The organism is Providencia sp. PROV200, assembly GCF_049901995.1.
GTDB lineage: Bacteria > Pseudomonadota > Gammaproteobacteria > Enterobacterales > Enterobacteriaceae > Providencia > Providencia rettgeri_E.
On sequence record NZ_CP096307.1, the window covers coordinates 2,818,146 to 2,875,103 of the forward strand.

64 protein-coding genes and 2 pseudogenes (1 of these 66 cut by a window edge) are annotated in these 56,958 nt (G+C 40.6%); 27 read left to right on the plus strand and 39 right to left on the minus strand.

Annotation, left to right across the window (positions count from 1 at the left end):
- Positions 1–175: 175 nt before the first annotated feature.
- The 21 genes and pseudogenes from M1E86_RS12965 to M1E86_RS13065 form a co-directional block, all read right to left on the minus strand.
- Positions 176–625 carry a lysis protein gene (locus tag M1E86_RS12965; protein ID WP_226537931.1) on the minus strand — a complete coding sequence of 150 codons (450 nt, stop codon included), beginning with the start codon at positions 623–625 and terminating at the stop codon, positions 176–178.
- A 20-nt stretch (positions 626–645) separates the two neighbouring features.
- Positions 646–819 (minus strand): hypothetical protein, encoded by a 174-nt coding sequence (locus M1E86_RS12970; protein WP_165568276.1) that lies wholly within the window; start codon positions 817–819, stop codon positions 646–648.
- Entirely contained in the window at positions 801–1,271 is a 471-nt protein-coding gene (locus tag M1E86_RS12975) for a lysozyme (protein ID WP_131680599.1), read from the minus strand. The genes M1E86_RS12970 and M1E86_RS12975 overlap by 19 nt, the downstream gene beginning before the upstream one ends.
- On the minus strand, positions 1,271–1,540 hold the full coding sequence (locus M1E86_RS12980) for an HP1 family phage holin (RefSeq protein WP_004912034.1): 270 nt from the start codon (positions 1,538–1,540) through the stop codon (positions 1,271–1,273). The genes M1E86_RS12975 and M1E86_RS12980 overlap by 1 nt, the downstream gene beginning before the upstream one ends.
- A gap of 38 nt (positions 1,541–1,578) precedes the next feature.
- A pseudogene (locus tag M1E86_RS12985) lies at positions 1,579–2,633 on the minus strand (DNA-methyltransferase).
- Between the two features lie 143 nt (positions 2,634–2,776).
- A complete protein-coding gene (locus M1E86_RS12990; protein ID WP_004912042.1) occupies positions 2,777–2,971 on the minus strand; it encodes a hypothetical protein in 195 nt (64 codons plus the stop codon).
- A gap of 164 nt (positions 2,972–3,135) precedes the next feature.
- Entirely contained in the window at positions 3,136–3,666 is a 531-nt protein-coding gene (locus M1E86_RS12995) for an antiterminator Q family protein (protein ID WP_198633286.1), read from the minus strand.
- On the minus strand, positions 3,654–3,968 hold the full coding sequence (locus M1E86_RS13000) for a Ref family recombination enhancement nuclease (RefSeq protein ID WP_426099127.1): 315 nt from the start codon (positions 3,966–3,968) through the stop codon (positions 3,654–3,656). Before M1E86_RS13000 ends, M1E86_RS12995 begins: the two co-directional genes overlap by 13 nt.
- Before the next feature lie 11 nt (positions 3,969–3,979).
- Complete coding sequence (locus tag M1E86_RS13005) at positions 3,980–4,573, minus strand: DUF1367 family protein (protein ID WP_272686845.1); 594 nt, start codon at positions 4,571–4,573, stop codon at positions 3,980–3,982.
- 76 nt (positions 4,574–4,649) lie between these two features.
- Positions 4,650–4,988, minus strand: a complete 339-nt coding sequence (locus M1E86_RS13010) for a hypothetical protein (protein WP_239978832.1) — start codon at positions 4,986–4,988, stop codon at positions 4,650–4,652.
- 83 nt (positions 4,989–5,071) lie between these two features.
- A complete protein-coding gene (locus M1E86_RS13015) occupies positions 5,072–5,326 on the minus strand; it encodes a hypothetical protein (protein WP_239978833.1) in 255 nt (84 codons plus the stop codon).
- A complete protein-coding gene (locus M1E86_RS13020; RefSeq protein WP_239978834.1) occupies positions 5,319–5,573 on the minus strand; it encodes a hypothetical protein in 255 nt (84 codons plus the stop codon). The genes M1E86_RS13015 and M1E86_RS13020 overlap by 8 nt, the downstream gene beginning before the upstream one ends.
- A 10-nt stretch (positions 5,574–5,583) precedes the next feature.
- Positions 5,584–5,757 carry a DUF7167 family protein gene (locus tag M1E86_RS13025; RefSeq protein ID WP_239978835.1) on the minus strand — a complete coding sequence of 58 codons (174 nt, stop codon included), beginning with the start codon at positions 5,755–5,757 and terminating at the stop codon, positions 5,584–5,586.
- Positions 5,758–6,161: 404 nt separating this feature from the next.
- Positions 6,162–6,695: a hypothetical protein gene (locus tag M1E86_RS13030; protein WP_213914324.1), complete on the minus strand. Its 534-nt coding sequence runs from the start codon at positions 6,693–6,695 to the stop codon at positions 6,162–6,164.
- The gene (locus M1E86_RS13035) at positions 6,688–6,984 is read right to left on the minus strand and encodes a hypothetical protein (RefSeq protein ID WP_105881077.1); all 297 of its coding nucleotides are present in this window, start codon (positions 6,982–6,984) and stop codon (positions 6,688–6,690) included. The genes M1E86_RS13030 and M1E86_RS13035 overlap by 8 nt, the downstream gene beginning before the upstream one ends.
- Entirely contained in the window at positions 6,981–7,211 is a 231-nt protein-coding gene (locus M1E86_RS13040; protein ID WP_105881078.1) for a hypothetical protein, read from the minus strand. The genes M1E86_RS13035 and M1E86_RS13040 overlap by 4 nt, the downstream gene beginning before the upstream one ends.
- Before the next feature lie 228 nt (positions 7,212–7,439).
- Positions 7,440–8,858 (minus strand): replicative DNA helicase, encoded by a 1,419-nt coding sequence (locus M1E86_RS13045; RefSeq protein WP_198633278.1) that lies wholly within the window; start codon positions 8,856–8,858, stop codon positions 7,440–7,442.
- A complete protein-coding gene (locus M1E86_RS13050) occupies positions 8,848–9,792 on the minus strand; it encodes a replication protein (RefSeq protein ID WP_198633277.1) in 945 nt (314 codons plus the stop codon). Before M1E86_RS13050 ends, M1E86_RS13045 begins: the two co-directional genes overlap by 11 nt.
- Before the next feature lies 1 nt (position 9,793).
- Positions 9,794–10,018, minus strand: coding sequence for a hypothetical protein (locus M1E86_RS13055; RefSeq protein ID WP_163761996.1), 225 nt, complete (start codon positions 10,016–10,018; stop codon positions 9,794–9,796).
- A gap of 17 nt (positions 10,019–10,035) precedes the next feature.
- Positions 10,036–10,491 carry a toxin YdaT family protein gene (locus tag M1E86_RS13060; protein WP_213914325.1) on the minus strand — a complete coding sequence of 152 codons (456 nt, stop codon included), beginning with the start codon at positions 10,489–10,491 and terminating at the stop codon, positions 10,036–10,038.
- Positions 10,492–10,558: 67 nt separating this feature from the next.
- Positions 10,559–10,768 carry a helix-turn-helix domain-containing protein gene (locus M1E86_RS13065; RefSeq protein ID WP_004912081.1) on the minus strand — a complete coding sequence of 70 codons (210 nt, stop codon included), beginning with the start codon at positions 10,766–10,768 and terminating at the stop codon, positions 10,559–10,561.
- Between the two features lie 101 nt (positions 10,769–10,869).
- Between M1E86_RS13065 and M1E86_RS13070 the strand changes: the two genes are divergently transcribed.
- Positions 10,870–11,544: an XRE family transcriptional regulator gene (locus M1E86_RS13070; protein WP_166264695.1), complete on the plus strand. Its 675-nt coding sequence runs from the start codon at positions 10,870–10,872 to the stop codon at positions 11,542–11,544.
- Positions 11,545–11,592: 48 nt separating this feature from the next.
- Here M1E86_RS13070 and M1E86_RS13075 read toward each other — a convergent pair whose 3' ends face one another.
- The gene (locus tag M1E86_RS13075) at positions 11,593–11,793 is read right to left on the minus strand and encodes a hypothetical protein (RefSeq protein ID WP_004912086.1); all 201 of its coding nucleotides are present in this window, start codon (positions 11,791–11,793) and stop codon (positions 11,593–11,595) included.
- 555 nt (positions 11,794–12,348) lie between these two features.
- Here M1E86_RS13075 and M1E86_RS13080 point away from each other — a divergent pair.
- The 11 genes from M1E86_RS13080 (at position 12,349) to M1E86_RS13130 (ending at position 19,579) form a co-directional block, all read left to right on the plus strand.
- A complete protein-coding gene (locus M1E86_RS13080) occupies positions 12,349–12,681 on the plus strand; it encodes a hypothetical protein (RefSeq protein ID WP_181468555.1) in 333 nt (110 codons plus the stop codon).
- Positions 12,682–12,693: 12 nt separating this feature from the next.
- Positions 12,694–14,715, plus strand: coding sequence for a hypothetical protein (locus tag M1E86_RS13085; RefSeq protein WP_213914326.1), 2,022 nt, complete (start codon positions 12,694–12,696; stop codon positions 14,713–14,715).
- Complete coding sequence (locus M1E86_RS13090; protein WP_042844832.1) at positions 14,715–15,215, plus strand: siphovirus Gp157 family protein; 501 nt, start codon at positions 14,715–14,717, stop codon at positions 15,213–15,215. The genes M1E86_RS13085 and M1E86_RS13090 overlap by 1 nt, the downstream gene beginning before the upstream one ends.
- A 44-nt stretch (positions 15,216–15,259) precedes the next feature.
- A complete protein-coding gene (locus tag M1E86_RS13095) occupies positions 15,260–15,436 on the plus strand; it encodes a hypothetical protein (protein ID WP_165568298.1) in 177 nt (58 codons plus the stop codon).
- A gap of 25 nt (positions 15,437–15,461) precedes the next feature.
- Positions 15,462–15,692, plus strand: coding sequence for a hypothetical protein (locus tag M1E86_RS13100; RefSeq protein WP_163761993.1), 231 nt, complete (start codon positions 15,462–15,464; stop codon positions 15,690–15,692).
- The gene (locus tag M1E86_RS13105; protein ID WP_213914327.1) at positions 15,689–16,282 is read left to right on the plus strand and encodes an HNH endonuclease signature motif containing protein; all 594 of its coding nucleotides are present in this window, start codon (positions 15,689–15,691) and stop codon (positions 16,280–16,282) included. The genes M1E86_RS13100 and M1E86_RS13105 overlap by 4 nt, the downstream gene beginning before the upstream one ends.
- A 335-nt stretch (positions 16,283–16,617) precedes the next feature.
- Positions 16,618–16,839 carry a hypothetical protein gene (locus M1E86_RS13110; RefSeq protein WP_213914328.1) on the plus strand — a complete coding sequence of 74 codons (222 nt, stop codon included), beginning with the start codon at positions 16,618–16,620 and terminating at the stop codon, positions 16,837–16,839.
- Positions 16,840–16,907: 68 nt separating this feature from the next.
- A complete protein-coding gene (locus M1E86_RS13115; protein ID WP_068445434.1) occupies positions 16,908–17,114 on the plus strand; it encodes a hypothetical protein in 207 nt (68 codons plus the stop codon).
- 44 nt (positions 17,115–17,158) lie between these two features.
- Positions 17,159–17,368: an excisionase gene (locus M1E86_RS13120; protein WP_068445436.1), complete on the plus strand. Its 210-nt coding sequence runs from the start codon at positions 17,159–17,161 to the stop codon at positions 17,366–17,368.
- On the plus strand, positions 17,323–18,498 hold the full coding sequence (locus M1E86_RS13125) for a site-specific integrase (RefSeq protein WP_213914329.1): 1,176 nt from the start codon (positions 17,323–17,325) through the stop codon (positions 18,496–18,498). The genes M1E86_RS13120 and M1E86_RS13125 overlap by 46 nt, the downstream gene beginning before the upstream one ends.
- Before the next feature lie 133 nt (positions 18,499–18,631).
- Complete coding sequence (locus tag M1E86_RS13130) at positions 18,632–19,579, plus strand: DUF2971 domain-containing protein (protein WP_213914330.1); 948 nt, start codon at positions 18,632–18,634, stop codon at positions 19,577–19,579.
- Between the two features lie 305 nt (positions 19,580–19,884).
- Here M1E86_RS13130 and M1E86_RS13135 read toward each other — a convergent pair whose 3' ends face one another.
- From M1E86_RS13135 to M1E86_RS13165, 7 genes and pseudogenes are all read right to left on the minus strand, one after another.
- On the minus strand, positions 19,885–20,166 hold the full coding sequence (locus M1E86_RS13135; RefSeq protein ID WP_213914362.1) for a hypothetical protein: 282 nt from the start codon (positions 20,164–20,166) through the stop codon (positions 19,885–19,887).
- 121 nt (positions 20,167–20,287) lie between these two features.
- Complete coding sequence (locus tag M1E86_RS13140; RefSeq protein ID WP_319863175.1) at positions 20,288–20,887, minus strand: RHS repeat-associated core domain-containing protein; 600 nt, start codon at positions 20,885–20,887, stop codon at positions 20,288–20,290.
- A gap of 57 nt (positions 20,888–20,944) precedes the next feature.
- Complete coding sequence (locus M1E86_RS13145) at positions 20,945–21,673, minus strand: hypothetical protein (RefSeq protein ID WP_319863173.1); 729 nt, start codon at positions 21,671–21,673, stop codon at positions 20,945–20,947.
- A gap of 71 nt (positions 21,674–21,744) precedes the next feature.
- A pseudogene (locus tag M1E86_RS13150) lies at positions 21,745–21,948 on the minus strand (transposase); the annotation flags it as partial.
- Between the two features lie 301 nt (positions 21,949–22,249).
- Positions 22,250–25,528: an HsdR family type I site-specific deoxyribonuclease gene (locus tag M1E86_RS13155; RefSeq protein ID WP_213914331.1), complete on the minus strand. Its 3,279-nt coding sequence runs from the start codon at positions 25,526–25,528 to the stop codon at positions 22,250–22,252.
- A 122-nt stretch (positions 25,529–25,650) separates the two neighbouring features.
- Positions 25,651–27,054 (minus strand): restriction endonuclease subunit S, encoded by a 1,404-nt coding sequence (locus tag M1E86_RS13160; RefSeq protein ID WP_213914332.1) that lies wholly within the window; start codon positions 27,052–27,054, stop codon positions 25,651–25,653.
- Complete coding sequence (locus M1E86_RS13165; RefSeq protein WP_213914333.1) at positions 27,044–28,648, minus strand: type I restriction-modification system subunit M; 1,605 nt, start codon at positions 28,646–28,648, stop codon at positions 27,044–27,046. Before M1E86_RS13165 ends, M1E86_RS13160 begins: the two co-directional genes overlap by 11 nt.
- A 351-nt stretch (positions 28,649–28,999) precedes the next feature.
- Between M1E86_RS13165 and M1E86_RS13170 the strand changes: the two genes are divergently transcribed.
- Together M1E86_RS13170 and M1E86_RS13175 are read left to right on the plus strand one after the other, a co-directional pair.
- Positions 29,000–30,973 (plus strand): TonB-dependent receptor domain-containing protein, encoded by a 1,974-nt coding sequence (locus tag M1E86_RS13170; RefSeq protein ID WP_213914334.1) that lies wholly within the window; start codon positions 29,000–29,002, stop codon positions 30,971–30,973.
- Between the two features lie 14 nt (positions 30,974–30,987).
- Positions 30,988–31,797 (plus strand): DUF4198 domain-containing protein, encoded by an 810-nt coding sequence (locus M1E86_RS13175; RefSeq protein ID WP_426099128.1) that lies wholly within the window; start codon positions 30,988–30,990, stop codon positions 31,795–31,797.
- Positions 31,798–32,014: 217 nt separating this feature from the next.
- Here M1E86_RS13175 and M1E86_RS13180 read toward each other — a convergent pair whose 3' ends face one another.
- The 6 genes from M1E86_RS13180 to galE form a co-directional block, all read right to left on the minus strand.
- Positions 32,015–33,646, minus strand: coding sequence for a sodium/sugar symporter (locus M1E86_RS13180; protein ID WP_213914336.1), 1,632 nt, complete (start codon positions 33,644–33,646; stop codon positions 32,015–32,017).
- 263 nt (positions 33,647–33,909) lie between these two features.
- The gene (locus M1E86_RS13185) at positions 33,910–34,914 is read right to left on the minus strand and encodes a substrate-binding domain-containing protein (RefSeq protein ID WP_213914337.1); all 1,005 of its coding nucleotides are present in this window, start codon (positions 34,912–34,914) and stop codon (positions 33,910–33,912) included.
- A gap of 153 nt (positions 34,915–35,067) precedes the next feature.
- Complete coding sequence (galM, locus tag M1E86_RS13190) at positions 35,068–36,099, minus strand: galactose-1-epimerase (RefSeq protein ID WP_213914338.1); 1,032 nt, start codon at positions 36,097–36,099, stop codon at positions 35,068–35,070.
- Between the two features lie 34 nt (positions 36,100–36,133).
- A complete protein-coding gene (gene galK, locus M1E86_RS13195; RefSeq protein WP_125894028.1) occupies positions 36,134–37,288 on the minus strand; it encodes a galactokinase in 1,155 nt (384 codons plus the stop codon).
- Positions 37,289–37,368: 80 nt separating this feature from the next.
- On the minus strand, positions 37,369–38,421 hold the full coding sequence (locus M1E86_RS13200) for a UDP-glucose--hexose-1-phosphate uridylyltransferase (protein ID WP_125894030.1): 1,053 nt from the start codon (positions 38,419–38,421) through the stop codon (positions 37,369–37,371).
- 12 nt (positions 38,422–38,433) lie between these two features.
- Positions 38,434–39,459, minus strand: coding sequence for a UDP-glucose 4-epimerase GalE (gene galE / locus M1E86_RS13205; protein WP_213914339.1), 1,026 nt, complete (start codon positions 39,457–39,459; stop codon positions 38,434–38,436).
- Between the two features lie 481 nt (positions 39,460–39,940).
- Here galE and M1E86_RS13210 point away from each other — a divergent pair, with 481 nt between their 5' ends.
- The 5 genes from M1E86_RS13210 to M1E86_RS13230 are packed head-to-tail and all read left to right on the plus strand — an operon-like array spanning position 39,941 to position 45,245.
- A complete protein-coding gene (locus M1E86_RS13210) occupies positions 39,941–40,654 on the plus strand; it encodes an IclR family transcriptional regulator (RefSeq protein WP_213914340.1) in 714 nt (237 codons plus the stop codon).
- A 59-nt stretch (positions 40,655–40,713) separates the two neighbouring features.
- A complete protein-coding gene (locus M1E86_RS13215; protein ID WP_213914341.1) occupies positions 40,714–42,342 on the plus strand; it encodes an OPT/YSL family transporter in 1,629 nt (542 codons plus the stop codon).
- A gap of 17 nt (positions 42,343–42,359) precedes the next feature.
- Positions 42,360–43,565 carry an aminotransferase class V-fold PLP-dependent enzyme gene (locus M1E86_RS13220; protein ID WP_213914342.1) on the plus strand — a complete coding sequence of 402 codons (1,206 nt, stop codon included), beginning with the start codon at positions 42,360–42,362 and terminating at the stop codon, positions 43,563–43,565.
- Positions 43,558–44,283 carry a dipeptidase PepE gene (gene pepE / locus M1E86_RS13225; protein WP_213914343.1) on the plus strand — a complete coding sequence of 242 codons (726 nt, stop codon included), beginning with the start codon at positions 43,558–43,560 and terminating at the stop codon, positions 44,281–44,283. Before M1E86_RS13220 ends, pepE begins: the two co-directional genes overlap by 8 nt.
- Positions 44,283–45,245 carry a DUF1177 domain-containing protein gene (locus M1E86_RS13230; protein ID WP_213914344.1) on the plus strand — a complete coding sequence of 321 codons (963 nt, stop codon included), beginning with the start codon at positions 44,283–44,285 and terminating at the stop codon, positions 45,243–45,245. Before pepE ends, M1E86_RS13230 begins: the two co-directional genes overlap by 1 nt.
- 57 nt (positions 45,246–45,302) lie before the next feature.
- On the opposite strand, the gene uhpC is transcribed toward M1E86_RS13230, so the two are convergent.
- Positions 45,303–46,628 carry an MFS transporter family glucose-6-phosphate receptor UhpC gene (gene uhpC, locus M1E86_RS13235; protein WP_426099129.1) on the minus strand — a complete coding sequence of 442 codons (1,326 nt, stop codon included), beginning with the start codon at positions 46,626–46,628 and terminating at the stop codon, positions 45,303–45,305.
- Positions 46,629–46,812: 184 nt separating this feature from the next.
- Complete coding sequence (locus M1E86_RS13240) at positions 46,813–47,442, minus strand: NAD(P)H-binding protein (protein WP_213914345.1); 630 nt, start codon at positions 47,440–47,442, stop codon at positions 46,813–46,815.
- 209 nt (positions 47,443–47,651) lie between these two features.
- Between M1E86_RS13240 and hemP the strand changes: the two genes are divergently transcribed.
- From hemP to M1E86_RS13280, 8 genes are all read left to right on the plus strand, one after another.
- Positions 47,652–47,825, plus strand: coding sequence for a hemin uptake protein HemP (gene hemP / locus M1E86_RS13245; protein WP_229597470.1), 174 nt, complete (start codon positions 47,652–47,654; stop codon positions 47,823–47,825).
- A gap of 430 nt (positions 47,826–48,255) precedes the next feature.
- Entirely contained in the window at positions 48,256–50,268 is a 2,013-nt protein-coding gene (locus tag M1E86_RS13250; RefSeq protein ID WP_125894038.1) for a TonB-dependent hemoglobin/transferrin/lactoferrin family receptor, read from the plus strand.
- A 25-nt stretch (positions 50,269–50,293) separates the two neighbouring features.
- Positions 50,294–51,343, plus strand: coding sequence for a hemin-degrading factor (locus M1E86_RS13255; RefSeq protein WP_125894040.1), 1,050 nt, complete (start codon positions 50,294–50,296; stop codon positions 51,341–51,343).
- A gap of 15 nt (positions 51,344–51,358) precedes the next feature.
- A complete protein-coding gene (locus tag M1E86_RS13260; RefSeq protein ID WP_125894042.1) occupies positions 51,359–52,180 on the plus strand; it encodes a heme/hemin ABC transporter substrate-binding protein in 822 nt (273 codons plus the stop codon).
- Complete coding sequence (locus M1E86_RS13265; RefSeq protein ID WP_213914347.1) at positions 52,177–53,178, plus strand: FecCD family ABC transporter permease; 1,002 nt, start codon at positions 52,177–52,179, stop codon at positions 53,176–53,178. The genes M1E86_RS13260 and M1E86_RS13265 overlap by 4 nt, the downstream gene beginning before the upstream one ends.
- Before the next feature lie 2 nt (positions 53,179–53,180).
- Positions 53,181–53,969 (plus strand): heme ABC transporter ATP-binding protein, encoded by a 789-nt coding sequence (locus M1E86_RS13270; protein WP_213914348.1) that lies wholly within the window; start codon positions 53,181–53,183, stop codon positions 53,967–53,969.
- A gap of 302 nt (positions 53,970–54,271) precedes the next feature.
- Entirely contained in the window at positions 54,272–54,484 is a 213-nt protein-coding gene (locus tag M1E86_RS13275; protein WP_213914349.1) for a HEAT repeat domain-containing protein, read from the plus strand.
- A 281-nt stretch (positions 54,485–54,765) separates the two neighbouring features.
- Positions 54,766–54,984, plus strand: coding sequence for a HEAT repeat domain-containing protein (locus M1E86_RS13280; RefSeq protein ID WP_213914350.1), 219 nt, complete (start codon positions 54,766–54,768; stop codon positions 54,982–54,984).
- Between the two features lie 90 nt (positions 54,985–55,074).
- Here M1E86_RS13280 and fghA read toward each other — a convergent pair whose 3' ends face one another.
- Both fghA and M1E86_RS13290 read right to left on the minus strand, forming a co-directional pair.
- Positions 55,075–55,911 (minus strand): S-formylglutathione hydrolase, encoded by an 837-nt coding sequence (gene fghA, locus M1E86_RS13285; RefSeq protein WP_213914351.1) that lies wholly within the window; start codon positions 55,909–55,911, stop codon positions 55,075–55,077.
- Positions 55,912–55,921: 10 nt separating this feature from the next.
- On the minus strand, positions 55,922–56,958 hold the 3' portion of the coding sequence (locus M1E86_RS13290) for an S-(hydroxymethyl)glutathione dehydrogenase/class III alcohol dehydrogenase (RefSeq protein ID WP_213914352.1). Its footprint extends 76 nt past the window's final position; the window shows 1,037 of its 1,113 coding nt (coding positions 77–1,113); its start codon lies off the right edge, out of view — the gene reads right to left on this strand; its stop codon occupies positions 55,922–55,924.

Here is a 56,958-nt window from a genome sequence, read left to right on the forward strand (position 1 = left end):
TTGCATATTTTGAATACGTTAACTATATTTAATATGATATTCATTTGTTCAACAGATGTGCTTAGCCTACCCTGTGTGGGCTTTTTTTATTTCATCACCTGTCGTTGTTGTTCAATTTCCCGTATTGCTTTCTTGGCTATCTCTAAATAGGCATCTTTAATCAACTCAGAGTAAGTCACTGTGAACACTCCGTTCTAATATAATCTTGCAGCCCTAATACCATTCGTGTTAATTTTACAATTCGCTCTCTGAGTAACCAATAATTTCGGATAGCGGAGTCAGTAGGTCTGGCGGAGATTGCATCATCCATGCCGGAGGGGGTAAGGCTTTCGGCTTTTTTACAACTGGCTTTGATGTACACCCGTTCAGGATTACGCTCAGCAGCAATACGCAGCTTATCAATTTCAATCTTTGCATTAGCTAATTCCTGAGTATGTTTAGTATCGAGTTGATGAAGGGATTGGATACGTTCTTGGTAATCTTCATTAATTTTGACTTGCTCTGTAAGCTCAACGAGTAGTTCGGCATTCTTGGTGTTTAGCTCACCTATCCTTTCGTGTTGTATCCACATTCCCCATATGGCTACCCATGCTGCGATAAATAACAATGCTCTAACTTTATTCATGCCGGTTACCATAGAGAAGATTAAAAATTAACTTGCCGACCTTTATAGTGATCGATAGCTTTCTGGCAGCGTTTTTCTAAACTGACCTTATCTATGCCGCATGTGTTATCTGTCATACGGTAAGCACCAAAAGCAATAATTGATATCGCGAGTAGCATAAAGCAAATTACAGCTACTATAGGTTTCCATGACATATAGCAGCCTCCGCTTCTCGACGGTTTACAAGTCCACGCCATACCTTACCACCAGCATAAACCCACTTTTTAAGCTCTTCACAAGCGCCATATTGATCACCCGCATTTAACTTTTTAAGCAGGGTGGACTTAGCGAACGCGCCAGTACCAACATTGAATGCAAATGAATACAGCGCGGCTTTTGTGTGTTCGTTGACAGGAACTTTAACCAGACGATCGACCTGCAGTTTAGTTCTCATAAAATCCAGTTCTAACAGCTCGTTGCATTCTTCTTTTGAATAAACTTTGTTGGGAACAATGTCCTTTCCCGTATGCCCATAGCAAACTGTTAAAACCCCACCCACATCTTCATACGGCTCATACCTAACACCTTCAAAATACGCAATCACCGTTAAAGCGATAGCCGAAGCCCCTGCACCAACAAGCACAGTTAATTTTTGTTTGAGTGACATTAGATATCCTTAGGTGCTTTCGCCATAAGTTCGGCGGCTTTTCGTGCAGTAGCTGAGGGGTTTTGTGGGTCAGTCTTGTTAACCAGATCTTCAAATAAACGAGTTCGCTTTCGCTGCTCTCGTCTGTTCATGAAGAAAGTCGCTAGACCTAGGATAATGCTAAATGCCATCCCGATAATGAAGCCCCATTCATAAAGCGATAAGCTCGCGAAAAATGCTGTAAGCCCAGCACTACCGTAGGCTGCGTTGCTATATTTATCCATACGCATAAATTCACCCCCTACGGAGTGCCCGAGTTAATTGAAAATTAGAAATTGGAGGTTTTACTTATCTCCGCTTTGGTTTGCTCAAATCTGTCGGCTTCTAGTTCAACACCTATAACTCGACGATTAAGTTTTAATGCTGCTTTTATTGTTGCACCTGAGCCCATAAAGAAATCGGCTACAACATCACCTTCACGGCTACTACTATTGATAATGTGTTCCATCATCGCTGAAGGTTTTTCGCAAGGGTGTTTGCCCGGGTAATATTGCACAGGCGGATATGTCCACACATCTGTATAAGGAACATCAACAGTAACCGAGAAAGTACGGCGTAACAGTTGATACTGCTCAGCAAGCTCTCTATATTCGCGGTTAAGTGTAGTGTTACTTGAGTTTCTGCTAAATCTGAATGACTTCGATTTAACGGGTTTTCACTGTGTTTTTCACTTGCTACATGGTGAAATAATTCTTGTAGCTTTTGGTAATCAGACTCATTAGGTAATTGCCATTGGCTGTAGCTGAACCAATGAGACGCCATTTGCTTGCCGGTTACTTGCTTTATTTCTTTCGCTGTTATCCCAAGCGATTCACGCGACTGCTTGAAATACTCAATCAAAGGCTTGAGCACGTTTTCTTTTAGCTGCTTACATTGCTGTAAATAATCACTACTTTTACCTTTGTATGGGCTTTGATAATGTTCAGCGAAAAGAATTCTTTCAGTACTTGGAAAGAAACTGCGTAGGTCAGCTTTGCATGCTCTACGCCACGGCCCTGATGGCTTTGTCCATATGATATGATTCAAGACGTTAAAGCGTACTCTCAATAACAACTCAGTATCTGCAGCAAGCTTTGAGCCACAGAACATATATAAGCTACCGTTTGGCTTCAAAACGCGCCAAAACTCTGCCAGCATTTCATCAAGCCAAGATAAATATGCAGTGACATTTTCCCATTGATTATCCCAACTACACGACTTTACTTGAAAGTATGGCGGGTCAGTTGCAATTAAATCGATACAGTTGTCTGGAAGTGTTTTTATGTAGCTGAGAGAGTCATCATTAACTAAATTGACACTGTTTAAATTCACAGTATTTTTCATAGATCAGGGAAACCTTTTTTGATAAGCTTCACCATGCTTTGTGCACATAAGCGGTGGGCTTTAGTTTGTCCGTGATCTCGCGGAACGGGCGAATGACTGTAAGAGTGCTACCAACACTTTTACAGTCGCCCATTTTCACAGATTTAGATATTTTGATATGTTTTTTCTTTGACGTTTTCTTTGATAAGTCCAGCCATTGAAAGCTGTGTCAGTATTAACTGACAACAAGAATTTGTTAGTTCAGTAAATTGAGAAACTTCACCGACTGTCGCAGGTTCACCTGTAACCGCATTTAAAACAAGCTTTGCCTCTTCTGTCATACTATTATGTTTTAACATGATATTTCATACCTTTGGTCGTTTATTGGTCGTGAATACACATGTAACTCTGAGCAAAGGTGACAGCAAGCTTTACTTGGTTTAGAAAGCAAAAAACCCAGCGCATTGGCTGGGTTAGTTGGTGAAGTTACTAAAATGGCAACTTACCTTAAAATAGTGGCTCATTAGTTCAAGAAAGTCAACACATTTTTGCTATTTCGCTTCAATATTACCTCTTTTTCTCTATTTTTAAATGCATCTACCAGCGGTTGGTACAATAAATATTCAGCTGCCTTTAATATTTCCTCCACCTCTCGTCGACAAGTAGACATTGAAGGTTTTCTCTCCCTTAGCATTCCATTTCTTCGCGCCATAATTCTTGGTTCACTATTTTCATGATAGAGACGCGCTATTGCCCTATCTGATGCACAATAAGCATACCGACTAAGTAACATATCAAATGCCTTAACATCTATACGGTAAATACTGTCAACCACTCGCTGAATAAGCAAACCATCATCATCACTGCATGTGGGCCTATCGGGATAATCACGCCTTTCTACCCTCTCCATGAATTGAGCGATCATACTAGTTTGACGTTTATCAATTCGACCACTGTGAACCCATGTACCAAATCGAGTTAACCAATTTTGTAACCATGCCTCACGCTCTTTGTCTAATACCAGCCCATCAGAAATACTTTTTATACTCGACATGCGCGCAGCTCCATGACTTCTCTTTTGGTTTGCTCGAGTAACTCGATTTCGGTACCGTGAATTTCCTGCCATGTTTTAGGCGCTGCATGAAAGCCAGTATCATAAGTAGGTCTGTGATGAGGCGGACATAATGGCAAGACATCTCTATGACTAGCTCTCTGTGCCATTCCCTGCCCCGTTCTTACATGATGAATTTCCGCGGGACTTGCTCCATACCCCATATTTCGGCAGCAAATACAGCCGAGTTCCGCTACATCTGATAGCCATTGTTTATCTTCTTTGGTCTTTGATTTTTTGGTCATTGGTCTTGCCTCTAAGTAAAGTCTAATAACTGAGCCGCAGCATTTTCAGCAGCTTCTTGGGTGGGGAATTTACGGAATAGAATGAAGTTCCAAAGCACATCGAGAGCGGCTTTGTAGAGTTCGCCAAAGGCTAGGTCATCCATTTTGGCGAAGCTGATTGATTTGGCTACACGGCGTAAGCTACCGTCCGGCATTTCAAAGGTTTCATAATGACCAGATTGCTCGACTACCCAGTAGCGAAAAGCATCAAAGGATTTGGTCGCTGAAATATTGTGAGCGCGTTTCTGTGCTATCTCATCGAGGTAAATATCTGCAGCTGACTGGAGGGCATCATCGTTATCGGTATAGTAAGCGAGGAATTTAACGTAACCACGAACCAACTCTTTTTCTTCAGGCGAAATAGTGCCACCGGTTGGTTCCCAGTATTCATACCCTAGATTGAGTAGTGCGAAGTATTTACGGTGGAAACGTGGGTTACGAGCTTTCTTGAAATCAGCCGAAAGCACATCACCACACTTGATTTTGGAATGCAAAAAATCTCTCGCAGCGGGATTAGCCGGTACAAGAGTGTCGTTAGACATTTTGATAAAGCTATGCTGTGCCATACGTTTCTCTCAGTAGACACAGCAAGTGTTAAGATTGGGTGTTCAGACCAATAAGTAAATTATATAGTAAGTATGGTTATATAACCAGTTTCAATTCATGCCAGCCTTGTGTAGTCCAGCACTCAGAACTACCACCGAGACAACACTTAGCCACCGGTAGTTGTTCATTGCACTTTTTACAGCGCCTATTATTTAATTCTGTAATTAATGATATAACTGAACAGTCATCAATTCTAATCAACATTGAGAGATATTCAGCGATATCATATGGCTCTCTTCCTGGTCTACGTAATGCGCAATTTCTTTGAAGCATTGCTAATTCTTGCTCATCAAGAAATAACTCTATTTTAGTAACGCCTGATTCCTTTTGCCGCTTACGTTGTTCAGCTTTGCGTTCCGCTGGCGACTTAGCCATTGAATGAAACTCCTATTACAGTAACAACGACACACCAGATAAATATAAAAACTAAATATGTTTTTAGCATTGGTCTTGCCTCTTTAGAATCGTTTGTCTAGCCGATAGAGCGGGATATTGACTGATTCTGAACTTTGTTTTTCTGCAAACAAATAAGTGAATACTTTCAAATCTGAAATATCTTTCTCTGATGCATAAACAACAGGCTCTAAGTTATTAATGCGCTCTAGTTCATTGCATACATCAATTATGTCTTGCCAGTTATATTCATCAACGCCCTCACCAGAGTTTATTTTATTTTTTAAATGCTTCGCTATTTCCAATATCTCTTTATTCATTTTTTTGCTCCAGTGCGGTTTTAATCCATTCTTCAGCTTGCTCATTACATGCAAGAACACTACTCATCATTAATTCAATATCAATTGATTCTTTAGCTACATGAGTTAATTGAGCCATCATGTAAGCGAACTGCTTTTCTTCACAATTAATAAAGTTTGCAAAGTATGCACTTATCAAATGATTGCGAGCATATAGAACGCCTAATTTCATTTGTTCCCTATCAAATTGCTGCCTTGATTTATCCATCACTCCACCTTTAATCTTCTGGCTGTACCCAGTAATCAATAAGTGACTCTATTGCATCACTAACAATTACACCCTGCTCAGATTCAGTTAATTGGTTCCATTCATCTTCGGTCATTCCTAAACCTGTTTCAGAGTCAGAGCCAACCTTATTTGTCCTTGCAACTAAAACCATTTGCTTACTCATATTCATTCCTCTTCATTGCATCTATTTAATCGATAGGATTAAAACGTTTCATGGCAAACACTTATTTACCTTCTACACTTAAGCCCGAAAGAGTAGTAACAAGCTGTGCAATTTTCGCCGACCTCCCTGTGTCGGCATTTTTTTATCTAGCTTCCTTGCTAAATTCCATGCCTTAACTATGCTTAAATTGCTTACACAGAGAAACTATAAACATATCTAGACAATCCCTTGCCGTCCGCTCCGTGGCGGCATTTTTTTGCGAATTATCCAAATAAAAGTATCTATTTGTTTGTATTAGTGTAATTTGGTTATCGAAGCCACGTGTAAGCTTCATTTAATGATTAATTCCCTTGTAGTAATTATACCGTCTAAGTCGGCGGTTTTTTTCATTGCATCCCTGCGAGCTAGTGGCGATTCTTTAATCCATAGTAATAACCACGCTTTAACCAGCGGTATATTTTCTTAACTGCGCCGGGCTTGGCTCTAATTTCTTCGTTAATATATAGGCGTCCAATTTTGTTGAATGGTAAACCTGTACAGCCATGGTTAGCGCCATCATTGATAAACAACCAGCGATAATTTTCTAACCATGCATCTGAATTACATTTAGGGCATGGAATAGTTTCCATTGGTTCATATAAATTACCGCTACCATCGCAAGCGTCCATATCCCATAAGTAGCCATCAAAACACTGACTATCTAAATAATGTGCGCCAAAGTCATGGCCTTGATAATCACAGCCAATTTGTACTTTATTTTTCATACTTACCTCGTTAGTTTTTACAGGGTGGCATTCAATCATGACCACTTGTTGTGCATCTCCATCAATAACAGCAATAAGGCTATCGGATGATTGGCAATGCTCATTCAGTCCATGGAGTGAACAATTCATATTCTTAAAATCAAAGCTTTCATGAGTAATACTGGCGTTATTCATCGATATTTACCCCTGTGTTGGTCATAGGAATTTTTGATAAAGTTGTACGTTGTAAAAAACACAATGACTCTGCAGTCTGCTTTGATATATAAACTTGTTTACCTTCACTATTTTCTAAAAAGTAGCGATTTTTCTTCTGTATTAAACTGCGTTTTTTCCCTGTTAGTGAGTGAACCTTACATACCGTGGACTCTTCTTGTTCACGAACTACCCGCCAGCCTTCCTCGCACATTTTGACGCATTTATCATATTTAAAATGCTGTAATAGTTTGGTTGGTTTGCTACTCATACCTTCATCTCCTCACGCCAATGATTTAACCTATCTCTAAAAAATTCCCGATGTACCTCAGGTACTTTTTCAATTTCAACCAGTATTCGTTCCCTATGAATCTTTCGATTTTTCAGTTGCCGAATTAGTCGGCTAGCGAATAAATCAAGCTGCTCCAGTTCGCGATATTCTTCTGGCCATAAAGCACGGTTATGCGGTAATCCATCAGGTAAATATTTACCCGACATAATCACCTCGGCTTTTGAGGTTTTAGCTCGGGTTGATAAGGTGCTTTGGTTCTTGCCCTTGCAGCAGAATTAAAGCGTTCAATGTGGCACGGAGAATGGTCCAAACCATCATCGGGCAATATAGGATGATTGCTCCGGACGAGTGACTCGCCGGTGATTGGGTCTTTAATTGTCATTTGGTCTGCCTCTGTATTAATGGTCACGGCTTGGTCTAGCCTTATTAACGACTTAAAATGCTTCTGTAGCTTGTGTTACTTTTTGTGAGTAATTACGCTTACTTTCTTGGCCTTTCATTGACAGCCTTTCCGCTTCGCTTTGGCTAATATTTTTAATGTACGAATTAACCAGTTGCCCGTGGGCTGTGCCAGTATTCCCATCACGATTTAAGCGAAGAATAATTTCCATTAACGATTTATCTGCATTGTTGTTATAAACCGCATCACGGTATAAGCCTATCCATACATCACAATCTTGCTCAATTTGCCCTGTATCTCGACTATCTGCAGGTGTTGGTCGTTTATCTGCTCGTTCTTCCAGTTTACGGTTAAGCTGGGTAAGTAACAGGACTACACAATCCATTTCCTTGGCTAAGTTTTTTAAACCCGTTGTAATGTCACCGTAGGCAATATCGCGACGTTCTGCTGGGGCAGCTTTGATTAATGTCAGATAATCCACAGCAATAAGACCAATTTTCCCTTTAACTCTTTTTATCTTTCGACACTCGGCAATAATATGGTGCAAATCAACACCAGGAGTGCTATCGATATACATGTTGGATTCTGCAATTTCTTCAGCTCTTGCTAATGCTCGAGCCATTTCCATATCATCATGCGCACCGGTATAGAATATATCCGCTGAAACACCACCCTCTTGAGCTATCATGCGCTCAATAATCCCTCGGTCAGTCATTTCAAGGCTGAATAACAATGTAGGTAATCTGTGATTTAAAGCAAAATGAGTCGCTACACGGTTGTAGAACGCGGTTTTGCCCATTTTAGGTCTAGCACCTACGACAATTAGAGATCCTCTTAGCGCTTGCTTGGGAGCCATTAAGTCATCAAGTGATTCGATACCTAAAGTAAAACCAGCGGCATTCGTCGGATCATCAAAACGCCTTTCAACTTCCTCAACCCAGTCGCCTACTACATCACGAGCTGGTCTAAGCCCCTTACTCTTACCTGTTTTAGCATGCTCAATGATGCTTGATACCACTAGCTGGACATTGGCCAATTTATGATTTACTTCAAGGCCATCATTGGCCATCAACATTTCGACGCAGGTGTTTAGATTGTTAATCGCATAACGCTGTATAGCCTTGTCACGGATGATCCGTGCATAATTCACTATGTTTGCTGCTGTTGGTAACATACAAAGCTCAGCAACATAGGCGAAACCACCAACGTTGTCTAAATCACCATTCGCTGTTAGCGCATCGCTCACCGTAATCACATCAGTAGGCTGGTTAGTTTTGATTAGCTTTACGATTTCCGAAAAAATTCGGTTGTGTGCCCATTGATAAAATGACTCGGGTTTTATCAGTGAAATAACTCGCTGACGTTTATCTTCGTCAGTGCTAATCATAAGGCCACCTAGCACAGCTTGCTCAGCTTCAGCGCTATTGGGTGGAACAAAGAGATTATTTGTCATTAGCACGTTCCTCCTTGACGGCAACATAACAACGCTCAGTGGCTAAATAATCCAAATTTTTACGCCGCCATGTACCACCACGCCCATTATCACGATCCTCCATCATCCACCGGCAATGTATTGCGATATACGATAAATAATTTACCCAACGCTCTTGATTGAATTTAAATTTAATCCAAAAGTTTTTGATTTTACGCTTACGCTCATCAGTCAACACTTTGATAGCTGGCATATCAGGTAAAATTTCGTGATATGAATCGATAATTTTTTCATAATTTAATTTAATTTTTGGCGATGGTTTGTTGTCGTCAGGTTCACCTGACGTACCATCAATAATCTCTGTAGTAGTCTCTGTAGTAATCTCTGTATTTGTCTCACGTTTAGAAGTGGGGGCTATCACTTCTGTATGTGGGGGCTGTCCCGTTTCAACGTACCCCCTATCACGTTTAGAAGTGAGACCTGTCACAGAAACAGACTCTATTTTTGTTTGATTATTAATCAATGGGATAGAGTTTGTTATTTCATGAATACATTCAACAACAGGCTCAATAAATACCACATTGTTGCACGGTCCACTTACTGTATTAATCGTACGAAATTCGAGTGTAATAACACCTTTTGCTTTCAACCGTTTTATCGCTTCGGTGACTTCCCGTTTTGTAAAGCCAAATTGATCCGCAAATGATTGATAGCTACGTTGCAACTTATCGCTTTGAAACCGCTTGCGCCACCCTTGAAGTTCGCCAGTAAACTCATCCCGAATTTCCGCTGGCCGGTACCAGTAAATAATTTCTGAAAGCAATATGATCCCAATATTATCAGGCTTGCCACTTGGCATTTTGATGTGATGCCACCAGTTCGCAGGGATCACATTACCCGTGATGTTCATGCGCCCTATTTGATTAACGGTTTCTGTCATCAATGAATTATTCACTTTATACCCCCAGTGCTTTGGCTATATCACGGCAGGCGTTCTGGTATTGCTCAGGTGTCAGCTTTTTCGACAGCAGCTTTTTTTTCTGTTGTTCGTACTGCTCCCAAACGCTCAGAGCAGCTGCTCTTCTACCTTCGAAAACGTCTTCGACTTTCTCTCTATCAGCCGGTTTTCCGTTCAACAAAAAACCATTGCGATAGGTAATTTTCTCAATTGTTCTTAGCATTGGTCTTGCCTCTTGAATTAATGCACGCTGGTCTGGCGTGGTATCGCATTTAACGCAATGACTGCATTATTAATATGGTGTGACATGTCACGACCCTCTAATAAAATTTCGCTAATTGCCTCGGCAAATCGCTGTATTGCAATTGAAGCTAGGTAATTTTTTGTATCACCTCGAACCCGGGCGAGTCGTGAAGCCGGTAGTGCAATTTCTATTGCCGGCATTAACTCAGCTATTTTTCTGATAGATGCGGGAGAATCACCACGCAACCAACGAAATATCTGTTGCCGGTTATTATTAATCGCTTTCCAATCAGCCCTACCCGATTCGTCTTCAATCACATGCAAACGCCCTTGTGACCTGTTTTTTACAATGAGTAAATAAGCACGGCTAACTTCAATAGCTACATGCTCTTGACCTTGCTCCGCCGCCCAATCTTCAATTTCGGATCGGACAATATCGATATCAAAATTCATCTACTCGCGTCTCCTGTCGCAAAATTGATTATTAAGAATCAGTTTTTAAAATCGTTATTTGGTAATGTTATTTCATGTACCGTTTAGGATATAGAATTTGCATTTCTGTGATTTTTTCGCCATAAAATTTTACAAGCTTTTCAGCCAATTCTAATGAGGCGGCTTGAGCACCTCGCTCCAATCGGCTTAAATTTCCCACATCGCAATTAATTGCATTTGCAACTTCAGAAATAGTCAGCTGCTTTTCAATACGAATTCTTCTTAATGGTGTTTGCATAACCGCCCCTTAATTTTTAATGCGTACTGCGCATATTAACACACAATCAAATATGCGCAATACGCTTTGTGTGATACGCATAAATAAAGTTGAATAACAGAATGAAAATTGGAACAAAGATCAGAGAAATTCGCAAAAGTAAAGGAATGACAATCCTTGATTTAGCCACCGCTATTAATAGCGATGTGGGCAATATCTCTCGGCTCGAAAGAAATGTTCAAGGCTATAGCGAAAACACCTTGGTAAAAATTGCATCAGCATTAGGAGTTACTGTTTCAGAACTTTTTTCTGAAACCCCAACTCAATCAGATGATATTGAATATATTGGCAAAGTTCCATCAGGGATGGTCCAAGTTATAGGTGAGGCATTTCTTGGTGTTGATGGCGCAGTGGATATGATTGAATCCCATAATGGCTGGTTAAAGATATACAGCGATGACAAGGAAGCTTATGGACTAAAAGTCAGAGGTGATAGTATGTGGCCTCGGATACAATCGGGAGAATATGTCGTTGTTGAGCCAAATACAAATGTCAGGACTGGTGATGAAGTGTTTGTTAGAACTGTCGAAGGTCATAACATGATAAAGATTTTTAACAAAACAAGAGACGGTGACTACCAATTCACTAGTATTAATAATGCTCACAAACCAATAACACTAGAGCCTAGCCAAGTAGATAAAATGCACTACGTTTCGGCCATAGTTAAGCCCACGAAATATATAGATAAATGTGATAGAGAACAACCACTAACCCTTGTCCCTCCTTTAGTTAAATAAGCATTCTAGCCCTCCGTGCATATTGTACCGAGGGCTTTGTTTTGTTCATTATGATTTAATACTTCTAACTACTTGAGCTGCGTCGCGTAACGCACCTTTATGTAAGGTGTTTGTCACCTCTTTTCTATAGCGTTCTAGTTCATCAATTAACATTTCTTTAGTTATAGTTTCACTATTCATTAGTAACCGAATAGTTGCCTGACCTACCTCAGATACCACATGTCTTATTTTTTCTTCATCCAAGTTCATATACCACCTCGATTAAATTTCCCATTAGTTATTTAAGATTAATTTTCATTCAATTAATAGTAAAAATACAATATTAACCGTCCAAAAGGAAAATATTTTTATATAAGAATCATATCGATGCGAATAAAACCCTAATTAATTATGCCTATCACGCAAATATGCGCTTGACGCATATGCGTTTAATGCATATCATTGCATGCATCGAAACAAATACAGCAAGTGTTTTGATAGGTGTTCAAACCAAATTTAGTTTTGCTGTTATGTCGGAGGAGAACCAAAGCTCTCATCACGACCTTTCATGATTACCACGACATGACAGCGAATTTTTGCAGTACCAGGGAATTTAATTAGTTATAGACCAAAGCTACAAGGCAAGACCTGACAGCTCGGAAAGACGGGTATTGATTTACAGACGTAAAAAAACCCACCGAAGTGGGTTCTTTTACCTCGGGTCGCCGACCAAAGCTAACCGAGAGTTCTACTAGCGCGACCAAACGCTAGAAGAGGCAAGACCAATGATAAATCACTGATCACCACTATTTTAAAGGAGCTGCTATGAAAGCACAACCTAAAACCCTAAGTGTTACGCTTTATATCCACGCACAAAAGCAATTTGACGGCTCATACAAATACCGCCCTTATCCATTCAAATATGATATTGAATCTGGTTTAGGCTTTGTCATTGCTGAGCATACTATCGACATTCCCTTTACTGCTCCGTCAAACACTGAGCTAGTTCAATTAGAGATTGATTCACTCAAAGCCGAGCAAAACAAAATTCTTGCTGATGCGCAGGTGAAATCAAGCTTACTGGAAGACCAGATCCAAATGCTTCTCTGCTTAGAGGGCAAGCCCATTTCTAAAACTGACGAACAAATCCCTTATTAAGAGGCAAGACCAATGACAACTTTTATCTGTGTATTTGAGCCTACGACCGAGGCTCGCACTAACAACGGTGCAGTACCGTTAACAATAGCTCTCAATGCTGCAAATGCTAAAATTGCTGCTGCAACTGCAATGATTAAGCTATCTGAGGTTTTCCCTGATTCGATGGATAACTTCAACGTTGATGAGCCTATCATTTGTGAAGACGCTGTAGGTTCCCCCCGCCCTGCACTCGATCAGTTCGATGAAAAATTTGCTGTTGAAAATGAGTTTGACGGTGAGAAATGGCAACCAGTTAAGTATAAAGAATTTAAAAAGCTTGCTACTAAACCTCGCGTAGCTGCTTTGCTGATGTTTGGTAAAACTCAAATTACTGATAAGCAATACACTTTCACATTGAAGTATCTCAATGAAAGTACAGAGGACCCGAAAGTTCGTAATATTGCTACTGGCCTTGCTGAAATCACCAAAGTTTCATTAATGGATGCCGATGAAACAATGGAAATTGCACAGGCGGTTTATGAGCATGCTGATGATAATGTCACCATCGAAGATGCTAAGGCGCTTGGTGAAAGTTGGTTAACCGAGGAACCTGAACTTCCTCCTGTTGAAGATGAGCCTGTCCTTAAACGTGATTATGCCGCACTTGATCTCGAAATTGCCCTCGCACTCTTGGACATTAAACCAAGCGATGCAAAAAGTGCAGATATTCGTAAAGCAAAAGAACTAATCAGCACTGAAGATAAACCTTGGAAACGCTTATCTATGGATTTGCGTACATTCCCTAGCGTTCTAGATATCCCACGTGAAAACATATTTGCACTAGTAACAGAAGCACGCGAGAAGCCTGAACTATTTGATGATGCGAATGCTCGTAAAGCGTTTATCGATTCAAAACTTGGTACCAATAGCCCCAAGATAACCTCACTCGGTAGTGGCCGTTTTGCGGTTGATAATTTGGATACTAAGCCGGCTAACGATGAAACAACAAAAGAGGATATTGAGCCGGCTAAATCAGAAAAACCAAAGCGCTCGAGTAAGAAAAAAGATTCACCGGCTAAAACAGAAAAAGAGCCTGTGAAGGAAGTTATCGTAGAAACCGAACAAGCTCAAATACCGGTAGTTAACCAGCATATTGAGCCTGCAGTTGAGGTCGTCAATGTTCAACAAGATGATTTCCAACACCGCGCCTCTGTATTAGATGAAGTTCTTAATAAAGGCGATAGCGATAATCTCAGCATTTGGAAGCGTGTACAACGTACCGATGCACGTTTTACCAAGCCTTTAGAAGGTATGGGGTTCGTTGGCACTAGCATAAACAGTACTTACATGTTCATGCGTGCTACCGAGATATTCGGCCCTATTGGCGAAGGTTGGGGATATGAAGTTATTGAAGAAAAACTGATTGATGGAAAGCCACTTGTAGAACCTGTTCTTGATGAGCGAAACAAACAAGTCGCGACTAGATTCTTACGTGATGGTGACGGCTCATTATTCTGCGAACAAAACCATTCAATCAAAATCCGTTTTTGGTACATCATAGAATGTGAAACCCGTGGCGAATTTGAAAGTTATGGCGCCACCCCTTATCGGTACCAAACTCAATACGGCATGAAAGTTGATGGTGAAGCCATTAAGAAATCTCTCACCGATGCAATCAAAAAAGCCTTATCTATGCTTGGCTTTAGTTCTGATGTATTCATGGGTATGCATGATAACCCTGAATATGTTGCAAGCAATAAGCTCGAGTATGAAATCAAAGCCGCCAGCGATAACGCTGAAGATGCTACCCGCATTCGCAAAGAGTTAGATGAGAAGTTCACGCGACACACTGAAACTATGCGCAGTGCGGTGACGCCAAACGAATTACGGGGTATCACATCAACCCTTACCCGTGAAATTTCAACGCATGCCAAGTTGGCTAAACAACGTGGCGACAGTGAATATGAAAAATATTTAAACGGCCGTTTGCGCCGGCTAAATGAAATTGAAAAAGAGTGTTTAGACCAACTGAAACAAAAAGAAGAGGCAATCTAATGACCAAGACAACTGCTATTGCAATGGCTGCTGACTACAGCAAATTACAACAACTCGTCGAAACAGGTGAATTCACTGCAGAAGATGTTGCCGATACATTAGAGGGCATCGAGTGTGAACTAGGTGATAAACTGGATGCAATTATGCTTCATGCCCGTAATTTAGAGGGGCAAGCCAAAACGCTGGATGAAGAATCTAAACGCTTGGCTGATCGTAAAAAATCATTCGAAAACCAAGTTAAGAACCTGAAAAAATATGCATTGGATTGCTTGTTAACATCCGGCAAAGACAAGTTAAAAACCACGAAAAATACCTTTACGGCTCGTGCCGGTGTTGTGCGCGTCATTATCGATAATGAAGCAGCTTTGCCCGATGAATTAGTGGATGTTCAGACCATCACTGCCCCCGATAAAAAACGGATTAAAGAAGCGATTGAAAACGGTATTGAAATACCTGGTGCTCACTTAGAAGTCGGTGACCGTTCATTAATGGTTCGTTAATCAATATTGCGCTCAGCAATGGGCGCATATCAGGAGATATTTTTATGGCCATGAAATTAGAAGTCATCATCACTCACGATGAAACTAACAATAAATGCAGCGTTGAGTGGTCAACGGCCGCAACCGAGAACGTGACTCAACAAGAAAAACAAACCCTTACTCAAATACAAAAAGCAGTAATGATCCAGTTTGACTGCCCTGTTAACACAGTCATGCACTAGCGTGACATGTCACGGAGTATTGATTATGAAAAATAATTTAGAAGATTTACACAATCATTTATTTGCTCAATTAGAACGTTTATCTGATGAAGACCTGAAAGATAATGAACTTAAAGCCGAGATAAATCGTGCTAAGGCATTATCAGCCGTTGCCTCACAAATAATCAGTAATGGCCAACTAGCAATCAATGTTCAACGTCTCGCTTATAACGACAAAGTGAGAAAGCCACCAAAGTACTTGGAAGTTAAATCATGAGCCGCTTTGTACATACAGATAAAATGTGTGGATGGATGCGTAAGCATTATTTACTCCCTTTACCTGAATTAACGGATGCTTTTAATCAAGCATTTAATGTTTCTCGTACCAAAGACGAAATAAATGGATTTCGTAAACGCCTGAAATTAAAAACGGGAAGATCAGGTACTTTTCCTAAAGGGAATGTGCCTGCTAATAAAGGGAAAAAAGGGTTAAAGGGGGCTAACTCAGGATCATTCAAAAAGAACAATATACCTCATAATTACCAACCTATTGGTACCGAGGTTATTACTACTGATGGATACATTAAAGTCAAAATCGGACACCCTAGAAAATGGAAACATAAACATATTCTAGTATGGGAGAAACATAACGGCCCTGTTCCAAAAGGACATATTATTAAATTCATCGATTGCAACCCACTGAATTGCAGCATTGATAATTTAATGGCTATTACAAGATCAGAACACGGAGTTATTAATCGTTTTTTCTCAGGTGCTCCCCCTGAATATAAAGATGCAGTCTTACAATTGGCCAAAATAAAGATTGCGATTAGAGGTATAGAAACCAAGAGGCAAGACCAATGCTAAGACACGAACATCAAAAAGACCAGGAAGTAAAAATCACCCTGCCCGATGGATCGTACGGTTTTATTTCAACTGATAGACGTTGCAAAGTCTCTTATGACTTACCCTCATCAATCAAAATTGAAATTCAACCTACTCAAGCAGAACTACAAAGGAGTAAACAATGATTTATGGTTTATTTTTGCTAATTTGTAGTGGTACGGACTGTTTATATAAGCCTTACGGATATACATATCCCGACGAACAAAATTGCCTGATTGATAAAGATACCCTGACTCAACAAGGTATTTTGTCTGAATGTTATCTAATTGATGAAATTATCTCTACCGAGGTTAATTATGGAAAAAAATAATATTACACCCGAATGTAACATTAAACATACAGAATTAGAGATAACAGACCGAGATTACTTTGCTGCTAAACTAATGCCAGCAATAATCATTACGTTAAATGGCCCAGTTGTATTTGAAGAGTGCAAAGGTGATTTTGACTTATACGCTAAGCAAGCCTATAAAATGGCAGATGCAATGATTCGAGCCAGAGAAATAATTTTTGATTAAGCATAATCAGTTTTATTTTATATTTATTATTAGCATGGTGGTTTATTCAAAACCAAAGGATAACCACCATGAAACAACCACAATTAACCCCTTGGGAACCCAAGGAACAATTATTAACTGAGTTTGATATTAAGTTAGGCAAGTTAGCTGCCAGTGTAAAAAACAGACCATGTACTGAAGCTGATATCAAGCATGCCTGCAACATTGCTGACCAACTTATTTTATTAATGATGAGGCAAGACCAAGATGAGACAAAATATCACAGAAGGCTATGATTTATTTCCCCGCGACATTAAGCAAGCGGATATAGGAGGAAGTTATGTTATATGAATGTTTGCCTATTTCCGCATACTGCAATATGTACGGAGAAACACCAGAGTCCATTAATAAGCGTATACAACGGCAATATTGGATAGTCGGTGTGCATGTTTTAAAAGTTGAAGGTTCAAAAGAACGTTGGATTGATATTGCAGAGGTGAATAAGTGGGCGCGAAAAAACAAACAGGCTACGCACTACCAAGAGGGGTGACAGTTCGTAACAACAAAACCAGCCAAACTATTGTTATCACGTTTACTTATAGAGGGGCGCTCTGTAGAGAGCCTCTCTCTAGATTAACTGTCGATAATAAAAACATTAAATACGCTGAAAGACTACTCGCTGAAATTCAAAATAACATTGAAAAAGGCACGTTTAATTACGCTAAATATTTTCCTAACTCTAAAAAACTAATACTCTTTGGCGTTAATAATCGCGAAAAAAGAGTGATTGATTATTTGGAAGAATATTTAGTTATTTGCAAAACTCGAAATTTATCGCCCTCAACGATTGGCGGTTATAAAAAATGCAAAAGTGCACTGTCTGATTTGCACCAATTACATGTTTCATCACTGACACCGGCTATTCTTAAAAACTGGATACAAAAACAAACGACAGTATTAAAAACCATCCGTAACCAGCTCTCTTTCTTACGTAGCTCGTTAGATGAAGCCATTACGGATGGGATTGTCTCAATTAACCCAGTTAGCCTTGTATCCGCGTCAAGATATCAATCAAATAACAGTGACAATGAAAGCAGTTATATCGTTGATCCTTTATCGCCTAAAGAAGTCTCTGCCCTACTCGCTGCGGCAAAATATGAGCAATTGAAAAACTTATTCCAGTTCTCCATTAATACTGGCTTAAGAAGCTCTGAATTATGTGCTTTGAGATGGAGCGATATAGATTTCATAGAAAATACTGCACACGTGCAATCCGCCAGCGTCGTCGGTGTTATTAAGAAAACCAAAACGAAAGCCGGCACCAGAAAAGTTGAATTAAATAGTGAGGCCATGAACGCTCTGAATGACCAAAAGCAATTCACATTTATGAAAGACGGTGTAATTTTCGAGGACCCGAAAACAAATAAAGCTTGGGCAGGTGCTGATGCAATCAGAAAGAAAGCATGGGTGCCAACGCTGAAAAAAGCGGGTATTCGATATCGTAATCCTTATCAAACAAGACATACCTTTGCTACGAGGCATATCAGCCAAGGGGCTAATCTGTTTTGGCTAGCAGGGCAAATGGGACATAAAGGACCTGAGATGCTGTTTAGGCATTATGGGGGGTATCTTAAAGAGTATGATGGGAGTGTTATAATTAATGCTAAAGAGCATTCCTAAACTAACCTCCCAATTGTAAAATAATATTAATATATTACAATAATCATAAGAAATAGTGATGTGCTTGATTTTATAGTTGTAAAAATAATTATTTTATTATTAACACAATATACTTAATTGCAAGGATAGTTTTATGGCTAATTTATATAAGTACATGAGTGCGGACGTTGCTGATGTATTATTAGTAGATGATAATAATTTTAGCATTAAATTTTCTCATCTTCACGAGTACAATGACCCTTATGAGTTTTTTTTAACTATTAGCTATCAAAGGTCTGCACAAGAATTAGCTTTTTATAATGAAATGATTAGTATGATCCAAAAGCAACCAGTAAGCTGTTTTTCAAAAAGCCCTATAAATATTCCTATGTGGGCTCATTACGCAAATAATTCCGCAGGCTTTGTCATCGAAATCGATGAAGAAAAACTCATGTCTCATATATCAAGTATAGGTTTTGAAAACGTCAGCAGTATTAATGATGTGCAATATTACGACACTCCAAGTGAAGAAATAGAACAATATGTACAACGTGCATATCATATATGTAAACCTCGTTACATTGCTTACTTGCAGAGATTAATTCGTATTTCTGCGTACCTTAGAAAAAAAACATGTTGGAATTATGAGCTAGAACGACGGTTAATATTGAGCGATGATGCGCTTATAAAACCAAACGATAAGTTAATGATTTTAGCAGTCCCCTTAAACTGTATAAAATCAATAATAATTGGGCCAAAAGCTGATTCTGAATTAAAAAATAAACTTACTAAAGTAAGCAAACTAGCTCAATGCAAGATATATCAAATGATTATTGGTAAAAGTACATCCACGCCTTATTTAATTGATGATAAAAATAAAACTTTAATATTCAATGGATTTGCTATTAAAAAACAGAAAAGCTCATGCAAAAAATGCTTTGAGCCTGTAAGTCCAGAGCAAAAAATTTGTTCATGGTGCAGTATCACACAAAAGGAAAGAAATGATGCTGCATATCGTAATTCATTTAGAATGCTCGATAGAGCAGGAATATTAGAAAGCTACTTAAAAAATCATGGTGGAATAATCAGAAAGACACCTTAATGTAAGTATCACTCTCAATGGTATTGTAATACTCAGATACTTTAATAAGCCACCCCATTGACCTCAATGTGCACGTCTAGTGCACATGATTGAAGTTCAGTAAAAACACCCCTTCATAATCAATTAATTAAAAAATTACGGACTCGGGTTCAACTCCCGCCAGCAATTTGGTGGGTCAGCGATAGGAAAACAGGTTTAAAAACAGGAAGTTAGCAAAATCAGTTGGACTAGACACTGTCCACTTCCCCTAAAATAAGACAGCTATAATTATCTTTTCAATATCCATGAATTACCATACCTTTTAATTAATATGGTATATGTGTATCCCTTACTGCATCTAGGTTATAAGTAGGATTAGCACGGACATCTTTATAAAATGGTTTAAGTGTTAATTCTTTATGCCAACCACCATAAACATCCATATATTCAGTACCTTCATCTACTTTTTGGCGTGATACTCTTGCCAGTTTAGTAGTAGCACCGCCAGCCTTAAGGGCATCTACAGCTATTTTCGTGTGTTCAGCCAAGGTATTTGGACGACCTCTTTTGGCTAAATCAGTAAAGGCTGAATGTTGATAGTTAGTCATGTCTTGATAACTCCACCCTTGCTGATCCCTATAATCCTGACTTATTGAAAAACCTTTTTTAGGATCATAACTCGAATTATTTTTAAATCTGACCTTTCCATGAACATGATGCCCCCAAGGATCAACCCACCGGATTCGGAGCATACTGATACAGATTTAACCCGCCCATCAGCCCTATCGGGTCTTGCTGGGTAAAGCGGCCTAAATCTGGGGCATAGTAGCGGAAGGTATTATAGTGCAACCCGGTTTCTTTGTCGAAATATTGCCCCTGAAAACGCAGATTCTGTTCACTGTCAAATTCATTATTTGGGCGTACTTGTCGCTGGAGATTTCCCCATACCCTATATTGCCCTTGCCAGACGATATTGCCGTCCGCATTGGTGAGGACTTCGGGCAAACCGTTTAAGCCACAGTGAGAATAATAAATGTTTTGCTGTGGATGGATTTTTGTATCCGTGCATTCAATACGCGCTAATGATGTATAGCTGCCATCATTATAGGCATGATAAACCGTAGTGTGAGGCTTTGCGCTACTGTGTTCATGCACAAGTTGCATACCCACCCAACCAAATGTCTGAATTTCATCCGGTTCACGGGTGTGGTACGTGGTTGTATTCGCAATCGCGCTGGCTTTCCATAAGCGCTTTTCGATACGCCGACCTAAGATATCGTAACGGTATTCGGCACGTTCATAACTAAGCGGGCCTTGGTTGATATCCACCGCGATAATCCGGTGCTCGCTGTCGTAATGATAACGCTGCCCTGCCGTGCTGACTTTTTAACAACGTGACACCATCCGCCCAAAACCATCATAGCGATAGTCATATTGGTCGCTGTGTTGCACTTGGTTATGGGCTACAACCTGTTGATTATCCTTGAGTAAGTTGGCCGCTTCATCGTACTGATAGTATTTTTGTTGGCCGAGGAGGTCTTGCTCCTGTGTTAAACGGTGAAGGGCATCGTAGGTAAAATGGTACTGCTCGTTTTTCTCGTTTTCTAACGCCTTCATTCGCCCAAGTGCATCATAATGAAAGTATAACCAATGACCAGCGGGGTCACGACGCGCAATTACTTGACCACGACGATTACGCTTGAGTAATATATGCTTGTCACCCGCATCCTTGATACAAATAAGTTGGCCTGCCGCATCATACTCATATCGGTTCTCTGTCGCGTCGGGTAAGCGTTCGGTAATCAGCAGTCCGGCGTCACTGAAAGTATAGGTGGTGGTTTCATTGAGGGCATTGGTGATGCTTTTCAGCTGACCCCAATCATCATAGGTCAACGTCGTTGGGTAACCCGAACAATCGGATTGGCGAGTCAGTTGTCCACTTGGATTATAGCAGTAGTGTGTCTCATTCCCTTTAGCATCCATTTGACCAACACAATTACCGAATTCGTCCCATGCAAAGGTCGTCACATGCCCTAAAGGGTCAATCACACGACGTACATCGCCTTTATCCGTGTATTCCCAGTGCCACGCGGCCCCATTAGGCAAGGTTTGCACGGTCGGAAAGGCGAAATCTTTATCCCAATCAAAACAGGTCGATTGGTTTTCAGGGTCGATTGATTGGGTTAATTTTCATCTTCAAGCTCTTTTAATCTTTTAACATCATTAGCTTCCATACCACCATACTTTGATTTCCAGTTATAATAAGTAGCGTTACTGATCCCATTTTAGCGGCAAATATCTTCCACTTTCATACCTGAATCAGCGAGTTTTAAAATATTAACAATTTGAGTTTCAGTAAAACGGGCTTTTTCATCATGACCTCTGCAAATTTTAGAGCAGAAAATCTAATTATAGCTGTCTTATTTTAGGGTCAGTTTTGATAAATTACCTAATGATATAATTACTCATCATTAAATATGAAATGGGGCAATTGCCCCATTTCAATTAACTAATTCGATACCATCCCATCAGCATGATATAAGCATTGGTAACTGTTAAGGCCGTTCCTGAACCGAGGTTTTCCGTGTTACCTGAATAAGTATGCGTATGCGGCCCACTATTAGACGTTTCACCTGACCATTTGTTAGTTCAGTAAACTAAAGTCCCCGACTATATATCAGCAAGTACCAATCACCCCAGCTGATATTTCTTAAAGTTCTCGGCTTGTTCCAGCACGCTTTTATACACCTCGTCATTGGCCACTGGTGGGAAGCCATAACGGTGCAATAATAAAATCAGGTCGACTTTCAGCTTAGCTTTAATATCGTCTCGGTTGCTCCAGTCAGGGTATTGTGTGCTGTCATCCACAATCCGCTTCATATCCTTAGCAAGTGCCAGCATTTTGTCGTCATCGTAGGTAAAATCGTATTTCTGGCACATATGCAACAAAATATCGAGGAAAGCTTTTTCTTCCATATCGATACCTATGCCTTTAAATGACATCATTTCCGCCTTGATGTCATAAATCATCGTCGCCATTTGCTCGGTGAAATCGTCGAACTCTTCGCCATTGAGCACATCATTCTCTTTGCGTTGGTTATATTGCTCAACTAAAGCTTGAAAACGCTTGGAAAAGTTGATCCCTTGGAGTTGATTGACCTTTTGAAAATCACTAATGGCTTTTTGTAGCATCTGTTGTAGCAGCTGCATTTTTGTGTTTGGCAGTTTGATTTTATTGATGCGCGCCATGTATTCATCATCAAAAATATCGATGGTTTCCGCTTTGTCATCACCCAACGTGAAAATCTCTTCCACGCCTTCGGCTTTGAGCGCATCGGCTATCATTTCTCGCACTTTTTGGTTCATTTGCGCTGTATCCGGTGCGTCCCCTTTCGTTAATTTGTAAACGATGGAGCGTACCGCGAGATAAAAATGAATGTGTTCACGTTCATCTTGAGTAATATCTTCACTGCCCACACACACATCATAAGCGGCTTTCAACCGCTTCACTAAGCCCATAAAACGCAGTTCAACTTTCTTGGTTTGCAGGATAAATTCAGCCGCCCGATTAAGGCAGTCTAATTGCAGCGTTGGCGAACCTGAAAAGTAATCATCGCTATCAAATTTATGGAATACTTGCGCCAATAAGTTCAAGTGATTACGCACTTCAACGATAGATTGCTGAATATCTTCGAAATTAGACTTATCCGCTTTCGAATACATGGCCAACGCCATATTCATGCGACTTTTAATACCAATATAGTCAACCACTAATCCCTTTTCTTTTCCTTCGAAACGGCGATTCACCCGGGAAATAGTTTGAATAAGATTATGCTTTTGTAATGGCTTATCGATGTAAATAGTATCCAGTTCTGGTACGTCAAAACCGGTCAGCCACATATCCACCACAATAGCGATTTTGAAGTTAGATTTCGGGTTCTTAAATTGTTTATCTAACTCTCTGCGGTAATCTTTTGTTCCCAGCAAATTGTACATGGCCTCATGGTCATCTTTTCCACGAGTCATCACCATATTCACCATCGGCAGGCGCATCAATTCGCTTTTCTCTTGCTCAGTGAGTTCGACACCCTCTATTGCCAGTTTCGCCTCAAACCACTCTGGCCGTTGTAACTTCAGGCTCTGATAAAATGCATAGGCAATTTCACGGCTAGCGCAAACCACCATTGCTTTGCCTTTGATGGTTGAACCTTCTTCCACCCGCTTTTCATAATGCTGCGCAAAATCTTTTGCTAGCGCATCAATACGGTCAGGATCCCCTAAAATGGAGTTCATGTTCGCTGTGGCTTTTTTGCTTTCTTCTATCTGATATTCGCTGGTGCCTTGGGCTTCACACTCTTGGTAATAGCGTTCGATCTCTTCTAATTTGCTGTTATCAAGGGCGATTTTAGCCGCACGCCCTTCGTACACAATGCGCACAGTAATTTCATCATTCACCGATTCGGTCATGGTGTAGCTATCGATAGTTTCACCAAATACATCTAAGGTGGCGTCGATAGGCGTTCCCGTAAAACCAACGTAAGTGGCATTCGGCAGTGAGTCATGCAGATATTTAGCAAAACCATAGGTCTTTTTAACCGTGCCGTCTTCTTGGTTAATACTGATTTTTTGGTCGAGGTTAATTTGACTACGGTGAGCTTCATCAGAGATACAGATAATATTACTGCGCTCAGAAAGCAGTTGAATATCTTCTGTGAATTTATGAATGGTGGTGAGGAATACCCCGCCACTGGCACGCCCTGCTAACTTGTCGCGCAAATCTTGTCGGCTGGTGACCGGGACAATAATTTCATCGCCAATAAAGGCTTTTGCATTGCAAAACTGTTTTGCTAGCTGTTCATCAAGGTCGGTTCGGTCGGTGATTAAAATAATGGTTGGGCTAGCGAAATCGACGCTTTTCATCAATAAGCGTGCTAAAAATTGCATGGTGTAGCTTTTACCACAGCCAGTGGCACCAAAGTAGGTGCCCCCTTTACCGCTGCCACCAATATTTTCACCATCCACATTTATCTGCTTACGCTCTTTTTCGATGTTGTAATACAGCTTACGAGCCGCGTAATACTGCGGATAACGGCAACAAACCTTAACTGAGGTCTTGCTGGTATCAGGAAAGAAAATAAAGTTTTTCAATACATCCAATAAACGAACGGGATGAAATAGCCCCTCGATCAGGGTATATAGGCCATTGATGCCTTGTTTTTCCGTTGATTCGTTACCGTTGATTTTACGCCATGCATAATAGAATTCATAAGGGGCAAATAGGTTACCCATTTTGTTATTCACGCCATCACTAAGAATACACAAGGCGTTATAAACAAATAACTTAGGAATATCGCGGCGATAACGCACGCAAAGCTGTGTCCATGCGTCAAATAGGGTAGCTTCTTCACCTCGCACCGCTGATTTAAATTCGAAGACCACCAACGGTAACCCATTGACGTATAAAATAGCATCAGGGATACGCAGTTGGACTCCCCCATCACGGGCTTGCCCTTCTATTTCGAGCTGGTTAACTAGCCGATAGCGGTTATTATCTGCCTCCGATACGATATCTTCTCCGGCAAATAATTTAACCAATTGAGCAGGCAATGTTTGGGTATCGAGCAGTTCGATATACAGGTCTTTTTGCTTGCGGTCTTCGCGTTTGAGTAAAAAACCATTACTGAGCCAATGGCAAAAAGTTTTATTACTTTGGTATAGGTCGCTGGCTGGCAAAGATTGTAATTGCAGAACAATCGTGGTGATTTCACTTTCAGTGATGCCATCTGCTTGATATTGGTTAGCAAGGTACTGACGTAAGTCGTCCACTATCAACACTTCGCTATTGTCTTTACGTGGAATTGTGTTGCCGACATAATGCGGATAGCAGGTTTTTCCTGCATTGTTTGCATGTTGTCCTAGCAGTTCAATAATTGCCTGTTCCAATTTGGCTTCGGTGAAGATATGGCTCATGTCAGTGGTTTCTTGTCTGTTTTATAAATTGTTTTTTATCGCGTTTTTTAATTAAGCTAGTTTAATTGATTCGATAACAAAAACCGCTGCACAATAAGAAAAATGTGAAGCGGTCGAGTAAATTAGATAAGTGTTTCTTCTGGAAGATCTATTTTGATGTCGTTTAATGACAGCTCACCGGAGATTAATTTAGGAAGGAGAGTGTCGCGGAGTTGGGTTAATGTGTTGTTCTCTCTCATTCCGACAACTATTTTTCTTAAAAAATCATCACTCTGTTTTTTATAAGCTGCTAATACACTTGAATTAGGCAAAATAATATTGAATTTATCTATATCTTTTTTTCCTAAATGAGCAACTGTTGTTCCAACCTGAGCCATTTCTTCTATAGCTAAAAGAGGAGCAAGAGAATATTTAACAAAAAGATTACTGATGTTAGTACCTTTGGGTTTTGCAAGAAATAATCGTTGATTTAAATAAGCATCATCCCCAGACCAAATAGTCGCTCTAAACTCTGCATCCATTCCAACAATGATATCCCCTGCTATTATTTGTGTTTTCTTTGGATGTAGCTCTACACTAAATACTTGTGGTGCGCCTGTTTTTAAATCTCGAATGCGAACAATTGGCTTACCTTCGCCTAACTCGTTGAAAAGACTTGACTTAAATGGGGCTCCAAAAATGATATCCATGCTTTCATAAATTGAAGAATAAAACCAACCCTTTGGCACCCACCCCCCAAGCCCCAATGCAGGCTCTGAACACTTTTCAAAAGCATCAGGAAATAACTGACGGATATCCTCTGGTAACGGCTTAAAACCATTACTTTCACGCACAGTTTTACGCAATTCAACCCGACTAAGTAATTCTTCTGAAAAAGCTAAATCCTGCTCAAAAAAACCAGCTTCTAACGCATTATCAATCACAGGGTCAAAATCCATAAACCAGGATTTAAATAGCGTTTGCGCCATTTGCTCGAGAGTTTGATTAATTTCGCGATTAAGTGTAATTTTGTCGTTAATGCAAATAAACTGCTCAGCGATTCGATCTTGAATATTTCGACTTGGTAGTTCAATCTCTAAATTTCTAACTGCATCTTTTGTGATCGTTTTAGTTACTGAACCATTAGCAAAGCTCTTCACATATGCCTCATTTACCCTCAGATAAAGGTAAACATATATTGGATTTGCTTTTGCGGCATCAACTCTAAGCAAAAAAAGATTCATAGCTAATGATACAGGGACTTTCAAGTTAGGCATCAAATAACTAGACCCCGCGTTCGCTATTTTATTCATAATAATATCATTAGGATACACCTTAGACTTTGCAAGAAAACTATAAGCATGTTTGCTAATGTATTTTAAATTATTAGTAAAATCTTCCTGTTCAAAATTAGTTGTACGAATCATTACAGCAAAATCAGGCTTATCGAGTAATACAACATTTTCTTTTAGCTTCTTATAAGCCCCATTAGCATGATAGTCAGTTAATACACTTAACAGTTCACCTAACTTAACTTTACTCCCCATACCCCAGCGCCTCCATATTTTTACGGATAGCTTTATCAAGCTCTGCCGCTTCATCCATCTGGCGATAAAGGGTTTGGGTCAATTCCTGCATCTTGGTTTCAAACGACACGCCGTCATCTTCGACCTCCGCAGCGCCCACATAGCGCCCCGGTGTGAGTACAAAATCATTGGCCTTGATATCGTCAAGGGAGGCAACTTTGCAAAAACCGGCTTGGTCTTGATACTGCTCAATACTGATTTCTTTGGCGGTGACACGACGTTTCAGTTCACTTTCGCTACTGCGCCATGCATGGAAGGTATCAGCGATAGTGGCGATATCCTCACCTGTAAGTTCTTTTTGGGTACGGCTGATCATGGTGCCGAGGTTACGGGCATCGATAAACAAGGTTTCCCCTTGGCGGTCGCGATAACCATATTTGGCGCTCGCGTGTTTACTTTTACTGATAAACCACAGGCAAACAGGGATTTGCGTGGTAAAAAAGAGCTGACCGGGCAAAGCTATCATGCACTCTATACGATCATCTTCGATAAGTTTTTGGCGAATTTCCCCCTCACCACTGGTATTCGAACTCATCGAACCATTGGCTAACACAAACCCGGCAACCCCGTCTTCACTGAGCTTAGATAACATATGCAAAATCCACGCATAGTTAGCGTTTCCCGTCGGTGGGGTACGGAAACCCGCAAAACGTGGGTCGTTGGTGAGCTCGGCTTCATTACGCCAGTCTTTTAAGTTAAACGGCGGGTTTGCCATAATAAAATCGGCTTTTAAGTCAGGGTGCTGGTCTGCGAAAAAGGTATCCGCTGGGCGTTCCCCTAAATTGCCCGTCAACCCTCTTACCGCCAAGTTCATTTTCGCCAGTTTATAGGTGGTGCTGGTCAGCTCCTGCCCGTAAATCGCAATATCTTTGCTTTTCCCTTGGTGGCTTTCCACAAATTTCAACGACTGCACAAACATACCGCCTGAGCCGCAGCACGGGTCATACACTTTACCTTGGTAAGGCTCTAACATTTCAGCTAGTAGGGTTACGACCGATTTTGGGGTATAGAACTCGCCCCCGCCTTTACCTTCGCTGGCGGCAAAGCGCCCTAAAAAGTATTCATAAACACGGCCGACGAGATCTTCTTCCCCTACCCCACACTCCGTGGCAAGGGTATCGATGTTTTCAATACTGTCGATCAGTGAAGCGAGCCTTTTCGGTTCAAGCCCTTGGCGAGAAAAATAGTTATCCGGCAATGCGCCTGTCAGTGATGCATTGCTTTTTTCAATGGTGGATAACGCGGTATCAATGATAACGGCGATATCGTCTTGTTTCGCACGCTCTTGCACATAAGACCAGCGGGACTGTTGCGGTAAAAAGAAAACGTTATCTTGCTGATAGAAAACATCCATATCAACAAAGGCTTCCTGACCATTTTTGATTAATTCGCTACGTTTGGCTTCGAATTTGTCACTGATAAATTTCAGGAACACCAAACTGAGTACCACATGCTTATACTCGGAGGATTCAACGCTACCACGCAGTTGATTAGCGGTATCCCAAAGGGTTTCTTCAAAGCCTTTGGTTGGTTTTTTCGCAGGTGATTTTGCCATGTCGATAGATTCTCTTTTCTTATCAGTTATTATCGGAGAGCACTGAGTTAGTGTTGATTGTTTTTACGCCAGCTGCCGATAATGTATACAAAATAGGTATGAAGAAGATTATCTCATAAAATCAGATGGGTTTGGGCGGCTACCGCTGAAATTCTTTTTGAAACATTCTCTTTAATGCCCAATGTGATCTTACCCATAACGCGCTGATACACGGCCAAATTAGAGAATTAGCGTGGTATCGGCAGCAAAATCCAAAATAATAATTTCAAAATAATTAGAGAGAAAAACTTGAAGTTATATTGTTATGTTATAACATAACCTACACATATCGGATCTATATTGGGTTTATTAATGAGAACAACAGCATTAGCAACTTTTTTTATTTTATTTCTAGGGAACCATAATTCGAGTTTTGCCGTTTCTACTGCAAAAGACTCAACAATTACTGTCACAGCAACAGGTATAGAAACGGAACAATTTGAAGCACCTTCCATCGTTAATGTAATACACAACAATACGGCATTAACTCATACCTCAATGACTGCGGGGGGGCTGTTAAAAGGGATCGCGGGGCTCAGTGAAGTTGGCGTAGGTCGTACTAATGGGCAAACATTTAACTTACGGGGTTATAACAAAAATGGGGTTTTAGTTCTGGTTGATGGCGTAAAACAGGACACTGGAATGGACAAGGGAAGTGCGACATTTGTCGACCCATTTTTAATCCAAAAAGTTGAGGTTGTCAGGGGACCTATGTCAAGTTTGTATGGTAGCGGTGGACTTGGGGGAGTCATTGATTATCGAACTGCAAATGCAAAAGATTTTCTGGATGCTAACGAGAAATATGGCTTTCGCGTATTTACTGCAGGGGCAACAGGGGACCATAGCTATGGAACAGGGGCGATGGCATATGGGCGAACAGCACAATTTGATGGCTTGCTTTCGCTGACCCAACGTCAGCGAGGTAATATTTATCAAGGAGATGGGTACTCCGCTCCAAATGATGAAGAAAATAACAGCTTGTTTGCCAAAGGTGAATATGCGATTGACGAGAACCAAAGTGTAAGCGGCAGTATCAAACACTATCGTAGTAAATCAAAAGAACCTGGCAACCCAACAGTCACGAGTCCTAGTGTTGATAATTCAGAATACTATCACCGCAATATTACTCAGCGTGATATACAAATGAATTATCATTTTAACCCTACTTATTCAGGCTTAATTGATTTGAATACACTGCTTTATTCTTCTGAAGTGGATGTTCATTCAACACCTGCGGGACAAAAAAGTAAACACCGCAATAGCTCAAGTTATGGAACAAAAATAACGAATACGAGTGTGATCCAATCGCCATTATTTGGTCAACAGATTATTGTCGGTGGCGAATTTTATCATCAAAAGCACCAACCTTCAGGTGCTGAAACCGTCTACCCTGATGGGAAAATTAATTTTTACTCAGGGCTAATCCAAGATGAGATTACATTACGTGATTTACCAATGACTTTTATCATTGGTACTCGTTATGACCATTACCAAAGTAGCAATTCAAAATATGGTGATTTAACGGCTAGCAACTACTCGCCAAAAGCTGCAATTGTATTAAATCCAACCGATTGGCTGATGTTATTTGGTTCGGCATCTTCAGCTTTTCGGGCCCCCACAATGGAAGAAATGTATCGTGATGGATTACATTTTTATTCACGAGGGAAACCTAATTATTGGGTACCAAATCCAAACTTAAAGCCTGAAACTAATCATTCACAAGAGATTGGGCTAGGTCTGACATTTGACTCTGTTTTTTCTGATGGAGATAACATCGAACTGAAAGGCAGCTACTTTAATACCCATGCGAAAAATTATATAGCAACGCATGTTGATAGAAAAAAGGGAATTACCTATGCAAATAATGTCGCGTTAGCAAAAATTTGGGGATGGGATATCCAATCAAGTTATGAACATCGTGATTTCAAATTAGGCCTATCCTATAACCACACTGATGGGATTGATGCTAATAATCGTGAATGGCTAGGAAATTTAAGTCCTGATACGGTAGTCACTTCTCTAGAAATACCCACATCACTCAGTGACGTATCCGTCGGTTGGCGAGGCACTTTTGTCGCGCCAGCACGCCATGTGAAAACAGGCACGGACACTCAAGCAGGCTATGTTTTAAATACATTTTCTGTGGATTATCAACCTCTCGAAAATCTAAAAGGCGTAACCGCTGCGTTAGTTTTAGATAATGCATTAAATAAGCAAGCGAATTCAATTCAAGGTGCTCCTATTGCGGGCCGCTCTGTTAATGTTTTTGTTAGTTACCAATGGTAAATAGGAATACTGAAATGAAATACCAATTAATTACGATTAGTTTATCCACATTGTTGATGACATCTATAGCATCCGCTCATGATGTTTGGCTCACTGCTAAGCCAATAAGCGACCGTATTATTGCTGAGATTGGCTATGGCCATGATTTCCCGTCGAAAGGACGCTTACCTAATCGGCAGGATTACTTTGTATTACCGCAAATAACGACAGAACAAGGAAGTGAACCATTAGAAAGCACAGAAACAGATTATGTCTATGAATATAAGCAACATCTAAAAAATACAGAAAACTTTATTATATCAACAAATATGAAACCGATGTTTTGGTCTAGAACTAAGAAGGGTTGGCGGCCACTAGATAAGCAACAAGCAGAACAAGCGAGCTATTGCCAATTCAGCGTTAAATTCGCTAAAACGATCGTGAGTGACGGAAATCTAAAATTAGATAGTTATATCTTTAAACCTATAGGGCAAGAGTTAGAAATAGTCCCAATTAATAATATTTTTTCTAATAATGAGCAGGTAGATTTATTTCAGGTTTTTTACCGCGGTAAGCCACTTAGTCATAGCCAAGTTGAAATAGATTCTGCTGAATATATTAAAAATAGTCATAATCATAGCCACAGTCATGCAGCTAATAACGAATCAAAGCACCCGCTACATACTGCGGAGTATTCGGTGACGAGTAATAATGATGGCATTATTTCAATTAAGCATTTACCTGCTGGTGAATGGATGTTATTAACTAAGTATAAGCAACCATTTGAAAATAGAGAACAATGTGATGAAAGTGTGGCGGTAGCATCGTTGTCATTTAAACGTTAATCGCAATATTTTTACGGCTCTGACAGCTATCTCATAGACAGAATCGAATTATCAATGAGATAGCTTTTTCTTGAGGGTTAGTGGCAATAGATAGTTAATCCAATTTCAGTTTTGATGATAACCATTATTTTGCTTAACAAACACAAAAAATAAGGCGGGAGTTACCTTTCCCGCCTAATGTTATCATTTTATTTATCAGGTTGTTAGATGTATTTCGTTACCAGAACAGTGCATATAAAACGCATAAGATAACCATAATTGCGTATGACGCAATATTGAAGCCTTTTGAGGTTTTAAATGTCTCTGACGTTAGGATAATTGCCCCCTCACAGTCATCTTCTTTTGCTGTTGTTAAGCTTATCAAACCAATCACCACCGCAGTAAAGAAGAAGGTGTACATCATTTGGTCTAGGAATGGCATACCTAATGGCATCAGTTTTAAGAATAATGCAAATGGGATGGAGAGCAGCACTCCGATAATTGCCCCTTTCGCATTGGTTTTCTTCCAAAACAAGCCTAATAAGAAGACAGCTAAGATACCTGGGCTAACTAACCCCGTATATTCCTGAATATATTGGAAAGCTTGTCCAATGTTACCCAGTAATGGGGCGATAAAGCAGGCAACAATTAAGGCAACAACCGCACTAACCCGCCCAACATTCACTAATTTGTGATCAGATGTGGATGGAGCAATGTATTCTTTGTAGATATCCATGGTGAAAATAGTTGCCACTGAGTTCAGCATGGAAGCTAAAGAAGAGACGATCGCTGCAGCTAATGCAGCAAAAACAACCCCTTTAGCGCCTACGGGTAAGAACTGCGTTAACCATGGGTAAGCTTTGTCCGCTTGGGCCAATGTTGGCATATGTTCTTGTGCCATCGTTCCTAATCCTGCCAATAACGCTGGATCAGAAACAATCACATATGCCGCGATACCGGGTACGACAACGAGGATTGGGACAATAAGTTTGAGAAATGCCGCGAAAACCAAACCTTTTTGCGCTTCATTAATCGATTTAGCGGCTAATGCACGTTGAATAATATATTGGTTAAAGCCCCAGTAATATAAATTGGCAACCCATAACCCACCAATTAACACTGCAATACCCGGCAAATTGCTAAATTGCGGGTTGTCTGGGCTTAAGATCATTTCAAAATGCGCAGGTGCCTCGCTGGCCATACGACTCATACCCGCGAATAACCCTGCATCACCACCAATATAGCTCACTGCCATTATCGTGGTTAAAAAACCGCCTAAAATTAAGAAGAAAACTTGTACCACATCCGTCCATGCAACTGCAGACAAACCGCCATAAAGCGAGTAAATCACTGCAAATAATGCTAAGCCAAAAATAGCATAATGCATTGGGATACCTAGGATTGTTTGTAATGCTAACGACCCTAAATAAAGAACTGATGTTAAGTTAACAAAGATAAATAATGCCAACCAGAATACCGCTAAGATTGTTTTTAACGTTTTATTAAAACGTTTTTCAACAAATTCTGGAATAGTGAAAATACCTTTATCAATAAACACTGGCATAAAGTATTTAGCGACAATAATCAGTGTTAATGCTGCCATCCATTCATAGGATGCGATGGCCAAACCTATTGAAAAGCCAGAGCCCGACATACCAATAAACTGCTCTGCTGAGATATTTGCCGCAATCAATGAAGAACCGATTGCCCACCAAGGTAATGTTTTTCCTGCTAGAAAATAGTCTTTTGTACCTTTTTTTTGCCCTTTTTTATCTCGAGAAACCCAAAGACCAACACTAATAATGACAAGCACATACAGAATGAATATTCCGTAATCTAATGTGCTTAACCCAACCCCTTCAGTTTGCATAATCAAATTCCTTCACCAAATGATAACGAAGCAAGTGTAAACGTTACCACAAAATTTCACCGTTAAATGAATCACATATTTTCACAATATCCTCTAAAATATTAACTTAATGAGCTAACTAGCCGAAATTAATACAAAAAATCATTGGTAGATAGAAAAATAGTGATAGCAGGAAATCTGTTTTATAGTAAAACCGTGAACTTCATCAAATATGAATGAAAACGTTTACACAAAATAATGTCATTCTATGACCTATATAGGAGTTAAACGTGCAAAGGTCTAACTGAATTACGCTGAACCAATGTCGGAGAGTAAATCAAGCTTTCACCTGTTGTTTTTTCCCCTCTCGCTAAAGAGAGTGCTAGCTGGGTGGCTTTTTCTGCCATCATTTGGATAGGGTAACGAATGGTTGTTAAGCGTGGGTGGATATAGCGGGCAATCAACACATCATCAAAACCAATCACTGAGACCTGTTCTGGCGAGTGAATTTCATTTTCATCTAATACTGCGATGGCTCCTGCAGCCATAAAATCGTTATAACCCACGACAGCTGTAATTTCGAGCGATTTTATCAGCAAGTTCGTCATCGCTTGCTCTCCACCTTCTCCATACGGCACGCCATATTCAATATAACTATCAGACAGTTGAATACCATTATTTTTTAATGCATCCCGATAACCTTGTAAACGTTGCACCGCATCCTCAATTTGGTGATTTGAAGAAATGTACGCAATTTTAGTATGGCCATGTCGAATGAGATGCTCTGTCGCTAAATAAGCGCCCTTGTAATTATTTAATGAAATACAGCGGTTTGCAATTTCATCAATATGGCGGTTTATCAGTACCATACTTGGGACTTCTTTCGCATATTGTAGCAATTCTGCATCATCAAGTGCTTTAGAGTGGATCACCAGAGCATCACAGCGGTTGTTGATCAACAGCTCAATAGATTGGCGCTCTTCCTTTGCGTTATGGTAACCATTACAAATCAGAATATGTTTACCGTTTTTATGCGCTACGCCATCAACGGCTTTGACCATCACGCCAAAAAAAGGGTCGGAAACATCGTTAACTAACACCCCAATGGTATTTGAGCTTTGGTTCACAAGAGCACGAGCTGCGGCATTGGGACGATAACCCAGCTTATTCATTGCACTCTTTACTGAGACAATAGAAGCTTGACTCGCCTTCGGTGATTGGTTAATCACTCGAGAAACAGTTGCAACCGACACACCGGCTTCTTTTGCCACATCTTTGATTGTCGCCATCGTATACCTCTACAATTAGGATGGCTTATTAAACAATGCGCTAGAATTAAAAACAATGGCATAACGCATATTAAGATTATTTAAATTAAAATAATGAGTTTATCGTGCAAAAAAGAAAACACCGCTTAAATGCGGTGTTAATGATGTCTAGATTTAGAACATAAATTGATAACAGGTTTCACTACAATAAATTTGATTAGGCTGTGAAATTGGGCTGTATCGCTCTCCCCATTCGGGATGATTAACGGCATCAGGAGGAAACTGCGTTTCAAATGCCACCCCGGAAAAAGGCGCATACGATTTGGTTTTACCTGCGACTGAAACCAAATAATTCCCGGTATAAAGCTGCATGGTGGGCATCGTTGTAAAAATATTCATTTTTACGTCTCCCTCAGGAGCGCTCAACGATGCTACCGCTTTGCGCCCATCGATACAGGCTGAATCAAGCACAAAAGTGTGGTCATAGCCCCCAGCTGCAACTTGGTCATTGTCTTGTAGAAAATCACGACCAATGAGTTTGCTTTGGCGAAAGTCAAAATTACTACCAGTGACATCACGCCACTCTCCACTCGGGATCCCTGTTTTATCTGTTGGTAAATAATAATCACCGTGTATCGTCAGAGCGTGATCTAACACCGTTTTTTTGCTACCCTCCCCCGCCAAATTAAAGTAAGTATGGTTGGTTAGATTTACAGGGCAGACCTTCGTAGTTTGGTGTTTATAACGGATAATCACTTGATTTTCATCTGTTAACTCATAACTCACTTCAACACGCAATTCCCCTGGAAAACCTTGATCACCATCCGGTGAGGTAAGTGAAAAAATTACCTTTTGGGCACTCAGTTGCGAAACAGCCCAAATACGATAACTAAAATTATCTTTCCCGCCATGTAAACAATGCGCCCCTTGATTGGCTGATACTGAGTAATTTTCACCGTGAATGGAAAAACGGGCATTTGCGATACGGTTAGCCACGCGCCCAACGGTCGCGCCCAAATACACATCCTGCTCTGCGTGTTGCTCCACATTCGGTGAACCTAAAACGACATCCCGTTTTCCACTCGCTAGCGGCAAAATACAACTCATCCAGCTTGCCCCTAGACTTGTCAGGGTCATTTCTATACCATTTTTATTGGTTAACACTATGACTTTGGGTGTTTGATTTTTTTCTTGATTAAACAGCATGTTATATCAACTTTTTCAATATGTTAATTTGGTTTTAACTTACCACACTCGCACCTGAGCTTGGTTGGCAAACATAAATATCGGCTTGCAGACCTGTCGCTTTCTGGTATTGCGCTTCTACTGCGTCAATTACAGGCTGCACACATTGTTGCTGCATTAATGCCACCACACAACCACCAAAGCCTCCGCCAGTCATTCGCACCCCACCTTGAGTACCTAAAACGGACTTAACGATATCCACTAAAGTATCAATTTCTTGAACTGTAATTTCAAAATCATCACGCATAGAAATATGTGATTGCGCCATTAGCTCGCTTAGCTGCAATAAATCATTCTGTGTTAATGCTTTTGCTGCTGCCAAAGTTCGCTCGTTTTCACTGATCACGTGCTTGGCTCGCTTAGCAACGACAGGGGATAATTGATGCTGCTTCTGTAAAAACTCATCAAAAGTGACATCACGTAGCGCTTTCACCCCAAACAAATTAGCGGCTTCTTCGCATTGTTGGCGACGAGTATTGTATTCACTTCCAACCAAGCCACGTTGTTTATTTGAATTGATTATCATCACAACCAAATCATCAGGGATGGAAATAGGAAATAGCGCTAAACTGCGGCAATCAATCAATAGAGCATGACCTTCATCACCACAAGCTGAAATAAGTTGGTCCATAATGCCGCAGTTACAACCGACAAATTGGTTCTCCGCTTGTTGGCCATTCAGTGCGATATCTTGTTGACTAATATCTAATTGATACAATGCTTTCAGTGTCTGCCCAATCACCACTTCGAGTGAGGCAGAAGAACTCAAACCTGCCCCCTGCGGTACATTTCCACTCACAGCAATATCGCAACCGTTAAATGAAAGCCCGCGTTGTAAAAGAAACTTCACGACACCGCGAATATAGTTTGCCCACATTTTTTCAGGCAAAAATGCAATTTCGCTATCCAAGCTGAATTCATCGCACTCATTATGGTAGTCAGCCGCAACGACTCGGATTATACGGTCATCTCGTTTTGACGCGGCGGTCATCGTTTGGTAGTCAATGGCACAAGGCAATACAAAACCATCATTGTAGTCAGTATGTTCACCGATAATATTCACGCGCCCTGGGGCTTGAACATAAATTTCAGGTTGATAACCAAAGGTCTTTTCAAACGAGGAGGCAACAGTTTGCTTTAACGTTTCCATTTTTAATTATCCTTAATGCGTAATTTGCTTAACCCAGCAAACAGCTAAGTTAATTGTAATTTGATAAATCATTTAGCGGTTTAGCTTTGTTTATAATGGCAGTCACTCACATCACGCAAACGTTGTGCGGCTTGTTCAGGTGTGAGGTCCCGCTGGGTTTCCGCTAACATTTCATAACCCACCATGAATTTTTTCACTGTCGCTGAGCGCAATAATGGTGGATAAAACAAGGCATGTAATTGCCAATGTTCAATGCCTTGGCTGTCATTCATAAAAGGCGCAAAGTGCCACCCCATTGAATATGGGAAAGAACAGTGAAATAGATTATCGTAACGGCTTGTGAGTTTTTTTAGCGCAACAGCAAGGTCTGCACGAATAGTTTCATTCATTTCATCCATACGTCGAATATGTCGTTTCGGCAACAGCATGGTTTCAAATGGCCAAGCCGCCCAATAAGGGACAAGAGCAATCCACTCTTCAGTTTCGACAACAATCCGTGAACCATCTTGCTGTTCCGCTTTAATGTAATCGGTCAATAAGTTACGGCCATGGCGTTGATAATATTGCGCGAGAAAATGGTCCTTGCGTGCAATTTCATTCGGTAAAAAATCACTCGCCCAAATTTGTCCATGAGGATGAGGTTGAGAACACCCCATTATTTCCCCTTTATTTTCAAAAACTTGAACCCAAGTATAACGCGCACCTAACTCAGCAATTTGTTGTTGCCATGTTTCGACAACGCCTTCAATGTCAGATACCGACAGTTCTGGCAGCGTTTTACTGTGATCAGGTGAAAAACAGATCACTCGGCTGACACCACTCACCGATTGTGACTGAAACAATTCAGATTGATTATCAGGTTGGGCGCAGGGTTGTGCTAATAGCGCACCATGGTCGTTTTGGAAGACATAAGTTCCCTGATAGTTAGGATTCACTTCCCCTGAAACCCGTGTATTACCCGGACAAAGGAAACAATGCTCATCATATTGAGGCAACTCCTCTATTGATGGTTTTTCATCTTTACCGCTCCACGGTCGTTTTGCTCGATGAGGAGACACCAGAACCCACTGCCCCGTTAATGGGTTATAACGACGATGAGGGCAATCAGACGGGTTAAATGGCATTGTATTCATTTCATTTATCTCCTAAACCTCATAGCCATTGGGATTATTTGATTGCCAACGCCAGCTGTCAGTCGCCATATCCTCTAGGGTTCGCTCCGCTTGCCATCCGAGTTCACGGTATGCTTTTTCTGGTGTTGACCAATATTCTGCGATATCCCCAGCACGGCGTGGTTCAATCACATAAGGAATGGCTTTTCCAACTGCTTTTTCAAAGGCGTGCAACATCTGCAAAACACTGGTGCCGTTACCCGTACCTAGATTGTAGCAATGTAATCCTGCTTGATTGCCAACCCCTTGCAGGGCAGCAACATGGCCATCAGCCAAATCCATAACATGAATATAATCACGAACTCCTGTTCCATCCACCGTAGGGTAATCGTTTCCATAAATCACCAATTTTTCTCTTTTTCCTATCGCTACTTGGGTGATATAAGGCGTTAAATTATTTGGGATCCCTTGCGGGTCTTCGCCTATTAAACCTGATGGGTGGGCACCAACCGGGTTGAAATAACGTAATAATGTTAATGACCATGACGGATCCGAGCGAAATACATCAGATAAACAACGCTCAACCATATATTTACTGGTGCCATAAGGGCTTTGAGTATTACCCGTTGGAAACGCTTCAGTGATAGGTAAATGGCTGGGTTCACCATATACCGTGGCTGACGAACTAAAAATCAAACTTTTCACGTTTGCTTCTTGCATACAGCGCAGTAATACCAATGTTCCATTGAAATTAACATCATAGTATTTAAGGGGTTTTTCTACCGATTCCCCAACCGCTTTTAACCCTGCAAAATGAATAACTGAATGAAATTGATGAGAAGAAAAAACAGAGGAGAGCTGTTGCTCGTTTCGGACATCATATTGATAAAATACCGGACGTACACCGGTTAATACCTCAATACGATTAAGCACTTCTTTCTTTGCATTACACAAATTATCTATAATAACTGGTGATAGCCCTGCTTTTATCAATTGAACACAAGTATGACTACCGATATATCCAAGCCCACCTGTAACGAGTATTTCAACCTGTTGCATTTCTCTTCCCCCAATACCGCCTAAATTACAATCTGTCTTCCAACGTACCATTGCTACGGAGTATAACAACGAGTTGGGATAAGATTCTGTGATCAATCTCGACTTAGTGTAAACGTTTACACAAAAATATAAAATAGCCTATTTTCTCAATGGATGGGCCCTATCAAGAAAAACAGCCTGCTTCTCTTACTCTCACCAATACCTCATTTAGCTATTTAGTGCTTTCTATTGTTTCGCTAGTAGGAACAACTCAGAACTAAAAAAAACATATTGATTTCATATGATTAAAGACAACATGAAAAAATTAGATAAATGTGGCCGACTGTTTTAGTGATCTACTTAACATCGCAGCAACAAACCATTTACTTTGCATATTATTTCATCTAAATATGTCTGTGTTATTAAACGGCACACTGTTCCTTTATCAGGAACAACAATATAACAATAGTGCTAATTCAATTGATGGCAGACAGGGGAAGCGATGAATAACCGACTACAATCCGCTGGGTTCGTATTAACCTTGTTAGATTATTTTTCAATCAGAAAGCCCGTATGGGGAGTGCGAGAACTAGCTCGCCATCTTGATAAAAGCCCTTCCGTTGTACAGCGAGGTTTTAATATTCTCGAAGAGCAAGGTTTCTTACAAAAAAATAAGAATAAAGAATATTTATTAGGTTTGCGATGTATTGAAATTGGTCATTTAGCCAATAACACACGCCAGTTTTCACAATTAGCGAGTGACTACTTACGCCCACTCGCTGATAAAACCCATGAAACTATATTTATTTATCGCCGTTACAATGATATCGCTATTTGTAATTTTATTTTAGAAAGCGACCATCTTATCCGCTTTACATCGAAAGAAGGGGAAGCGTTGAGCTTACATGAAGCCCCATTTACACAAATTATTTTAAGCTCAATGGGTATTTCTTATATTGATGAATACCTTTCTAAATATAATTTGCAAAATAACACCTTACTAAGAAAGCAATTAAGTCTCTATGCTGAAGAAGGATATGCATATTCAAAGGAAGCTTATTTAGCAGGAACGCAAGGGTTATCCGTTCCTATATTTTCTTTTGAAAAAGGTGTTTTAGGATCTTTATGTATTGCAGCATCAAGTCAAAGTAAAAATTTAACTGAGTATTACCCTTTATTAAAGTCAACAGCCAATAAGTTATCCGCCATATTTTAATTTATGGAAAATATAGGATAAAAGTAGTTATTAATTATTAAAATAAAATAGGTAACTCTATGAATATATCTCACGATAAAAATGATACTGAGGTACGTGTATCTATTTTTTCTCCAGCACTACTCATTGCAATAATTATTTTATCTTTTGTCGGTGCTATTATTGGTATTCAAATTATTGTCACACTAGGAATATCCGCAAATACATCAATAATCGGAGCTGTTCTCGCCATTTTATTATCTCGCATCCCACTTTCTATATTCGCATCATTTAAATTTATCGATGCACAAAATTTAATTCAAACCAGTATCTCTGCAGCAACCTTTGCCGCAGCAAATGGCTTAATAGTTGCCATTGGTGTGCCATGGGCATTGGGTATACCTGAATTAATTTACCCAATGCTGGCAGGTGCTTTCATTGCGATTATCATTGATGGCACGATTTTATATGGCTTGTTTAATACCCGAGCCTATCCTGCCAGTGCCTCTTGGCCTGCTGGTGTTGCCACCGCGGAAACTTTGTGGGCAGGAAACAAAGGTGGGAAACGACTAGGTGCATTACTGACTGGCTTTGCTGCAGGAGCTATTGGTGCAGGTTTTGGTATCCCAATGGCGTCTGCAGGTATTGCTTTGATTGGCAGTATTTTCGCATTATTCATGTTTGCTATTGGCCTACTCATTCGTGGTTTTTCTGAGTCAGGACTAATTACCTATAATTTATATGAAAACTATGTCCCGCATGGCGTGATGATTGGCGCAGGTATCGTCGCATTAATCCAAATTGGTGCCATTGTTTTTCGCAACAAAAAAGACAGCCAGCAACAGAACGAGGAAAGCGATGAACTGCGCCATAGTAGCAAACGTATCAAATCAACCTTAATCAAGGGCGCAACATTCTATTTTTTAACCGCACTAGCACTCACATTTATTAGCCAAATATTTATCACAATGACATTACCTCAGCTTATTGGATTCCTTATTTTTGCGACCTTAGCCGCGTTAATCCAAGAGATGATTGTGGGCATGGCGGCAATGCATTCTGGTTGGTTTCCAGCAACTGCAGCCGCTCTTATCTCATTGATGATTGGTATTTTATTAGGTTTCCCCCCTGAGGCATTAGCCGTTTTAGTCGGTTTTTGTGCCGCAACAGGCCCCGCCTTTGCCGACATGGGGTTCGATCTAAAAACGGGGTTTATGATCCGCGGTTATGGTAAAAATCAATCTGCAGAATATTATGGTAGAAAACAACAATATTTTGCCGCTATTATCGGCTTTTCCTGCGCCTTAGTCGTCGTTGCTCTCACATATGATTTTTATTTCGAGCAAGATAAAATAGTTCCTGCATCAAGGCTTTATGCCGCAACTATCCAAGCGGGTAGCTCATCAAATGTCGCTATGATGTTATTATTGTGGGCAATACCTGGTGCCATTATTCAGTTAATTGGCGGTGCTAAAAACCAGATTGGCGTACTCTTTTCAACTGGCTTAATGATTAACTATCCTATTGCAGGTTGGACTGTTCTTACTGCACTCGCAGTTCGAATTATCATTGAGCGTTTCTTCAATATCAGTTCCGATAAAATTTCAACTTTCGCTGGTGGGCTTATTGCCGGCGATGCTCTTTACTCCACGGCTAAAGCTTTCCTGCCAACTCTTAAAGCAAAACTGCTTTCCTTCTGGGTTAAATAATTTTATAGGAAATAATAATGACGAATATCTGGTTACAAGTGCAAAAAGACACTCTGGTTTCACAACACTATGCTTACTTTGATACGGGTGCCGCTGCACCACCACCAAAACCCGTAATAGAAGCCGTAAAACGTTATCTTGATAAAACCGCGGAGCAAGGGATTTATTTACCGAGTTTTCGCAAGCAAACCTATGATCAAGTTGAAATTTGTCGGCAAAAGTTGGCTGCATTTATCGATGCAAAACCCAGTGAAATTGCATTCACTAAAAATGGTACAGAATCTATCAGTTTAATTGCCAGAGGTATTTCTTGGCAAGCTGGCGACGAAGTCATAATTCCTGATACTGAGATGCTCAGCAATATTGCAATCTGGCAGTTATTAACACATGAAAAAGGGATAAAAATTATTAAGGTGAGTGCTGACAGCTATGGTGTCATTTCACCTGAATCTATCGAGCAAGCGATAACCTCTAAAACAAAGCTCATCAGTTTCGTTGCGTTATCCAACATAACGGGGGTAATTCAACCCGTACAGGCAATTTGTGAAATCGCTAGAAAGCATGGCGTACTTAGCCATGTTAGTGCTTCACAAGCACTTGGTATGTATAACGTTAATGTACAAACGTGGCAATGTGATTTTATGTCTTCTTGTGGCCGAAAAGGGTTAAGGGCCATAGAAGGGAGCGGCATTCTCTTTGTTCGTGAACCGTTAGTCCCACTATTAAACCCAACACTCGTGGGTTGGTGGAATAGTTCAATTGACCCAAAAACAGGTGACGTCATTATACCTCAAACGGCAAAACGGTTTGAAGCGGGCTGCCCTAATGTTCCTGCCATTATTAGTTTAGATTCTGCTTTAGACTATGCCGTCAATATCGGTATTGAACAAATTGAAAGCCGTAACCAGACACTCACTCAATATGCTATGCAGCAATTATCTCTACTTTCTGGCATCGAAATTTATGGTCCTAATAATAGTCACCAGCGAATAGGAATTATTCCATTTAATATTAATGGGATTTCCTCTGATGTCTTAATGCAAAAATTAGAAGCTAAAAATATCATTATCGAATCAGGCCATTTTATGGCAACGGCAATTTTAAAATTCTATCAAATAGAAAAAATGGCTCGTTTATCACTTCATTATTTTAATAGTGAAAAAGAAATCGATTTATTAATTAATTCAATGAAAGAAATAAAAAAGGAATATGAGAATGACTAACGCATTATTAATGAGTAGTTCTCGCATGAGGAATATGAATTACTTACAACATGCTGACGAACAAATCCATCGTTTATTGCAACATAAAAAACAACACATTTTATTTATTCCTTATGCCGCAGTTACATTCAGTTTTGATGATTTTGAATCAATTGTACAACCCGTATTTAATGCATTAGGTTATGAATTAACGTCAATTCATCACTTTAGCGACCCTGTCGTGGCAGTCAAACAAGCACAAGCTATTGCTATTGGTGGTGGAAACACCTTCGCCCTATTAAAACGCCTATATGATGCCAAAGTAGTAGAGTTGATTTCACAGCGAGTGAAACAAGAAAATATTCCCTATATGGGATGGAGTGCAGGTAGTAATGTCGCAACACCGACTATACGCACCACCAATGATATGCCAATTGTCCAACCACCTTCATTTAATGCGCTGAATATTTGCCCATTTCAAATTAACCCACACTTTATTTCTGGTAAACCAGTTGGTCATAATGGGGAAAGTCGTGAAGAGCGTTTAAATGAGTTTTTAACGATTAACCCCACAGAAGAATTGATCGCACTGTATGAAGGTACCGCATTATTTATAGAAAATGATCATGGGACCATTTTAGGTGATCAAAATGCCTTATGGTTACGCGCTCCTAATAAGATCGAAGAAATTCCCACCAATAAACCATTTAAATTAGATATCATTAAAGGAGCACAATAATGTCCTTGAATTATCTAAGTCAAGTTTATGACCTATTAGACACCCCTGATGTTGATGGTGAAAAAATGGCTGCATTACTTCATTCTGTTAATTCAAATCAATCTATTAGCTCAAATGATGCCATCATCACAGTTACCTCGATTCCTTATGAATTTCCAGAGGATACGAGTAAATTATGCCATTTCATTAAAGTGCTGATCCCTGGCTCTGAGGGTAAACACCGTGGAGGCCCTTACCCGACTTTAGGCATTATCGGTCGTTTAGGCGCACAACAGGCACAACCGGATCGTATTGGGCTGGTTTCTGATGCAGATGGTTCAATTGTTGCCTTTGCCAGCGCAATGAAACTGTTGGATATGGCGGCGAAGGGGCAACGCCTCAAAGGAGACGTCATTATTAGCTCTCATATCGCCACTCACGTTTCGATTACCCCTCATGATCCTGTTGATTTTATGGGGATGCCAGTTTCATCCAATACCATGAACCGATATGAAGTCGATGAGCAGATGGATGCAATTTTATCCATCGATACTTCAAAGGGAAATAGCATCATTAAACAGCGAGGTATTGCTATTTCCCCCACCGCTAAGCAAGGCTATATTTTACGTGTCGCACCTGATTTAGTGCGCTTACTGGAATATGCTACAGGGGATGTCGCGAAAACGTTCCCTATCACCACACAAGATATTTCCCCTTATGATAACGGTGTTTATCATTTTAATTCTATAATGCAACCACATGTTGCAACACACGCCCCCGTTGTTGGCCTTGCCATTACCGCTAAATCGATTGTTCCTGGCTGTGAAACAGGTGCAAGTTATGAAAGCGAATTAATTGATGCCACAAGGTTTACGGTGGAAGTTGCTAAACAATTTTGCTGGGATAAAATTCGATTTTATCAGCAAGATGAATATGAAACGCTTTATGATTTGTATGGTTCATTAGCTCAGATTCAGGGGTAGCTCTCAAATGAAAAAAGCCCACATTTGTGGGCTCTGTTGCTAACAAACCAGTCTGCATTAACCTTCTACGCTAACTTTTTTCTTCGTCATGACCATCGCAATAATTAATAACAAAATTAAGAAAATTGATAGAGTTAATAACAAGGAGTAGAAGCCATTCCATTGGTATTTTTCAATAACGATTGATAATGGATACCCCGCGATTGATGCACCAATATAGGCAAACAAGCTAACAAACCCAGTTGAAGCACCTGCAGCATTTTTATGCGAGTTTTCAGCGGCTGCCATCGCAATCAAAAATTGAGGACCAAAAATAAAGAACCCAGTCATAAAGAATAAGAAAGAAAATACATATTCGTTATCAACAGGAACAATCCATAAACAGAATGACGTGATAATAATCCCGAGCGCATAAATGACATTCATTTGCGCACGATTTCCTTTAAAGATTAAATCGGAGCCCCATCCTGCAACAATCGCACCAAAGAAACCGCCAATTTCAAACATCATGACGACAGCATTGGCCGACAATAAATTAAAACCGTGCTCTTCAATTAAATACAGGTTTGCCCAGTCATTTATCCCTGTTCTGACGATGTAATTCACCGCATATGAAATAGCAAGAACCCATAACACTTTATTTTTAAAGATATATTCGTTCAATATTTTGCCTAAAGGTAAACCCGCCCCTTTGGCTTCATATTTTAATTCTTCAAGGTCATTTCGCCATTCACCAACCGTCGGCAAGCCCATTGTCCGAGGCCTATCACGTAATAAAATACATAATCCAATACCAATCACAATGGCAATAATTCCCGGAATGATCATCCCATAGCGCCAGCCAAGGGCTAATGCGACACCGCCCGATAAAATGGGAATTATCGCGCCACCAATATTATGTGATGTATTCCAAATGGCCCACCAAAGTCCTCGTTCATTACGTGAATACCATGTGTTAAGTATTTTTGCACAAGGCGGCCAACCCCAACCTTGGAAAAAGGCATTTACCATCCACAACACGATAAACATACTGATTGAAGAGGTTAGCCCAAACAGGATGTTTACAACGCCTGTTGCTATCAAGCCAATCCCCATAAAATAACGTGGATTTGAACGGTCACCAATGATGCCAGAAAGAAATTTAGATGCCCCATAAGTCAGGTAAAATGCGGTTCCAACCATCCCTATATCGGCCTTTGTAATACCTAAATCAGTTAGCATTTCAGGCATAACAAAATTAAAGCTTTTGCGTGTGAAATAAAAAACGGCATAGCCAATATAACTGACAATCATTAAGTGTAATCGCCAGTATTTATATTTAGCGTCGATTTCAGACTTCGACATTGTGACTGGTATATCTGGTTGTTCTTTAAATATTGACATATTCAACCCCGGCTAAAAGTACAAGCAGGCAAAAATATGACAATAATTTAGTGGTAACAATAAGTGAAAACACCTAATTGTTACATTTTTATTACAGTTTTATTACAGAATGTTACCTTCATCAAAAAATGAATATTTTTATCTATTCCCTATAACACTCAAAAGAAAAATGAACTACCCAGTGTTATATAAGCTGTTTAGATGAAATAACATGAACCCCTTTAGTGGGATTTATTGCAGCCTCAAATAATGCTTTCGCAATATTTGTTGCGGGGCTAACTTGGCAGCTCGCGGGCAATATAGATGATAGACAGGAAATAATACGGATCACAACGACTTCACCCAAACGCACTTTTTGGCGGTCACCACTAATCACATTCGGGCGAACTAAAGTTAAAGAATCAAACCCCAGTGACATTAAATCTTGTTCAAGCTGCCCTTTCACTCGACTATAGAAAAATGGTGACTTCGCATTTGACCCCAACGCAGAAGTCAATACAAATGTTGGGCAATGCCATTTTTTGGCCAGCTGTGCACAGGTTAATGGATAGGTGTAGTCTACTAGGCGAAATGCCGCCTTCGAGCCCGCCGCTTTGAGGGTTGAGCCCAGCGCACAAATCACAGCATCGACTTCCCATAATGCAGCGTCGTCCGGTAAATGATTAAAATCTACAATAGGTGCTTGTAATTTCTCATGTTCTGCTAATGCATATCGTGTTGGCGCTATCACCTGAGTCACACGCGAGTCAGCAAGTGCCAATGATAAAACATGGCTGCCCACAAGGCCTGTCGCACCTAATAGTAATATTTTCATTTTATTCACCCATGCAATGAATGGATACATTCGATTATAGCCCGGCCAGTGAGGATCCACTAGATTAATGCTGTTTTTTCGTACTAACTTAGTTATTTGTGGCTCTTTTGTTGTTTGATTGTGAAAATTGCTTGATATTAGTAATTATTCTAAAGATAATCATTCTCAATATCATTTCGATTATCAACAAACTTAGTATGGTAAATAATATGACAGCCCCAGTTGCAGAAAATACCGTCGAAACGGCAAAACACACCGTAAAAACTGACGTGATAGAAAGCCAACAATTATTGGGCCCTGCTGGTAAGGTCTCAATTCAACATAATGGCGAGCTTTATCAATTGAGACAAACACGTACAGGTAAGTTGATCTTAACTAAGTAAGCCAGACCCAAAATAAGTCGTACCAAAATTTAATTCGCAAGCCACCTAGAGCAATTATCCAGGCAGCCAGCTTAATCTAAACATAGGAAAAGGTTTCTTATGGAGTTTAAACTGACGTCTGTATTTCACATTTGTGCTGCTAAATATCGAACTAGCAAGGATAGCCACTCGATACCTGACTATCGCACAGCGGTAGCGTTAATGTGCCACATCCAAAGTAGTACGGCTAACCATAAAACAATAGCCTGCTATTACCTCAGCTTTATAGCTTCATTATTTGTTTACTCCTCTTGCTATGTTCAGTCGCTGCTTACATGCAATTTTTCCTGTGTCATACCGAATTCAGGTCCTCCAGACCAACTCAACGTCATCAATTAATACGAATTCACTCTGCTTAATACAGATAAAAACTATATGGAGTATCACAATTATGTCCCCTGTTTTGCGAATGTCAGTCCTGACCAGCGCCATCTTAGGCGTGATAGCAAGTGCTCACGCACAAACACCAGAGCCAACCCCCAAAAAAAATCATCATGATGTGATGACCGTCTATGCGACAGGGAGCGAACGTGACAGCTTCGAAACCCCGATGATGGTCACGGTGATCAAAAATAATTCACCTGAAACAAAAACGGCCAGCACGGTCAATGATATTTTACGTAAAGTCCCAGGGATTGGCGTCACGGGAACCAGCCGAGCAAATGGGCAAGATATTTATATGCGTGGGTTTGATCGACGCGGCATTTTGACTTTGGTTGATGGTATTCGCCAAGGCACAGATACAGGCCACGTCAATGGCACCTTTATCGACCCCGCGCTGATTAAACAAGTTGAAATCATTCGCGGCCCTTCTGCTCTACTCTACGGCAGTGGTGCTATGGGCGGTGTGATTGCTTGGGAAACTGTTGATGCCAAAGACTTGTTGCGTGAAGGCCAAGACCACGGTTTCCGTGTCTTTACCGAAGCTGCTACCGGCGATCATAGTTTCGGTTTCGGCGGCACTGCATTTGGCCGTAGTGATAACCTTGATGGGTTATTCAGCTTTGTTACCAAAGAAACTGGTAATGTCCGCATGAGTAATGGCGATGACATGAAAAACAAAGAAACCATCGGTAACCTGCTGGCGAAAGGAACATGGCAAATCGATGAAGCACAAAAATTATCAGGCCAAATGCGTTACTACAACAACGATGCCAATGAGCCTAAAAACCCGCAAGAAATTAATGCAGGGAGTGACAATCTAAAAGTGAACCGCACCACCCGCCAACGTGATGCGCAGCTGACTTATCAAATTAAGCCAGGTTCACAGGACTGGTTAAATTTTAAAGTCACGCCTTATTACTCCGATATTAACATTACGGCAAAAGGCCAAGGAACCCCCTATGAAGGCCGAACACAAAAAACCTATGGCATAAAAGCAGATAACCGCTCTAACTTTTATGACTTGCCACTAGCGTCGCATAACCTAACTTACGGCAGTGAAGCTTATAAGCAAAAACAAACTCCTTATGCTGCCACCACCCAATTCCCCGATGCGGACATCACCTTTGCATCCGGCTTTTTACAAGATGAAATTAGCCTAAAAGATTTGCCTGTTTCCTTTATTGTCGGTACGCGTTATGACCACTATAAAGCCACATCAGATGGCAATGAAGATGTGAAAAAAGGCAAATGGTCATCTAAAGGCGCCGTTAGCATTACACCAACAGAGTGGTCGATGCTTTTTGCGTCATATTCAGAAGCCTTCCGAGCCCCTTCTATGATGGAAATGTATAACGACGAGGTCCACTTCCAAATGGGGCCAATCGTCAATAGATGGAGACCCAATCCTAACCTGAAACCTGAATCAACCCGTACTGCAGAATATGGTTTTGGCCTGCGTTTCGATGACCTATTGATGGATCGTGACAACCTGCAATTTAAAGCCAGTTATTTTGATACCAAAGCGAAAGATTACATCAACACATATGTGAATGTTGATAGATATGTTCTGCAAAATAACTACACCACATCAATCAATACTAAACGTGCCAAAATTTGGGGATGGGATGCCTCAATGGATTATAAAACAGACTATTTCAACTGGAGTTTGGCTTATAACCATACTGAAGGAAAAGATGAATCTAATGGAAAATCAATAACATCAATTAAACCTGACTCTGTCACCAGTAATCTGGCCGTGCCTATCTCAGACAGCGGTTTTTCCGTGGGCTGGTTAGGGGAATTTACGCGCCATACTGAATTCAATAAAGCTTCTAAAGCAGAACAACAAGCGGGCTATGCCGTACATGACTTCTACGTCAGCTACCAAGGTGACGGGCAACTCAAAGGGTTAGGAACCAGTGTCGTATTAGGCAATGCTTTTGATAAAGAATATTACTCATCACAAGGCATTCCTCAAGATGGACGTAATGCCAAGCTGCTTGTCAGCTTCCAATGGTAATTCACACAATATTAAGGAGATAAACGTGAATTCAGCACTTTACGAGCGTTACCAACAAGCAAAAACAGATAACAAAGCCAAATACGCTCGCGATCTCGCCGCCTATTTAAATGTATCTGAAGCTCAGCTGCTGCATAGTCGTGTTGGCCACGACAAAGCGGTTCGTTTAAACGTCGATGCCCCCACTTTATTGACAGAATTAGCCACTGTTGGAAAAGTGAAAGCGATTACCCGTAACGAGTATGTGGTTCATGAGCAAGTTGGCCGTTATGACAATGCGACATTTAGCCCCCATGGCGGTTTGATTTTAAACCCTCGAGCTCTTGATTTACGGATGTTTTTTAGCCATTGGGACGCTATATTTGCTTTGACAGAAGACAGCAAGCACGGTGAACGTCACAGTATCCAATTCTTTGATAAACAAGGTGATGCACTACATAAAGTTTACACCACCGATGAAACGGATATGGCGGCATGGCAAGCACTGATTGAAAAATACGCTACGCCAGACAATGCCGAGTTAACCCACGAACCTGCGGCTGCATTTACTAATCAGCCCGTCAGCGAAGAACTGAAACAACAGTTAGAGCAAGAGTGGCGCAACATGACGGACGTTCACCAATTCTTTGTTCTGCTCAAGAAAAACAACCTCAGCCGTCAGCAAGTTTTCGCTGCGGTTAGCGATGATTTAGCGTGGAAAGTGCCTAATGATTCCTTCAATCAGCTGATTAATACTGCGTTCAAAGATCAAAACGAAATTATGATTTTTGTGGGCAACCGCGGATGTGTGCAAATTTTTACTGGTGAAATCAAAAAAATCATGCCATATCAAAGTGAAGGTTCAGACTTAAAGTGGCTAAATATTTTCAATCCTGATTTCACCTTGCACATGATTGAAAATGGGATTGCCGAATGCTGGGTCACACGCAAGCCAACACAAGATGGCCATGTGACTAGCCTTGAAGTCTTCGATAACCAAGGAAATCAAATCGCACAAATGTATGGGCAGCGTACGGAAGGGACTCCAGAGCAAGAGCAATGGCGCCAACAAGTCACCGCATTACCCCGCATTTAAAATAGGTAACTTATTATGAAACAATGGCTTCTAATCTTATCAACGCTGTTTATCTCTTTTGGTTCTTATGCAGCAGAACGTATCGTCACCTTAGGGGGTGATGTGACGGAAATTGTGTATGAACTCGGAGCACAGGAACAGCTCGTCGCCCGTGACAGCACCAGCCTTCACCCAGAGCAAGCCACCAAGCTCCCTGATGTGGGCTATATGCGTATGCTTAACGCAGAAGGTGTGCTGTCAATGCGCCCGACTTTAGTCCTTGCGAGTGAGTTAGCCAAACCCTCAATGGCTCTCTCGCAAATCGAAAAAAGTGGCGTAAAAATTATCAAGGTGACAGGGAAACCCAGTTTAGAAGCCATTCCAGAAAAAATTACCACCATCGCTAACGTGGTCGGTAAAACAGAGCAAGGAAAGCAATTAGTTGATCAATTTAACCAACAGCTCAGCCAAGTAAATACAACTCCTATCGATAAAAAAGTCCTGTTCATTATGAGCCACGGTGGTGTTATGCCTTTAGCAGCAGGACGGCACACAGCGGCAGACAGCGTGATTAACGCAGTCGGTGCAAAAAATGCCATGAGCAGCTTCGACAGCTATCGTCCTCTATCCCAAGAAGGTTTGCTATCAAGCCAACCCGATTTAATCATTTTCACCAAAGAAGGGGTTAAATCATTAGGCGGAATAGAAAAAGTGTGGAAATTACAAGGAATGTCAATGACCCCCGCGGGGAAAAATAAAGCGCTTCTGGTTGTTGATGATGTCGGCATGCTCACCTTCAGTTTAGGTACGCCTGAAGTCATGAAACAACTACGTGAGGCATTAGAAAAATCCCAATGAGTCGCTTTAAAAACCCATTTTTGGTGATTATCGTTTTATTGTTCGCACTTGGTGGCTTAGTTCTCATCGCGTCGAATGCAGGCGCAATGAACTTTTCATTAAAAGCACTGTGGCAGGCATCTGCCACAGACTCGGATTGGCAGATATGGCTGAATATCCGCCTTCCTCGTGTGTTAATTGCCATTTTAGTCGGCCTTGCTTTGGCGGTGTCTGGTGCCATTATGCAAGGGTTATTTCGTAATCCCCTCGCCGATCCGAGCTTACTCGGTATCAGCAGCGGTGCAGCCCTATCCGTTGCTGCATTTATTGTTTTCTCGGTTTCATTACCTACCGTGATGCAAGGATATGGCCATGTTGCTGCCGCTTTTATCGGTAGCCTAGCCGTTTCTTTTATTATTTTTAGCTTAAATCGCTCATCAAATGGCAACCTCGCAAAATTACTTCTTGCGGGCATCGCTATCAATGCCCTGTGCATGTCATTCATTGGTGTTCTTAGCTATATCAGCAATGACCAACAACTCAGAACATTTAGCTTATGGATGATGGGGACACTCGGTAATGTTGATTGGACATCATTGACCATCGCAGCTTCCGTTATTCTGCCTATTTGTGCTATCTGCTTAATGCAGGGAAATAAACTCAATATTCTGCAATTAGGGGATGAAGATGCACATTACCTCGGGCTTAATGTCGAACGAACCAAATTTATTTTATTATTCCTCAGTGCCATTTTAGTCGGTTGTGCTGTTGCTATGAGCGGTGTTATTGGTTTTGTCGGCCTCGTTGTTCCGCACCTCATTCGTATGACGCTTGGGCCTGATCATCGTTGGCTCATTCCTGGTTCCGCTATCGTCGGTGCGGGGTTATTACTGATTGCCGATACTGTCGCGAGGACTGCGGTTGCACCTGCTGAAATTCCTGTTGGTTTACTGACAGGGTTAATTGGTGGCCCCTACTTCTTATGGCTCATTTTGCGACAGCCTGCAGGGAGGATCTAAAAATGCAAACAAAACCGTTCTTGTTAGAAGCACAAAATTTATCGTATAAAATCAGTGAAAAGACGCTTATAGATAATGTGAGTTTATCTATTGAGCAAGGGGAATTCGTGGTGATTATTGGCCCCAATGGCGCGGGAAAATCCAGCCTATTAAAATTGCTAACAGGCTATAACACTCCAACTCATGGCACATGCTTTATTGAAGGCCGAGCGATGCTTGACTGGGACCATAATGCATTAGCGCGAAAACGTGCCGTCATGAAACAACATAGTCACTTACAATTTGCTTTTACTGTTGAAGATGTTGTTGCGATGGGGAGAACCCCCTACGGTTCAGAACATAAACACACCGCCATCGATGAAGCCTTATCACAAACCAGTTGCCAATCACTACGCCAGCGAGACTACCGCCAGCTTTCAGGGGGGGAACAGCAACGCGTTCAATTGGCTCGAGTATTAGCGCAATTATGGCAACCCACAGCTCAACCCGCTTGTTTGTTTCTTGATGAACCCACTTCAGCGCTTGATTTATACCACCAACAACATAGCTTACGGTTACTACATCAACTTACCCGTCAACGACCGTTAGGCGTTTGCTGTGTATTACATGACCTGAACCTAACCGCGCTATATGCAGATAAAGTGTTATTAATTCATGATGGGAAGTTGGTCGCCCAAGGCTCCCCTACCGATGTTTTAACAACTGAAAACTTAACGCGTTGGTACCAAGCTGACCTCGGTGTAACTCAACACCCTGAAAATAATACACCTCACATTTATTTGCGCCACTAACTCAAACTTAACAAGCACTTTATCTAACTCGTTTTAAAGGTTAAGTGCTTTATTACTTCAGCCTGACAAAATAATTATCAATTCATATTTATTTTTATATTCAACCAATAGTTTTAATAATTTTAATTTTTCATATCACCAACTTTACTCCTTTAATGCACTTTAGATAATAAAGCAGTTATTAACCTCCAAACGCGTAGAATTTATATAATGTATTAATAAAACATTATATTTCAAAAATAAATTTCAGGTAACTTCACTTAGAATACCTTAGCATCGCGTAAGTATTTCAAAGGGTTTACATGGAAAATAACATTATTGAAACATTAATTGAGTTAACACATCGAGGAAATGATGATGTTAAAATTGCAGCTATTTCTGCTTTAGGTGATTATAAAGTCACCGTTGAACAACGAAATGCAATCAACCGCTTACTTGAACTCTGTAAAGACCCGAATAGAGATGTCGCAGTGTCCGCCATAAAAGCATTGAGTAAACTCTCTGAGCATTTTTAATATACAATTAACATCCTTCCTCAATACTTTTCTTAAAGCCAAAAGATTTTAATTGTATCCCACCATATCTAAAGCCACTAACGGATGAATAGCTAGTCGTATTTCTGCCTATTTATCCGTTATTTCAATTACTCCCATATTAACCAAAACTCAGATTAGTTGTGTTTTTTGATATTAATAAATTATTTATTTTCGTAGCATTCCCAATATTGAAATTAATATCTCAAAAATACATGAGTTTTAATTAACTTATTTAGTGATACTCATAAGTAGGATAATAAATGGATAACAAAGTCATCAGTACATTACTTGATTTAACAAAAAGAAAAAATGATGATGTAAAAATAGCTGCCATATCAGCGTTAGGTGATTGTAATATACGGCCAAAACAACATAATACGATTAATCGGCTGCTTGAATTATGTAATGACCCAAATAAAGATGTCGCAATCAGTGCCATTAAAGCAATAAGCAAGCTCTCATACGGGGGCTTCGAATAGCGATTTAGTCTTATTATGGTAAAATCATAGAGATAGTCAGGTGAAACCCGTTATTGGTCCCACCTAACTATATTTAGCAATTATCGTTATTTAGCAATTATCGTTTAAATAGCGTGCATGGAATGCAATATGCTCACCAATAAAGCTACTAATAAAGTAGTAACTGTGATCATAGCCATCACGTAGATTCAATCGATATTCAAATTGCTTTTTGTCACAAACACCGGCAAATAACTCAGGTTTTAATTGCTCTTGATAAAAAGGATCCGCAGTGCCTACATCCACCAAAATAGGTGGGATCGCCTCAGATTTTCTAATCAATTCAACGGTATCATATTGGGACCAACTCTCCGTTTCTTCCCCCAAATAAGCCATAAAGGCTTTTCGTCCCCAAGGAACTTGGGTTGGCGCAACAATCGGAGAAAATGCAGATAAACTAGAATATCGCCCTGGATTGCGTAAGCCAATCATTAAAGCCCCATGCCCTCCCATCGAATGACCGAAAATAGCGCGTTTATCTGTTACAGGCAGATGCGTTTCAACTAAATCGGGTAACTCAGACACAATATAATCATACATCCTGTAATGATTGCGCCATGGCGCTTGCTGAGCATTCACATAAAAACCAGCACCTTGCCCTAAATCATAGGCTTCGTCATCAGCGACCTCTGCACCACGAGGGCTGGTGTCTGGTGCAATTAGGATCACGCCATATTCTGCCGCAAATTGTTGGGCTCCCGCCTTAGTGATAAAGTTTTGTTCATTACAGGTTAACCCTGATAACCAATAAATCACTGGGCAAGCCGCTGTTTTCGCTTGTGGTGGTAGGTAGACGGCAAACTTCATTTCACAGCCGAGTACGGTGGATTGATGTTGATAAACATCCTGCCAGCCCCCAAAGCACGCATGGCGTTCAATTCTCTCCATCAAAGACTCCTTAATCATAGTGAATAACGGTGCGGATTGATTTACCTTCATGCATTAAATCAAATGCGTCATTAATACTGTCTAATGGCAATGTGTGCGTCACAAATGGAGACAGCTCAATGTCACCCTTCATGGCATCTTCAACCATTTTTGGCAATTGGCTACGGCCTTTCACACCACCAAATGCGGTGCCACGCCATGAACGCCCTGTTACTAATTGGAATGGTCGAGTTGAAATTTCTTGCCCTGCTCCAGCAACACCAATGATAATCGATTGGCCCCATCCCCTGTGTGCACTTTCAAGTGCGGCACGCATAACATTAACATTACCAATACATTCAAAAGTATGATCAACTCCCCACTGGGTTTTCTCAATCAGTACTTGCTGAATTGGCTTATCAAAATCGTTAGGATCCAAACACTCTGTCGCACCAAATTGACGTGCTAATTCAAACTTAGATGGGTTAGTATCAATGGCTATAATGCGGCCAGCCTTTGCTTGTCTTGCCCCTTGAATAACCGCAAGACCAATACCTCCGAGCCCAAAAACAGCAACAGAGTCACCTTCTTGTACTTTCGCCGTATTATGTACAGCACCAATACCGGTCGTCACTCCACACCCTAATAAACACACTTCTTCATGGTTGGCTTGAGGGTTAATTTTCGCCAAAGAAACTTCAGCAACCACCGTATACTCGCTGAATGTTGAACAACCCATATAATGGTAAACTGGCTGCCCATTATAAGAAAAACGGGTTGTTCCATCTGGCATCACACCTTTACCTTGTGTTTCCCTAACAGAGACGCATAAGTTTGTTTTACCTGATTCACAAAAAACACATTTTCCACATTCTGCTGTATAAAGTGGAATGACATGATCACCTACGCTAACGCTAGTAACACCTTCACCGACTTCCACAACAACACCTGCACCTTCATGCCCCAATACCACAGGAAATAAACCTTCAGGGTCATCACCTGACAATGTAAAAGCATCCGTATGGCAAACCCCAGTGTGGCTAATTTTAACTAACACTTCCCCAGCCT

What these genes read in the sequence shown, in the direction of transcription:
- M1E86_RS12965 (WP_226537931.1), bottom strand. Translation starts at nt 625, where the DNA reads ATGAATAAAGTTAGAGCATTGTTATTTATCGCAGCATGGGTAGCCATA.
- M1E86_RS12970 (WP_165568276.1), bottom strand. Translation starts at nt 819, where the DNA reads ATGTCATGGAAACCTATAGTAGCTGTAATTTGCTTTATGCTACTCGCG.
- M1E86_RS12975 (WP_131680599.1), bottom strand. Translation starts at nt 1,271, where the DNA reads ATGTCACTCAAACAAAAATTAACTGTGCTTGTTGGTGCAGGGGCTTCG.
- M1E86_RS12980 (WP_004912034.1), bottom strand. Translation starts at nt 1,540, where the DNA reads ATGCGTATGGATAAATATAGCAACGCAGCCTACGGTAGTGCTGGGCTT.
- M1E86_RS12990 (WP_004912042.1), bottom strand. Translation starts at nt 2,971, where the DNA reads ATGTTAAAACATAATAGTATGACAGAAGAGGCAAAGCTTGTTTTAAAT.
- M1E86_RS12995 (WP_198633286.1), bottom strand. Translation starts at nt 3,666, where the DNA reads ATGTCGAGTATAAAAAGTATTTCTGATGGGCTGGTATTAGACAAAGAG.
- M1E86_RS13000 (WP_426099127.1), bottom strand. Translation starts at nt 3,968, where the DNA reads ATGACCAAAAAATCAAAGACCAAAGAAGATAAACAATGGCTATCAGAT.
- M1E86_RS13005 (WP_272686845.1), bottom strand. Translation starts at nt 4,573, where the DNA reads ATGGCACAGCATAGCTTTATCAAAATGTCTAACGACACTCTTGTACCG.
- M1E86_RS13010 (WP_239978832.1), bottom strand. Translation starts at nt 4,988, where the DNA reads ATGGCTAAGTCGCCAGCGGAACGCAAAGCTGAACAACGTAAGCGGCAA.
- M1E86_RS13015 (WP_239978833.1), bottom strand. Translation starts at nt 5,326, where the DNA reads ATGAATAAAGAGATATTGGAAATAGCGAAGCATTTAAAAAATAAAATA.
- M1E86_RS13020 (WP_239978834.1), bottom strand. Translation starts at nt 5,573, where the DNA reads ATGGATAAATCAAGGCAGCAATTTGATAGGGAACAAATGAAATTAGGC.
- M1E86_RS13025 (WP_239978835.1), bottom strand. Translation starts at nt 5,757, where the DNA reads ATGAGTAAGCAAATGGTTTTAGTTGCAAGGACAAATAAGGTTGGCTCT.
- M1E86_RS13030 (WP_213914324.1), bottom strand. Translation starts at nt 6,695, where the DNA reads ATGAATAACGCCAGTATTACTCATGAAAGCTTTGATTTTAAGAATATG.
- M1E86_RS13035 (WP_105881077.1), bottom strand. Translation starts at nt 6,984, where the DNA reads ATGAGTAGCAAACCAACCAAACTATTACAGCATTTTAAATATGATAAA.
- M1E86_RS13040 (WP_105881078.1), bottom strand. Translation starts at nt 7,211, where the DNA reads ATGTCGGGTAAATATTTACCTGATGGATTACCGCATAACCGTGCTTTA.
- M1E86_RS13045 (WP_198633278.1), bottom strand. Translation starts at nt 8,858, where the DNA reads ATGACAAATAATCTCTTTGTTCCACCCAATAGCGCTGAAGCTGAGCAA.
- M1E86_RS13055 (WP_163761996.1), bottom strand. Translation starts at nt 10,018, where the DNA reads ATGCTAAGAACAATTGAGAAAATTACCTATCGCAATGGTTTTTTGTTG.
- M1E86_RS13060 (WP_213914325.1), bottom strand. Translation starts at nt 10,491, where the DNA reads ATGAATTTTGATATCGATATTGTCCGATCCGAAATTGAAGATTGGGCG.
- M1E86_RS13065 (WP_004912081.1), bottom strand. Translation starts at nt 10,768, where the DNA reads ATGCAAACACCATTAAGAAGAATTCGTATTGAAAAGCAGCTGACTATT.
- M1E86_RS13070 (WP_166264695.1), top strand. Translation starts at nt 10,870, where the DNA reads ATGAAAATTGGAACAAAGATCAGAGAAATTCGCAAAAGTAAAGGAATG.
- M1E86_RS13075 (WP_004912086.1), bottom strand. Translation starts at nt 11,793, where the DNA reads ATGAACTTGGATGAAGAAAAAATAAGACATGTGGTATCTGAGGTAGGT.
- M1E86_RS13080 (WP_181468555.1), top strand. Translation starts at nt 12,349, where the DNA reads ATGAAAGCACAACCTAAAACCCTAAGTGTTACGCTTTATATCCACGCA.
- M1E86_RS13085 (WP_213914326.1), top strand. Translation starts at nt 12,694, where the DNA reads ATGACAACTTTTATCTGTGTATTTGAGCCTACGACCGAGGCTCGCACT.
- M1E86_RS13090 (WP_042844832.1), top strand. Translation starts at nt 14,715, where the DNA reads ATGACCAAGACAACTGCTATTGCAATGGCTGCTGACTACAGCAAATTA.
- M1E86_RS13095 (WP_165568298.1), top strand. Translation starts at nt 15,260, where the DNA reads ATGGCCATGAAATTAGAAGTCATCATCACTCACGATGAAACTAACAAT.
- M1E86_RS13100 (WP_163761993.1), top strand. Translation starts at nt 15,462, where the DNA reads ATGAAAAATAATTTAGAAGATTTACACAATCATTTATTTGCTCAATTA.
- M1E86_RS13105 (WP_213914327.1), top strand. Translation starts at nt 15,689, where the DNA reads ATGAGCCGCTTTGTACATACAGATAAAATGTGTGGATGGATGCGTAAG.
- M1E86_RS13110 (WP_213914328.1), top strand. Translation starts at nt 16,618, where the DNA reads ATGGAAAAAAATAATATTACACCCGAATGTAACATTAAACATACAGAA.
- M1E86_RS13115 (WP_068445434.1), top strand. Translation starts at nt 16,908, where the DNA reads ATGAAACAACCACAATTAACCCCTTGGGAACCCAAGGAACAATTATTA.
- M1E86_RS13120 (WP_068445436.1), top strand. Translation starts at nt 17,159, where the DNA reads ATGTTATATGAATGTTTGCCTATTTCCGCATACTGCAATATGTACGGA.
- M1E86_RS13130 (WP_213914330.1), top strand. Translation starts at nt 18,632, where the DNA reads ATGGCTAATTTATATAAGTACATGAGTGCGGACGTTGCTGATGTATTA.
- M1E86_RS13135 (WP_213914362.1), bottom strand. Translation starts at nt 20,166, where the DNA reads ATGACTAACTATCAACATTCAGCCTTTACTGATTTAGCCAAAAGAGGT.
- M1E86_RS13155 (WP_213914331.1), bottom strand. Translation starts at nt 25,528, where the DNA reads ATGAGCCATATCTTCACCGAAGCCAAATTGGAACAGGCAATTATTGAA.
- M1E86_RS13160 (WP_213914332.1), bottom strand. Translation starts at nt 27,054, where the DNA reads ATGGGGAGTAAAGTTAAGTTAGGTGAACTGTTAAGTGTATTAACTGAC.
- M1E86_RS13165 (WP_213914333.1), bottom strand. Translation starts at nt 28,648, where the DNA reads ATGGCAAAATCACCTGCGAAAAAACCAACCAAAGGCTTTGAAGAAACC.
- M1E86_RS13170 (WP_213914334.1), top strand. Translation starts at nt 29,000, where the DNA reads ATGAGAACAACAGCATTAGCAACTTTTTTTATTTTATTTCTAGGGAAC.
- M1E86_RS13175 (WP_426099128.1), top strand. Translation starts at nt 30,988, where the DNA reads ATGAAATACCAATTAATTACGATTAGTTTATCCACATTGTTGATGACA.
- M1E86_RS13180 (WP_213914336.1), bottom strand. Translation starts at nt 33,646, where the DNA reads ATGCAAACTGAAGGGGTTGGGTTAAGCACATTAGATTACGGAATATTC.
- M1E86_RS13185 (WP_213914337.1), bottom strand. Translation starts at nt 34,914, where the DNA reads ATGGCGACAATCAAAGATGTGGCAAAAGAAGCCGGTGTGTCGGTTGCA.
- galM (WP_213914338.1), bottom strand. Translation starts at nt 36,099, where the DNA reads ATGCTGTTTAATCAAGAAAAAAATCAAACACCCAAAGTCATAGTGTTA.
- galK (WP_125894028.1), bottom strand. Translation starts at nt 37,288, where the DNA reads ATGGAAACGTTAAAGCAAACTGTTGCCTCCTCGTTTGAAAAGACCTTT.
- M1E86_RS13200 (WP_125894030.1), bottom strand. Translation starts at nt 38,421, where the DNA reads ATGAATACAATGCCATTTAACCCGTCTGATTGCCCTCATCGTCGTTAT.
- galE (WP_213914339.1), bottom strand. Translation starts at nt 39,459, where the DNA reads ATGCAACAGGTTGAAATACTCGTTACAGGTGGGCTTGGATATATCGGT.
- M1E86_RS13210 (WP_213914340.1), top strand. Translation starts at nt 39,941, where the DNA reads ATGAATAACCGACTACAATCCGCTGGGTTCGTATTAACCTTGTTAGAT.
- M1E86_RS13215 (WP_213914341.1), top strand. Translation starts at nt 40,714, where the DNA reads ATGAATATATCTCACGATAAAAATGATACTGAGGTACGTGTATCTATT.
- M1E86_RS13220 (WP_213914342.1), top strand. Translation starts at nt 42,360, where the DNA reads ATGACGAATATCTGGTTACAAGTGCAAAAAGACACTCTGGTTTCACAA.
- pepE (WP_213914343.1), top strand. Translation starts at nt 43,558, where the DNA reads ATGACTAACGCATTATTAATGAGTAGTTCTCGCATGAGGAATATGAAT.
- M1E86_RS13230 (WP_213914344.1), top strand. Translation starts at nt 44,283, where the DNA reads ATGTCCTTGAATTATCTAAGTCAAGTTTATGACCTATTAGACACCCCT.
- uhpC (WP_426099129.1), bottom strand. Translation starts at nt 46,628, where the DNA reads ATGTCAATATTTAAAGAACAACCAGATATACCAGTCACAATGTCGAAG.
- M1E86_RS13240 (WP_213914345.1), bottom strand. Translation starts at nt 47,442, where the DNA reads ATGAAAATATTACTATTAGGTGCGACAGGCCTTGTGGGCAGCCATGTT.
- hemP (WP_229597470.1), top strand. Translation starts at nt 47,652, where the DNA reads ATGACAGCCCCAGTTGCAGAAAATACCGTCGAAACGGCAAAACACACC.
- M1E86_RS13250 (WP_125894038.1), top strand. Translation starts at nt 48,256, where the DNA reads ATGTCCCCTGTTTTGCGAATGTCAGTCCTGACCAGCGCCATCTTAGGC.
- M1E86_RS13260 (WP_125894042.1), top strand. Translation starts at nt 51,359, where the DNA reads ATGAAACAATGGCTTCTAATCTTATCAACGCTGTTTATCTCTTTTGGT.
- M1E86_RS13265 (WP_213914347.1), top strand. Translation starts at nt 52,177, where the DNA reads ATGAGTCGCTTTAAAAACCCATTTTTGGTGATTATCGTTTTATTGTTC.
- M1E86_RS13270 (WP_213914348.1), top strand. Translation starts at nt 53,181, where the DNA reads ATGCAAACAAAACCGTTCTTGTTAGAAGCACAAAATTTATCGTATAAA.
- M1E86_RS13275 (WP_213914349.1), top strand. Translation starts at nt 54,272, where the DNA reads ATGGAAAATAACATTATTGAAACATTAATTGAGTTAACACATCGAGGA.
- M1E86_RS13280 (WP_213914350.1), top strand. Translation starts at nt 54,766, where the DNA reads ATGGATAACAAAGTCATCAGTACATTACTTGATTTAACAAAAAGAAAA.
- fghA (WP_213914351.1), bottom strand. Translation starts at nt 55,911, where the DNA reads ATGGAGAGAATTGAACGCCATGCGTGCTTTGGGGGCTGGCAGGATGTT.